This is a genomic window from Arthrobacter sp. zg-Y769, assembly GCF_020907405.1.
In the GTDB taxonomy this organism is placed as follows: domain Bacteria; phylum Actinomycetota; class Actinomycetes; order Actinomycetales; family Micrococcaceae; genus Arthrobacter_B.
The window spans coordinates 230,687-288,357 of sequence record NZ_JAJJOE010000008.1 but is presented as its reverse complement, the minus strand read 5'-3'; the positions used below and the strand labels follow the sequence as shown (position 1 = coordinate 288,357).

The window sequence follows — 57,671 nt, the reverse complement described above, 5'->3', positions numbered from 1 at the left end:
CTGCCACATGGAGGGCAACGGCTACGCGACGCTCAGTGATTAAGACTCATGGCTATCCGAAGGTAAATATTTCAGTATAGACACGTACCGAGACAGCGGGGCGGAACCAATACTATACGGTTTGGTCCCTCCATCGCGGAACGTAGCGACTATCTTGTTCCAGTTTGCATCAGTTAGACCTATGCAGTAAGTTCACCACGTGAGTAAACGTGGCGCGCCCGACGTTGCAGACGGCCAATTTCGATTGGGCGGGGTTGAAGCCCCCGGCGCGCTACCTCACACGCCAACATTCGGCATAGAATGCATTATACTTATGCCTTATTTCTTCAGTAGCGAAGAACGTAGCACGCTTCATACGGGTCGATACTTTAATTCAAAGCCCGCCTATAACGGGTTCGTTCAGGAGTTTGACTTAGTTTCCAGGCACGCAATAACGCCGACGCGATACACGCCGAAACCCTATGTGTATGAAAACCTTGCAGTCCATGACCCTCCCGTTGTAAACGCCAAGGGTTCCGAGATGCACTATTCTCTAGGCGATGGCCAATTCGCCAGCTTGCATGTTCAAGCCGACGAATTTTCGTCGGGTAAAATCGTGGTCCGCGCTAAACTCGCTACTCGCATTCCGTATGCTGAAATAGGCGCGGTTCCGTCCAGCACCTCTGCAGTACTCCGTGAGATTGCATCCGGTAGGTTTCGCCAGCTTATGAAAAAGGTTGGTGCATTGGTTGGGGGGTCGAAAGAAACTCCACTTGGAAACTCAGGCCGGATCAGTATCCATACTAAAATCACAGTTCCCGAAGCTGAAGATGTTGTCGCAAAGTTTCTCTCGGCACATACAGCCGACCTCGTCGCGCTGCATATCTCGCGCGACCCTACACTAATTCCGGATCCCAGGCTTAGCTTGGCAGTGGTCAATGCCGCAGACGATCTCAACTTAAAGTCGGAAAGCCAGCTGCTCCTATTGAACGCTCAGGGGTCGACGTTGCTTCTCGCGGATTCGACAACGCGACGGATACCCTTCTATCACAACCGCTTCGAGCGCGTAGCAGACCTCTCTGAGATAGCGCTCAGCATGCAATATGATTTGCTGCATCGAGAACGCTCAACTGGTCCCATTCAGAACCATCCTGAAGTTGATTTGAAGTCTATGCCATACAAAAGTTGGATTTCATATCCTCAGAATGTTTTCCATACGAGTGTCAGCAATCAAAAGATATGGCAGGTAGTGAGCAAGGCACTATACTTGGAAAGTATTGCTGAAGAGCTCTTTGAAGTCGACGGGATTGCGCTTCCATGATTCTTATGCGGGCTTTTAGGGTTGAGATGAATCAGTACAGTGACTGGTTGGGATCTGTCGTCGATCACCTGCAGCAAGGTGTTGCAGGTGTTGCGTCACTTGGCATTCTTGGTGCTGTCCTTACTGTTTCGGTGGCGTATGTAAGGGAACGGCGCGCCACCGCCCGTAACCGCAGGTCCGATCTTGCGACCACGATGATCCAGGCAGTTGCAGACAAGCTGCAAGCGCGAGCATTTCCCTCAGGGCAACCCTCTGGGTCGAATAAGGTGGAGTCTGCGCTTTTGATTGCCGACCTAAGGTTATCGGTTGATATGTCTGGAAATCGATATACCGGCCTTAGGGCATATATGGACACCGTCATCCACGGCGTTAGTTTTGGGACTCCGGTACCAGACGCCGAACATACATTAGGTGAATTGACTCGTTGCCTTCTGCTTTGGGCCCGGAGTCCCCGGAAAGCGCGGAAGTGGGTAGATGCAAGACATCAGACAAATGGTTAGTAGAGAAGTGACCTTGTAGTTTTGACGGCAGGCTTTACAAGGATCTTGTCTAGCACGGTCTGCGAAGCCCCGCTGTGATGCGGCAGGTCTGTGGTTTGCCAGTTCGAACGTTGAGGTTAGCAACAGTTATTGTCTCCACTATCTTCTAACGACTACTGCCCTGCCGCTGGGGAAGGTCACGGCGCGCATTTATTCCTCCGGACCTTCCTGGTGTATCCAGAAACCTAGCAAGTACCGTGCGGGGTTGGCTGTCGCCATGACCATCGAGTCTAATGGCTTCTTCCGGTGTACGGGCCTTACCAGAAACTGGTAGTGTCACTGAACGCTCGATTCTTCCAGCTCGCATAGATCTTCAAGCTTCCGTTTTAGTCGGTTCAATCGCCTATTGCTGCGATGTAGATTCATTTGGGCACGAAGAAGGCGTATGCCGTACAGAAGCCGAAGAAAAATCGTCACGATAAGCGCGATACCGACGTAGTGCTTCCCTATAAATCCCTCCAGCGCCGCGAGCGTCTTTTTGCCCTGAGTGGGATCAAGAAGCAATTTGAGGAACGTCCATTTTCTGGCCGCATCCATTCTGACCGGCGCCAAGTAGGGGTCGAGATTTATCGAATGCGCATATTCGTCTGCTTGTATTCCCATACTTCGAGCCTTTGCCCGTAGTTGGTATGGGAAATGAAAATCAGAGCTCTTCAGTTCTTTGTGATGCCACTTCAGCAAGTACTCACCGGTCTCGTTCAAGAGCCCATTCAAATCGTCCGCGCACGTCTGTCTCAGCTCGATGCTCTTTGAAGAGGCCTTGCGGCGATTAATGATTGCGACAGCCATTTCGTGCATCCACCATGCAAGGTATCTGTGCTTTCGCTGTAAACTCAGCTCTATCACATGGCGACTGGTTAGGGTGTTGTAGTTGTAATCAGGCTTCGAAGAGGGATCAGCGAACTTGTCTGTCCACGACCCCAATTCACGCAGCCAGTCTTCGATGACCTTACGTTGGCGCTCTCGTCTTGAAGCTGCGCGATTCAGCGCATATCCGGTCCAGAAAACTGCAATCGAAACTACTGCTGAAATCGCAATAGCAGAGTAGTTTGGCGCAGCAAGAGCGGGGGCCGCTAAGGGGGTCATCAAAGTTCCTCTAGTAGCGTTCCAGTCCGCCGATGTTTAGGGTTCGGCGCGCCAGATAGGGATGCGTTTGAGGAAAGTCTTGCATATGGAATGAAAGCGTCTTAACTTAAACATCGGCTTGGGGTGCCGCCGACGGTGCCCGGACGTATGTTGTTGCAGCATGCTCTCCGCGAAGACCCCTTTATCTCATGCTTCGTCACACCCCGCCCCACGATTCCGCCCCACCCGGCGCCACAGCGTACCCTTGGCACTGTGAAAACCTTCGAAGACCTCTTTGCCGAGCTGAGCCAGAAAGTTCAGGACCGCCCCGCCGGGTCACGCACCGTGGCCGAATTCGAGTCGGGCGTGCATGGCATCGGTAAGAAGGTTGTTGAGGAGGCCGCCGAAGTCTGGATGGCCGCCGAATACGAATCCGATGCCGAATGCGCCGAAGAAATCTCCCAGCTGCTCTATCACCTCCAGGTCCTGATGCTGGCCAAGGGTCTGACCCTGCAGGACGTCTACAAGCATCTCTAGCCGCGCGCTGAGCCTTCAGCGTGTGGCCCGCCGGTCGAACCTTCCCAGACGAACTTCCAGCGAAAGATGCTCCCATGCTCCGTGTAGCCGTACCCAACAAGGGTGCCCTGTCCGAATCCGCCTCCGCCATGCTCAACGAGGCGGGCTACCGCCAGCGCCGCGACACCCGCGAACTGGTCATGGTAGACCCCGATAACGACGTCGAATTCTTCTTCCTCCGCCCCCGCGACATCGCCGTCTACGTCGGCGCCGGAACGCTCGACGTCGGCATCACCGGCCGCGACCTGTTCCTGGACGCGCAGGTGGACGCCGAAGAACTGATGAACCTCGGCTTCGGCGCCTCCACCTTCCGCTTCGCCGGCCCGGTGGGGGACTTCTCCTCCATCGACCAGCTCGAAGGCAAGCGCCTAGCCACCAGCTACGACGGCCTGCTCCGCTCCTACCTGACCGAACGCGGCATCAACGCCTCCGTGGTCCGGCTCGACGGCGCCGTGGAATCCTCCGTGCGCCTCGGCGTCGCGGACGCGATTGCCGACGTCGTCGAAACCGGCACCACCCTGCGCGCCGCCGGAATGGAAATCTTCGGCGAACCGATCCTGAAGTCCGAGGCCGTGCTGATCGGCCGCAAGGGTGCGAGCCCCGCCGGCGTCGACGTGCTGATCCGCCGCCTGCGCGGCGTCCTGGTGGCACGCCAGTACGTGATGATGGACTACGACGTCCGCAAGGACCTCGTGGACGAGGCCGCAGCGCTGACCCCGGGCCTGGAATCGCCCACCGTCTCCCCGCTGCAGAACAGCGACTGGGTGGCCGTGCGCTCCATGATCAAGAAGTCGGACACCAACCGGATCATGGACGAGCTCTACGACATCGGCGCCCGCGCCATCCTGGTCAGCAGCATCCACGCCTGCCGGATCTAGGGAAGGGGACACGCCATGAGTGTTGCCATCCGCGTTATCCCCTGCCTGGACGTCGACGCGGGCCGGGTGGTCAAGGGGATCAACTTCGAAGGCCTGCGCGACGCCGGCGACCCGGTGGAGCTCGCGCACCGGTATGACCGTGCCGGCGCCGACGAACTGACCTTCCTCGACGTCACCGCCTCCTCCGGCAACCGCGACACCACGTTCGACGTCGTCGCCCGCACCGCCGAAGAGGTCTTCATTCCGCTGACCGTCGGCGGGGGAGTCCGCTCCATCGCCGACGTGGACCGGCTGCTGCGCTACGGCGCGGACAAGGCCTCCATCAACACCGCCGCCGTCGCCCGGCCGGACGTGATCGACGAAATCACCCGGCACTTCGGCTCGCAGGTGCTGACACTCTCCGTGGACGCGCGGCGCACGCACGACGGCGCCACGCCGTCGGGCTTCGAGGTCACCACCCACGGCGGGCGCACCGGCACCGGGATCGACGCCGTCGCCTGGGCCAAGGAGGCGGCCGACCGCGGCGTGGGGGAGATCCTGCTGAACTCCATCGACGCCGACGGCACCCGCGAGGGCTTCGACATCGAGATGATCCGCGCCGTCCGCGCCGCCGTCGACGTGCCGCTGATCGCTTCCGGCGGGGCCGGCAAGCCGGAGCACTTCCCGGCCGCGGTGATCGCAGGGGCCGACGCCGTCCTGGCCGCCTCGGTGTTCCACTTCGGCCCGGACGATGCGATCCACCAGGTGAAGCAGGCCATCCGCGACGCCGGGTTCGACGTCCGCTAGCGGTCGGAAACCGCTCCGGGCGATTCCGAACCTTACGACAGCGGAAGGCGGGCGTCAGCGCGCCCGTCTTCCGCTGTGAGCGTGGATGAATGTGGCATGCTCACGTCCATGCCTCTGCCAACGAGCCTTCGACCCGCCGAAGTAAGCGATCTGCCTTTCATCCTCCGCCAGGAGCGCGAGTACATGGAGACCATCGAGCCGGATGAGCTCCAGGGATGGCTGGCAGCTCTCGACCAGAACCTCGCACTCTGGATCGATTGCCTTCCCCGCACGCTCTTCTGCCTTGATGCAGATGGGCACCCGGTCGGGTATGCGATGTGGAGCCTCGATGGTGACACCGCAACCCTGGTCTCGATCAGTGTCCTCGGCAGCCGTCGTCGCCAAGGACTCGGGCGGCTCCTCCTGGAGGCGTTCGAGCAGCAGGCCAGTCCAAGCGGCGCCCGCGTTGTGGAACTCGGTGTTCACCGAAGCAACCAGGCCGATCTGCTCTACCGGGGCACGGGCTATGAAACCACCGGGCAAGACGGTGAATATGTGTTGTTCAGCAAGACGCTCAAAGCGTCCTAAGCGCGGGTCTGGACGAGATTGGCGAAGGGCAGCCGGCCGTATAAACGGACAAAGTCCGCCTGGTACTTTGCGAGGGCCGGGGTGAGCGCGTCGGGCGGCAGTTCCTTCCACGCCACCAGAAGATCCTCTGCATCGAGCAGCTGCCAGATCAGCCGGCCGTCCCAGTGCCCCGGCGGCTTTCCCCTGCCGAAGTCCACGAATTCGGAGATCTGCCGTCGCAGACCGCGGTTGCCCTGGCTGCCGCCGCTGGCCTTGCCGAGAAACAGCACGTCGGCATCCGCCACCCACTCGGCGGCGAGCTCATCCCGGGACAGGGTTGGCTTCTTCTTTTTGAACACCCCGGCCGTGCTTTCCTTGAGGAACCGCGGTTCGAACCCCTCGGGCCGCAGCACGGCGAAAATGCCCTGACGCTGCGGGATCCGGTTGATGTCCAGACCGTCGATGGGCCGGAAGCCGGTGAATCCGTCATCCTTGAGTGATTTCTTGTTCAACGGGTTCCTTGCATCGAAGTGGGGCGGGTGCCCATCAATAATATCCGGGCGCTCCGGCTGTCGCACTCGGTAACCTTCGTGCTCACAGGCCACAATGGGTCCTGTTACTCCACGAAGGGAATACGCGTGCGCTCCTCCGCCGGGCCCGGCCTGCTGTTTGTGCTGGTCTGCGCCATGGGCGCCGGCCCGATGATGAACTACGGGCTCTCCGCCACGAGCACGCTGATCATGGCGGACCTGGGGATCAGCGATGCACAGTTCGGACTTCTGGCCGCGACCTGTTTCGCCGGGGCAGCGGTGTCCTCCATGTGGCTGGGCCGGCTGAGCGACCGGATCAGCGCCCGCTCCCAACTGCTGATCATCTTCGGCGGCACCGCCCTGGCCCTGGGTTTCGCCGCGTTGTCCGGCAACTATTTCTGGCTGCTGGCCGCCGTCCTGCTCTCCGGCCCCGCCCAGGCGATCTCCAACCCCACCACCAACCGGATCATCATCCACGCCGTCGAACCGGGCAAACGGCCCGGTTGGATGGGGATCAAGCAGTCCGGCGTGCAGGCCAGCCAGCTGTTCTCCAGTCTCTTCTTCCCTGCCGCCGCGCTGGTCGCCGGGTGGCGCGGAGCCGCCGTCGGCGCCGTCGCGGTCCTGGCCCTGCTGCTGGCCTACGCGTGGTTCCGGCTGCCGTCCGAACCACGGCTTTCGGCACCGCACGCTCCTGGGCAGCCCGCAGACCGGAAGTTCCCCGCGTCGGTCTGGCTGCTGGCCGCGTTTGCGCTGTTTTCCGGCGCCGGCATGCAGGCCACCAACGTCTACCTGCCCCTGTTCGCCCAGCGGGAGATCGGCTTCTCGCTGCTGATGGGCGGCGTCACCGCCGCGGTGGCCGGCGTCGTCGGCGTGACCTCCCGGGTGCTCTGGGGACGAAGGATGGCCGACGGCGTCCGTGCCTCCACCCTGCTGCTGATCCTCGCGGCCGGGGCGGTCTGCGGCGCGGCCCTGCTGCTCGCCGCCGGACAGACCGGCGCGCCCGTGCTGCTGTGGTGCGGCGTCGCTTTCCACGGCGCCTCCGTCCTGGGCGTGAACGTGGTGGTGATGGCCGGCGTGCTGCGCGAAGTTCCCCGGGAACGGGTGGGTGCGGCGTCCGGGGCCGTCTCGCTGGGCATGTACTCCGGTTTCGCATTGGGGCCGCTGGCCATGGGCCTGCTGCTCCAATACTCCGGCGGCTTCCTCGCCGGGTGGCTGTCCATTATTGCGGTCTACCTGATCTGCGGCGGCATCGGCCTGGCATACCGGCGGCTGGGCTCGAAGCGGGGCGGATCCGCCGTCGTCGTCCCCCGAGCATAAAGCCATGGCAGGGGATAGGTGGCGAGGCGAATGGCCTTCACACCACCACGTCGAGTTCCTCTCGCATCGACACGGCGCCGTGTAGAAGCGATCGAAGCACCACGAGAATAAGTGTGAAGGCTGATCCCAATGCCATTCCGCCGATGATCACCAGGGCAAGGGCGGGAGGCCCCGGAATGAGGAACAAAGTAAAGGCGACGACGATGGTCGCAAAAGCGGCCGCAGCGGTGAGGAGATCGACGAGTTTGAGCGCGGCTTTTCCGAAAATCCGGCCATCGCTGATGTAACCGGCGAGGACACCGGTGATCAGAAAAACGATCTCCACGGATATGCCGAATGCGATCGCCGCGCCGACGAGGGGCGTCTGGAGGGGCTCAAACTCAGGGTACTGCTGCGCTAACGTCCGGGCCGCTCTGACAACGATGACCTCCCCGGCGATTACTGCCGCGGCGAGGATGCCCAGAACGAGCCGAGCTAAGAGGCTTACAAGGGGATTCGGGTACCGCCACGACGGGTTCATTTGTCGATTGTCGATACCGACCTATCGAATGTCAATAGATATTTTGAATCTGCAGCCGTCCGTCCTCCTGTTGGACTGCCCACTTTCGGCCGATGCACTCAGCCGTACCGGAAGGTGCATCAGTGGACTCGATCCGCCGTCGTCGGTACCCAGCGGAAATAATTAGCACCGGACCGGACTTGTGCCTTAAGTGCCCTATGGCACGGTTACCCCACAGCTTGGAGATTTATGAGTACCGCACGCGCTTACGCAGCCACTTCCGCCACCGATCCGCTGGTTCCCACCACGATCGAACGCCGTGAGGTCGGCCCGCATGACGTCCTCATCGACATCGCCTATGCCGGTGTCTGCCACTCGGACATCCACACCGTTCGCGGCGAATGGGGACCCATCGCGTACCCGCAGGTCGTCGGGCACGAAATCGTCGGCACCGTAGCCGAGGTCGGCACCGATGTCACCACCCACAAGGTCGGCGACCGGGTGGGCGTTGGCTGCATGGTTAACTCCTGCGGCGAATGCGAAAACTGCCAGGCCGGCATGGAGAACTACTGCCTCAACGGCAACGTCGGCACCTACGCCAGCAAGGACCGCGACGGCACCATCACCCAGGGCGGCTACGCCACCTCCGTCGTCGTGAATGACGGCTTCGTGCTCCGCGTTCCGGAAAGCATCCCGTATGAAGCAGCCGCTCCGCTGCTCTGCGCCGGCATCACCACCTACTCGCCGCTTGCCCACTGGAACGCGGGACCGGGCAAGCGGGTTGCCGTCGTCGGCATGGGCGGACTCGGCCACATGGCCGTGAAGATCGCCGTCGCCATGGGCGCCGAGGTCACCGTGCTGTCCCAGACGCTGAGCAAGCAGGAAGACGGCCTGCGTTTCGGCGCCGAGCACTACTACGCCACCAGCGACGAGAGCACGTTCAAGAAGCTCGCAAACACGTTCGACCTGATCATCAACACGGTCAGTGCACCGATCGACCTGCAGCAGTACCTTTCCCTGCTGCGCCTGGACGGCACCATGGTCAGCGTGGGTGCCCCGCCCGAGGCACTGCCCATCTCGGTCTTCACCCTGATGAGCAAGCGGCGCTCCTACGCCGCGTCGAACATCGGCGGCATCAGCGAAACCCAGGAAATGCTGGACTTCTGCGCCGAGCACAACATCGCCCCCGAGATCGAGCTGATCAAGGCCGAGGACATCAACACCGCCTACGAGCGTGTGCTGAAATCCGACGTCCGCTACCGGTTCGTCATTGACGCGGCGACTATCTAGTCCGTCAGCCGACAGCAGAGACGCCCCCCCTTTTGGCGGGGCGTTTCTGCGTTAAGGTGTAGCCAGGTTTGGTGCGAGCAACGGGGGACAAGTATGTCGCTGGGCAGGGAGCTGGATGCTGCGTGGGGTGCCCTGTAGTCCCGCTCGGTGCCGTTTCCGTGGTGACCTCGCCGTCCGCCTCCAGGCCCCGCGGATCGTTCCAGAGCCGGGTACCGGAGGAAACACCATCCGTGTAAAGCCGGCGTAAACCGCCGTAGTCGCTGCCCGCCTATAATTGAGCACATGCCAATTCTGCGCCTGGAGGGCGCCCTCCGTGAGCACCTGCCCGTCCCGTACCAGCATGGAGCCGCACTGTGAGCGGCGGGCTTGTCGCCCTGCTGGACGACGTCGCTGCACTGGCGCGCATAGCGGCCGCCTCGGTGGACGACATCGCGGCGGGGGCGGCAAAAGCGGGAGCCAAGGCCGCCGGCGTCGTCATTGACGATGCCGCTGTGACGCCGCAGTACGTGTCCGGTGCCGACCCGTCCCGTGAACTCCCGATGATCAAAAAGATCTTCTGGGGCTCGCTCCGGAACAAGCTGCTGATTATCCTCCCGGCCCTGCTGCTGGTCAGCGCCTTCATTCCGGGGGTGATCCCGTTCATTCTGATGCTGGGCGGCACGTACCTCTGCTACGAGGGTGCGGAGAAGGTCTGGCACAAGTTCTTCGGCCACCACGAAGCCAAAGACGCGGATGCGCCGGCAGTTGAGCGGGGGCCCGACGCCGAGTCCAAGGTGATCAAGGGAGCCATCACCACCGACTTCATCCTGTCCTGCGAGATCATGGTCATCTCCATGAACGAGGTGGGCGATGCGTCCATCTGGGTCCGGGCAATCATCCTCGTGGTGGTCGCCATTGCAATCACCATCCTCGTGTACGGGGCTGTGGGGCTGATCGTCAAAATGGACGACATCGGCCTGCACCTGGCCAAGAAGGACTCAGCAGGCTCCCAGCGCATCGGCGGACTGCTGGTGAAGGGAATGCCTGCCGTGCTGGCAGCCATCACCTTCGTTGGAACCATCGCCATGCTCTGGGTGGGCGGGCACATCATGCTGGTAGGCGTCTCCGACCTCGGCTGGCATGCGCCGTATGACCTGGTCCATACCCTGGAGCATCCCTTCGCAGGAATTGCGGTGGTGGGCGGTTTCCTCTCCTGGCTCGTCAACACGCTCTGCTCGGCAGTGGTGGGACTGGCGTGGGGGCTGGTTGTTATGGCCGTTCTGCACCCGCTAAAGAAGGTCCTGCCGTTCGGCAAGAAAGACGGACATGAAGACGGTGAGGCCAGGGCGGCAGCAGCCGGGCACAGTTCGGGAAAACCCGACGTCGACCCCGCAGGCTAACCCCGGACTCCAGTCTCAGGTATCTAAGTCCACCGTTTCAAAATAAGGGCGCTCCACCATTTTGGTGGGGCGCCCTTATCGCTGCCCGGCAGCAAAGAGTTTTTACATAGTTTGGGACGGATTGTCCGCGGTAATTCGCCATCACCATTGGCTGTCAGGTCCGGGACCTGGTGCAGGAATGGGTGTACCGTGACGTCTATTTCGCAGAGCACACCCGGACCAACTTGGAGAGATACTCCTAGGCAAGCGACATCAAATCAGCGAAGCGATACCGGGTGGCTGGAGGGGATGCATGGTCGGGGGTAAAAAGTGGCCTTCCTTGAATGACGGCGACGTCTTCATGATTCCGCTGGGGGACGGCCGGGCGGCTGTTGGGCAGGCTATTTCTAAGTACATGTCTACCTATTACATGGTGATCTTCGATTTCGTTGCAGCGGAGGAGGAGGTGCCTTCGTTGGTCTCGGAGGCGCTCGGGTCGGAGCCTCTTTATGCTGGACTGACTTTTGATGCACTGTTTCGCCCGGGGCGATGGCAGGTGCTGGAGAACAGGCCGGTGGACGCCCGGAAGTTCCTTCCGGCATACAAGGTCGGGTGGCGCGTCCCGGGACAGTACGTGGTAGAGGACTTCCAGGGCACCCGGAGACGACCTGCCACGGACTTGGAGAAGGAGATACTGCCTTACAGGGGCAGACCGCCCCCAGCAGTTTCAGTCGTCGAAATAAAGCCTTGGGGATAGATCCGAAGGGAGCTCAGAATGACATGCAGGAATGTCAGCGGACCGCCGCGCGTCTCTATAAGGAGGGCAAGCTCGAGGATTGGGTCGAGTACTCAACAGCAATTGTGGTGCCCGGCGACTCCCTGGCTGAATACTGAGGGGTGCTGTACGAATCACAGTGATGCGGTCATGACCCGACCGTCCGCCGGAACGTGACATGCGTGGTGCCACTCGGTGCTGACTCCGAGGTGACCTGACAGTCCGCCTCCAGACCGCGCAGGTCATCCCACAGTCGCACGCCGCGCCCCAGGATAATGGGGGCGATGCCAACGTGGAGATCATCGACGAGGCCTGCCCGAAGAAAGTCGCGCACGGTCGACGCGCCACCGCCGACCCGTACATCTCCGCCGCCGGCGGCCGCGGCGGCCGTATCCAGCGCCTCCTTGGGTGCTGCCGTGAGGAACTCGAAGGTGGTTCCTCCTGCCATTTCGAGCGGCTGCCGCGGATTGTGCGTCAGCACGTAGACGGGAACGTGGAAGGGCGGGTCCTCGCCCCACCATCCGCGCCAGTCCGGGTCATCAGGGTTCGCATGCAACCCGAACATGCCTGCACCCATGATCTCCGCGCCAATGTCTTCGAAGTAGCGCTCGGCATAGCGGTCGTCGACGCCGGTGGTTCCCTCGCCGCTTTCGTCGTGCAACACCCGCTGGCGGAAGGTACGCGTGGCAGCATACGCGGCGGTGAGGCGCCCCCAATCATCGCCGAACGGGTTCTCCGGAGTTTGGTCCGTTGTGGTGGCGAAGCCGTCGAGCGAGATATTGAGGTCAACGCGGACACGGCTCATGGCTATCTCCTAGGAGTGAGGGCACGACGACGCCGGACAACGGCACCTGGGCGCAGCACCAGATTCGCTTCTGCCCGGCAGTTCGGCACACCCCCAAGATCGGGAAGGGCAGGCCGGTTGTCAATACCGGTGCTGCCCATCCCGGTGACGCAACCGAAGTCGCTGCGCGTACCCCACCGCTTGTGTACAGCTAATGCGGTCTGCCCGTTGCCCTGTGTACAGCTAATGCGGCCTGCAGGGAGGCCAAACCTCCTTAGCTGTACAGAAGGTGGCAGAGGTGCCGCATTAGCTGTACGGAAGGTGGCAGAGGTGCCGCATCAGCTGTACGGAAGGTGGCAGAGGTGCCGCATTAGCTGTACGGAAGGCGGCAGGGGTGCCGCATCAGCTGTACGGAAGGTGGCAGAGGTGCCGCATTAGCTGTACGGAAGGCGGAGGCGTGCAACCGAAGTCGCTGCCGCCCGGCACCGGGTCACTAATGGGCTAAAGCCCGATCTCCGCACTCTCCAGCAGCGCGACGGCGTCCGGCTGGCCCTCGTACATCACCAGGGCATGCCCGGTACGGCCGTGCGCGTGCAGCAGCAGCTCGCAGGGTTCGCCGACAATCGCCACCGACACCGGAGCACGCTTGGCCACGTGCCGGGGACCGTCCGGCCGGACCAGCACAATGCCCAGGTCCACGCCGCGGTACAGGATGGCCGCGCGCTTGATCAGCTCGGCCCACAGGGCGTCCGAATAGTCCGAATCCAGGGCCCGCGGCGCCCAGCGGTCGGAGGCACGCCGGATGTCCTCGGTGTGCACAAAGTACTCGCTGAGGTTGGCGCTGTTGTCGATCGATTTCAGGTGCATGGGGGAGAGGCGGGGCGGACCGGCGCGGAAGGCGCGGACCAGCTTGGCGTAGCTCTCAGTGGTGGACGCCTTCTGCGCGGTTTCCTCCAGCGCCTTGTCCGTGCGTGCGGCCAGGGGCTTGATGAACGTACCCAGGGCAGCACTCATACGGTGCTCGCGCAGGTACAGATGAGCTGCGAGCTCCTTGGTCTGCCACCCCTCGCAAAGCGTGGGTGCATTGGGCCCCGCTGCAAGCAGCGTCTCGGCCAGGACTTCACGGGACGGGTCAACGAAATGCATCACTGCTGAAACTAGCATGGAACCCTGTGTTTCGCGGGGGATCCGGCCCCGTTTCACACGGAAGGCGGCGATTTAGCCCCGGGCAGTAGAATCGGTACCGATGCTTCCTCAACCTTCCCCCCTGAATCCACCGGCTGCCCTCGATCCGGAGCTCAGCGCGTCGCTCAAGCGCGACGACGCCGGGCTGGTGGCCGCCGTCATCCAGCAGTACGACACCAACCAGGTTCTAATGCTCGGCTGGATGGATGACGAAGCACTGCACCGCACCCTGACCACGGGCCGGGTGACCTTCTGGTCCCGCTCCCGGCAGGAGTACTGGCGCAAGGGGGATACCTCCGGACATGTGCAGTGGGTGAAGTCCGTAGCCGTGGACTGCGACGGCGACGCCCTGCTGGTCCGGGTGGACCAGGTGGGCGCGGCCTGCCACACCGGTACCCGCACCTGCTTCGACGGCCGTGAGCTGCCCGCCGTCGTCGGCGCCCCCTGAACACCCACTCCACCGTCAACGCAGGGAAGAAGTAGGAATACCATGCAGGATCTAGGAGCCATCCGCCCCACCCTGGAGGAATTCCGGGCCCTGGCGCGCGACCGCCGGGTGATTCCCGTACGCCTGACGGTCCTGGCGGACGCCCACACCCCCATCGGCATCTACCGCAAGCTCACCAACGGCGAGGCCGGCACCTTCCTGATGGAATCGGCCGCGTCCGGCGGCGTCTGGTCGCGGTACTCCTTCATCGGCGCCCGGTCCCGTGCCACGCTCACCACCCTGGACGGACAGGCCCATTGGCTGGGCGAACCTCCCGCCGGCGTGCCGCTGGACGGCAGCCCGGTCGAGGCCCTGGCCCGCACCGTGGACCTGCTGGCCACCGACCGGTTTGACGAACTGCCCCCGTTCACCTCCGGCATGGTCGGCTTTGTCGGCTGGGAAACGGTCCGTCACTGGGAGAAGCTGCCCAACCCGCCAGCCGATGACCTGGACCTGCCCGAGATGGCGATGAACCTCGTCTCGGACATGGCCATCCATGACAACAGCAACGGCACCGTCACCCTGGTGGCCAATGCGATCAACTTTGACGGCTCCGATGAGCGCGTGGACGAGGCCTGGCACGACGCCGTGGCCCGCGTCCGCTCGATGCTCGGCCGGCTCGCGGCCTCCACGCCGCAGGCCGTTTCCGTGCTGGCCCCCGGGACCACCGTCGACGTGGCCGCCAACGTGAAGGAGAGCTGGCCCAAGCCCGACTACACCCGGGCGGTGGAGCGCGGTAAGCAGGCCATTGTGGACGGCGAGGTCTTCCAGGTGGTCATCTCGCGCCGCTTCGAGGCCGAATGCCGGGCCGAGGCGCTGGACGTCTACCGGGTGCTGCGCACCACCAACCCCAGCCCCTATATGTACCTGTTCAATTTCGAGGACGCGCACGGCAACCCGTTCAACGTGGTTGGCTCCTCCCCGGAAGCGCTCGTGACCGTGACCGGCCGCGACGTGATCACCCATCCGATTGCCGGTTCCCGGCCGCGCGGCAAAACCCAGGAACTGGACCGGGCGCTGGCCGAGGAACTGCTGGAGGACGAAAAGGAGCGGGCCGAACACCTGATGCTGGTGGACCTGGCCCGCAACGACCTTTCCAAGGTCTGCCGGCCCGGCAGCATCGACGTCACCCAGTTCATGGAGGTGGAGCGGTTCAGCCACATCATGCACCTGGTCTCCACCGTCGTCGGCCGGCTCGCCGACGCGTCCACCGCCTACGACGTGCTGGCGGCGACCTTCCCGGCCGGAACGCTGTCCGGCGCGCCGAAGCCGCGCGCCCTGCGCCTGCTGGACGAGGTGGAACCGCACCGCCGCGGTATTTACGGCGGGGTAGTGGGGTACCTCGACTTCGCAGGTGACATGGACATGGCGATCGCCATCCGCTCCGCGCTGCTGCGCGACGGCAAGGCATACGTCCAGGCCGGCGGCGGCATCGTCAACGATTCGAACCTGGAAGCGGAAGCACAGGAAACCGTCAACAAGGCGGCCGCGCCGCTGCGGGCCGCCCTCATCGCCGGATCGCTGGAGACCGTAGCGGCAACCCCCGCAGCAACTCCCGCCGGCACCATTGCACAGGAAGCAGACAAGTGAGCACCACCACCCCCCGTTGGCAGCGCAAGGGCATCGTCATCATGGTGACCGTCCTGCTGGCGGCACTGGCCTTCGGCACCACCACCCGCACCTGGCTGAACGTCACCCTGCCCGCCGCGAACGTAGTGACGCCGGACGTCGCTGTTTCCGGCAGCGATGCAGCCACGGCCGTGACCGCATTTGCCGTGGTGGGTGTGGCCGCCGCCCTGGCCGCCGGAATCGCCGGACGGATTGCCCGGTGGATCATCGCCGTCATCATCGTCATTTCCGGCGTCGGCGTGGCCGTCGCCACCTCAAGGATTATCGCCGACCCCCTGCAGGGAGCGGCCGGTGCCATTGGCAAGGCCATCGGCGTCAGCTCCGCCGAGGGCACCCGGGTGGAACTGACTGCCGTGCCCTATGTGGCGCTGGCGGTAGGCATCCTGATCGCCCTCGCGGGGATCTGGCTCGCCCTCGCAGGCCGGCACTGGTCGACGTCGCGCCGTTACGCCCCGACGGCGGAGCCCGGCGACGCCGCCGCGGAGGCCGACGGAACCGGCACCGGCACCGGCCCGGATGCACGCAGCCCAAGGGACGCCGCGGCAGGCCCGCCCGTCGATGAAATCGACAGCTGGGACCGGCTCACGCGCGGCGAAGATCCGACCGATCCCAAGTAGGTCGGCCCAACAGACCACTAAATTGCGCCGAACACCGGCGCAATAGGTGAAAGGGTTTCCGCCCAGTAATGGCAGAATGGAAACCAGATTCGTTAACGAGGAGATTCATCATGAGCACACGCACCACCGAAGACCACCTGGGAGCCGGCCAGGAAAACGAAGGCGAAAGCCACGCCAGCATCCACGATGAGACCATCGGGCACGGCAACACCCCCGCGGCCTGGGCCTGCGTGCTGATCATGATCATCGGCGCCGCTGTGTCCTCCGTTGCCTACATCATGGCCAGCTACATCGGCTTCTTCGCAGGCATCGCCGTGATGCTGGTCGGCCTGCTGGTCGGCTTCATCATGCGCAAGGCAGGCTACGGCGTCAACGGATCGAAGCTGAAGAAAAGCAGCCACTGAGTGAGCGTTCTCGACGACATCATTGCCGGCGTTCGGGAGGACCTTTCCGAACGCCGGCAAAGTGTCTCGCTCGAGTACGTCCGTGGGCAGGCGCTGCAGGCGCCGGCACCGCTGGACGCGTACGCGGCACTGGGCGGAACCGCGGAACCCCGGACCGAACTGCGGGTCATCGCCGAGGTCAAGCGCAGCAGCCCCTCCAAGGGTGAGCTGGCGGACATCGCGGACCCCGCCGCCCTTGCCGCAGCGTATGAGCGCGGGGGAGCCGCCGTCATCAGCGTGCTCACCGAACAGCGGCGGTTTCGAGGATCCCTGGCGGATCTGGACTCCGTCCGGAACGCCGTCGGCATCCCGGTACTGCGCAAGGACTTCACCGTCGACGAATACCAGATCTGGGAAGCACGCGCCCACGGCGCGGACCTGGTCCTGCTGATTGTCGCGGCATTGGAGGACGAGCAGCTGCGCCGGTTCCTGGACCTCACGCATGAGCTGGGCATGAACGCCCTTGTCGAGACCCACACTGCCGAAGAAGTGGACCGGGCCCTGGCCCTGGGCGCACGGATCATCGGCATCAACGTGCGCAACCTCAAGACCCTCGACGTCGACCGCTCGGTGTTCGCCGCCCTGGCCGGCCGCATTCCCGCCGGTCCCGTGGTGATTGCCGAATCCGGCGTCCGCGACGCCGCCGACGTCGAGCACTACGCTTTCAACGGAGCCAACGCCGTGCTGGTGGGCGAAGCCCTAGTAAAGCACGCGTCCCCGGCCGAAACCATCGGCGAATTCACCGCCACCGGCGCCAAGGCGATAGCCGCCCGCGCCCGGCACAACGGCGAAAGCTGACCCCCAGCACCAACTCCCTGTCCGGGCAGGAACGGCCCGGGCTCAAGCAGGACAGGACACACAGCCCATGATCGGGAAGTCGGAACAGGCACAGGCAGCCGGTGCTGCCGCGGAAACCGGAACCGGAAGCGTTACGGAGGCTTTCCTGAACGGGGGAGTCTCCTCCCTGCGCCACGCGCCCGGTCCGTACTTCGGTGAGTACGGCGGCCGTTGGATGCCCGAGTCCCTGATCGCGGCCCTGGACGAGCTGGAAGAGACCTTCGAGCAGGCCAAGGCCGATCCGGAGTTCACCGCCCAGGTGGCTGACCTGAATAAGAACTACTCCGGCCGCCCCTCCCTGCTCACCGAGGCCAAGCGCTTCTCCGAGCACGCCGGCGGGGTGCGGATCTTCCTCAAGCGCGAAGACCTCAACCACACCGGCTCCCACAAGATCAACAACGTCCTGGGCCAGGCACTGCTGGCCAAGCGGATGGGCAAGACCCGCGTCATTGCCGAGACGGGAGCCGGCCAGCACGGCGTCGCCAGCGCCACCGCCGCCGCCCTGCTGGGCCTGGAATGCGTGGTCTACATGGGCGCCGAGGACTGCCGCCGCCAGGCCCTGAACGTGGCCCGGATGGAACTGCTCGGCGCCAAGGTCATCCCGGTGACGAACGGCTCCCAGACCCTCAAGGACGCCATCAACGAGGCGCTGCGGGACTGGGTGGCGAACGTGGACAGCACCCACTATCTGCTCGGCACCGCCGCAGGAGCACACCCGTTCCCCGCCATGGTCCGCTACTTCCACGAAGTGATCGGCGAAGAGGCCCGCGCCCAGATGCTGGTGCAGGCCGGCCGGCTGCCGGACGCGGTGTGCGCCTGCATCGGCGGCGGCTCCAACGCGATCGGCATCTTCCACGGCTTCCTGGATGACCCCGAGGTGAAGATCTACGGCTTCGAAGCCGGCGGCGACGGCGTCGAAACCGGACGCCACGCGGCCACCATCACCCTCGGCCGCCCGGGCGTGCTGCACGGCGCCCGCTCCTACCTGATGCAGGACGACGACGGCCAGACGGTCGAGTCGCACTCCATCTCCGCCGGCCTGGACTACCCGGGTGTCGGACCCGAACACGCCCACCTGGCCGACATCGGCCGGGTCAGCTACGAACCGATCACCGATGCCGAGGCCATGGACGCCTTCCAGCTGCTCTGCCGCACCGAGGGCATCATCCCCGCCATCGAATCCGCGCATGCCCTGGCCGGCGCCATCAAGGTGGGCCGGCGGCTCGCCGAAGAGGCCGGCTCCGACGGAAATGTTTCCGAGAAGATTGTCCTGGTGAACCTCTCCGGCCGCGGCGACAAGGACGTGGCGACCGCCGCCGAATGGTTCAACCTGCTGGACGAGCGCTCAGCCGAAGCCGAAATCGGCAAAGAAGGGGAACAGCTTTGAGCAACGAGGTAATGCAGAGCAAGTCCGCGGCAGCGATTGACCGCGCCGCCGCCCAGGGACGGGCCGCGCTCATCGGCTACCTGCCCGCCGGGTACCCCACCGTGGAGGCCACCATCGCCGCGGGCATCGCGCTGGCCGAAAACGGCGCGGACCTGATCGAAGTCGGCATCCCGTATTCCGACCCCGTGATGGACGGCCACGTCATCCAGGCCGCCACCACCCAGGCGCTGGCGGACGGCTTCCGTGTGGCACAGGTGTTCGACGTCGTCGCCGGCATCACGGCGGCCACCGACGCCGCCGTGCTGGTCATGACCTACTGGAACCCGGTGGTCCGGATGGGCGTGGACGAGTTCTCCCGCCGCCTGGCCGACGCCGGGGGAGCCGGGCTGATCACCCCGGACCTGGTCCCGGACGAAGCCTCCGAATGGCTGGAAGCCTCCGACAAGTACGGCCTGGACCGGGTGTTCCTGGTAGCCCCGTCCTCCACCCCTGCCCGGATGAAAACCACCGTGGCCGCCAGCCGCGGCTTCGTCTACGCCGTATCGATCATGGGCGTCACCGGCGCGCGCGACAGCGTCAGCGACGCCGCCCAGAGCGTGGTCAGCGCCGCCCGGGACGCCGGCGCGGAGCGTGTCTGCGTCGGGCTGGGCGTTTCCCGCGCCGAGCACGTGCGTGAAATCGGCGCCTACGCCGACGGTGTCATCGTGGGCACCGCCCTGGTGGCCGCCCTGCGCGACGGCGGCACGGACGCCGTCGCCGCCCTTACCCGTGACCTGAGTACCGGAACCCCGAAGGCCAGCAAATGAACCCGATGTCCGTGTACGCCAGCATCCCCAGCCCGCCTGCCGATTTCAGCAGCTTCTCGCTGGGCCCCCTGACCATCCACGCGTACGCACTGTGCATCCTTGCCGGCATCATGGCTGCCCTGTGGCTTACCTCCCGGCGGTGGAAGGCCCGCGGCCTGGACGCCGACGCGGTCTGGGACATCTCCATCTGGGCCATCCCGTTCGGCATTATCGGCGGCCGGCTCTACCATGTGTTCTCCTCCCCGGACGCCTACTTCGGACCGGACGGGGACCTGTCCCTCATTCCGCAGATCTGGCTCGGCGGGCTGGGCATCTGGGGTGCGGTGGCACTGGGCGCGGTCGGCGCCTGGATCGGCTGCCGCCGTGCCGGCATCAAGCTCTCCACCTTCGCCGACGTCGGTGCCCCCGGGCTGCTGCTGGCCCAGGCCGTGGGCCGCTGGGGGAACTGGTTCAACCAGGAACTCTTCGGCTCCGAAACGGACCTGCCCTGGGCCCTGGAAATCGACGCGGACAACGCCAATTTCCCCGCCGGCGCCGCTCCCGGCACCACCTTCCACCCCACCTTCCTCTACGAGTCGCTCTGGAACCTGGCCGGCGTGGCCCTGCTCCTGCTGCTGGACCGCCGGTTCCGGCTCCGCGGCGGCCGCCTGTTCTGGATTTATGCCGCCTTCTACACCGCCGGACGGCTCTGGATTGAGGTGCTGCGCATCGATGATGCCGAAATGATTACGCTGCTCGGCGTCACACAACGCCTTAATGTGTGGACCAGCGTGCTGATCCTGGCCGTCTCCATCGCGATGTTCATTCACCTGACAGTCAAGGCACGCAAGGGCGGCGAGGGCTCGCTGTACCTCCCGGGCCGTGAGCCTGCCGAGGGGAGCGGTATTACCGCGGCAGATAACAAGAATGAAACAGAAGCCGGGAATGCGGAATCGGCATCAGCCGAACGCCCGGTGCGTGCTAATCTCGCAGAGACAAAAACCGAGGAATCCCTTCCTCACCGGTCCAAGAACAACGGACCTTCTGCCTGACCCACAGGGTTACCCTCCCGGTGTTGCAGGCGGAGCCACAGAGACGTGGCGCCAGAGCGCTGCAGCACCGGGCCACCCCTTCCGGAACGCGGCGGTTACCGGCATCCAGAATTTCTTATAAAAACGGATCAGTTTCCGGGTTTATAAGGACGAAGTGAGCCGTAAAATCAATCAATGCCGCGGAGCGCCCCCTCGGGGATCCCGCTGGGGCCAATGCTGTCCCCTCCCAACGCTCTACAAGGGGGAAGGACTCACTTCTTATGGCTGATTCCCTGTCTGCATACCCTGACACCGTTGTGTCACCTTTCACCCGCTTTGCCGCGCTTCCGGAAGACGCCGGCCTGTACCGCGCCGAGAACGAAAAGGACGCCTGCGGCCTGGCTGTCATCGCCACCCTGCGGGGCGAGCCTACCCACGGAATTGTCGACGCCGCCTTGGTTGCCCTGCGCAACCTCGAGCACCGCGGTGCCGTAGGCGCCGATGAAGGTACCGGCGACGGCGCCGGCCTCCTCACCCAGGTCCCCGACGAATTCTTCCGTGCCGTAGTGGACTTTGAGCTTCCCGCCGCCGGAGGCTACGCCGTCGGCACCGCCTTCCTGCCCACCGAGGAGCGGGAGCAGCAGACCGCACGGGGCGGCGTCGAACTCATTGCCGCCAGCGAGGGCCTGCGCGTGCTGGGCTGGCGCGAGGTGCCCATCGTGGCCGAACTCGTGGGAGCCATGTCGCGGGCCTGCATGCCCCATTTCGAACAGGTGTTCCTGGCCCCCGAAGAGGGGACCGGCACCGAGGACCTCGATGCCCGGGCCTTCCGCGTCCGGAAGCGTTCGCAGAACAAGTTCGGCGTGTATTTCCCCTCGCTGTCCTCCAAGACCATGGTCTACAAGGGCATGGTGACCACCGCACAGCTGGAACCGTTCTTCCCGGACCTGTCCGACCCGCGGTTCAAGACCCGGCTGGGCATTGTCCACTCACGCTTCTCCACCAACACCTTCCCGTCCTGGCCGCTGGCCCAGCCGTTCCGCGCCATCGCGCACAACGGCGAGATCAACACCGTCAAGGGCAACCGGAACTGGATGCGTGCCCGGCAGTCGCAGATGAAGAACCCGCTGCTGGGACAGACCCCGGAGGAGCTCTTCCCGATCTGCACCCCCGGCGCCTCCGACTCCGCCTCCTTCGACGAGGTGGCCGAACTGCTGATGCTCTCTGGCCGGCCCGTCACGCACGCGATCATGATGATGATCCCCGAGGCCTGGGAAAACCACGCCACCATGGATCCGGCCCGCCGGGCGTTCTACCAGTACCACTCCATGCTGATGGAGCCGTGGGACGGTCCCGCCGCCGTGTCCTTCACCGACGGCGTCTCCGTGGGGGCCGTGCTGGACCGCAACGGGCTGCGCCCGGCCCGCTACTGGGTGACCGACGACGGCCTGGTGGTCCTGGCCTCCGAGGTGGGCGTGGTGGACATCGATCCCGCCAAGGTGGTCCGCAAGGGCCGTGTCTCCCCGGGCAAGATGTTCCTGGTGGACACCGCCGAGGGCCGGCTGATCGAAGACGAAGAGATCAAGGCCGAGGTCGCCGCCGCCAACCCGTGGGCGGACTGGGTAAAGGAAAACCAGGTCCGCCTGGAGGAACTGCCCGAGCGTGAGCACGTGCTGCACACCAAGGCGTCGATCAACCGCCGGCAGCGGACCTTCGGCTACACCCAGGAGGAACTGCGCATCCTGCTGGGCCCGATGGCCCGCACCGGCGCCGAACCGCTGGGCGCCATGGGCTCCGACACGCCCATCGCCGTGCTCTCCAAGCGGCCGCGGCTGCTCTTCGACTACTTTGTGCAGTCCTTCGCCCAGGTCACCAACCCGCCGCTGGATTCCATCCGCGAGGAACTGGTCACCTCCCTGCAGGCCTCGATCGGCCCCAACGGGAACCTGCTGTCCCTGAAGCAGGTGAAGACCAGCCAGGTTGCACTGAAGTTCCCGGTGATCAACAACGATGAGCTGGCCAAGATCGCCAACCTCACCGACGACGACGGCGACCGGATAGCGCTGAAGGTCCGCGGCCTGTACCGCCCTGAAGGCGGCGAAGCCGAACTGCGGGCCAGGATCAGCGAGATCTGCGAAAAGGTGTCCGGCGCCGTCAACCGCGGGGTGCAGTACATCGTGCTCTCGGACCGCGATTCCAACGCCCAGTGGGCACCCATCCCGTCCCTGCTGCTGCTCTCGGCGGTGCACAACCACCTGCTCAAGAGCGCCAACCGCACCAAGATCTCCCTGCTGGTGGAAGCCGGCGATGTCCGCGAGGTCCACCACGTGGCCCTGCTGATCGGCTACGGCGCCTCCGCCGTGAACCCGTACCTGGCCATGGAAAGCTGCGAGGAACTGGTCCGCAACGGCGACATCACCGGCGTCACCGGTGAAGAGGCCGTCACCAACCTGATCAAGGGCCTGGGCAAGGGCGTCCTGAAGATCATGTCCAAGATGGGCATCTCCACCGTCGCCTCTTACTGCGGCGCACAGACCTTCGAGGCGCTCGGCCTGGGCCAGGAGCTGGTGGACGAGTTCTTCCACGGCACCCAGACCCAGCTCGGCGGCGTCGGGCTGGACGTCGTCGCCGCCGAAGCCGCCGCCCGGCACGCCGAGGCGTACCCAGGCGACGGCATCGAGGAACCCCACCGTGCCCTGGACAACGGCGGCGAATACCAGTGGCGCCGCGAAGGGCCGCCGCACCTGTTCAACCCCGAGACGGTCTTCCGGCTCCAGCACGCCACCCGCGAACGCCGGTATGACGTGTTCAAGGCGTACACCAACGGCGTGAACGACCAGTCGAAGAACCTCATGACCCTGCGCGGCCTGCTGGACTTCCGCACCGGCGACCGCACGCCCGTGCCGCTGGACGAGGTGGAGCCGGTCTCCAGCATCGTGAAGCGTTTCTCCACCGGAGCCATGAGCTACGGCTCCATCTCCCAGGAGGCGCACGAAACCCTGGCCATCGCGATGAACCGCCTCGGCGCCAAGTCCAATACCGGTGAGGGCGGCGAAGACCCGGAACGGCTGCTGGACCCGGAGCGCAGCTCCGCGATCAAGCAGGTTGCCTCCGGCCGGTTCGGCGTTACCAGCCTGTACCTGACCAATGCCCAGGACATCCAGATCAAGATGGCCCAGGGCGCAAAACCCGGCGAGGGCGGCCAGCTGATGGCCCAGAAGGTCTACCCGTGGGTGGCCCGCACCCGCCACTCGACGCCCGGCGTCGGGCTGATCTCCCCGCCGCCGCACCATGATATCTACTCCATCGAGGACCTCGCCCAGCTGATCTACGACCTGAAGCGGTCCAACCCGAGCGCCCGGGTGCACGTGAAGCTCGTCTCCGAAGCCGGGATCGGCACGGTGGCGGCCGGCGTGACCAAGGCCAAGGCCGACGTCGTGCTGGTTTCCGGGCACGACGGCGGCACGGGCGCCTCGCCGCTGAACTCGCTCAAGCACGCCGGGGCTCCCTGGGAACTCGGCCTGGCCGAGACGCAGCAGACGCTCATGCTCAACGGACTGCGGGACCGGGTGGTGGTCCAGGTGGACGGCCAGCTCAAGACCGGCCGCGACGTCGTGATGGCCGCGCTGCTGGGCGGCGAGGAATTCGGCTTCGCCACCGCCCCGCTCGTGGTCTCCGGCTGCGTCATGATGCGGGTCTGCCATCTGGACACCTGTCCGGTGGGCGTGGCCACGCAGAACCCGGAGCTGCGGGCCCGGTTCAGCGGCAAGCCGGAGTTCGTGGTGAATTTCTTCGAGTTCATTGCCGAGGAGATCCGCGAGATCCTCGCCGAGCTTGGGTTCCGGACGCTCGAGGAGGCCATTGGCCGCACCGAACTGCTGGATACGCAGGCTGCGATCGACCACTGGAAGGCCGACGGACTGGACCTGGAACCGATCCTGCGCGGACCGGAGGTGGATCCCGGGGCGCCGCTGCGGAACATGGTGCAGCAGAACCACGAACTGGATCAGCACTTCGACAACAAGCTCATCGAGATGAGCGCCGACGCGCTGCAGAACCGGGCGCCGGTGCGGATTGCCCTGGACGTAGTCAACACCGACCGGTCCGTGGGCACCATGCTCGGGCATACCGTGACGAAGACGTTCGGCGTGGATATCCTCGCCCCGGACACCATCGACGTGACGCTCACCGGACAGGCCGGGCAGTCGCTCGGCGCGTTCCTGCCCGCCGGGATCACCCTGCGGCTGTTCGGCGACTCGAACGACTATGTGGGCAAGGGCCTGTCCGGCGGCCGGATTATCGTCCGCCCGGACCGCGGCAACGTCTTCGCGGCCGAACGCAACGTCATTGCCGGGAACGTGATCGGCTACGGCGCCACCAGCGGCGAAATGTTCCTCAGCGGCCAGGTGGGCGAACGCTTCCTGGTCCGCAACTCCGGGGCCACCGCCGTCGTCGAAGGCATCGGCGACCACGGCTGTGAGTACATGACCGGCGGGCAGGCGCTGATCCTGGGGCCCACGGGACGGAACTTCGGCGCGGGCATGTCCGGCGGCACCGCCTTCGTGGTGGACCTGGAACAGGCCCGCGTGAACAAGGAGTCCCTGGAACGCGGCGAGCTGCTGCTCGAGGCCCCGGACGCCGAGGACATCGACATCATCCGCGGGCTGCTGGTCCGGCATCTGGAGGAGACCGGCTCGGACCTGGCCCAGAAGATGCTGGAGAGCTTCGAGGACACCGTGTCCCGCATTACCAAGGTGCTGCCGCGGGACTACGCCGCAGTGCTCGGCGCCCGCGCCTCCGCCGCTGAAGCAGGACTGGATCCTGACGGCGCCGAGGCATGGAACAAGATTTTGGAGGTTACCGGTGGCTGATCCACGCGGATTCTTGAAGGTACGCGAGCGGGAGACCCAGCCGCGGCGTCCGGTGCCGGTGCGCATCATGGACTACAAGGAGGTCTACGAAGCGCAGGAAAAGGGTGTGCTGCAGGCTCAGGCCGGACGCTGCATGGACTGCGGCATTCCGTTCTGCCACCAGGGCTGCCCGCTGGGCAACCTCATTCCGGAGTGGAATGACCTGATGTGGCGGGACAAGGGCGCCGAGGCCATTGAGCGGCTGCACGCGACCAACAACTTCCCGGAGTTCACCGGCCGGCTCTGCCCGGCCCCCTGCGAGGCGTCCTGCGTGCTGGGCATCAACCAGCCGCCGGTCACCATCAAGCAGGTGGAGGTCTCCATCATTGACGAAGCCTGGGGCGAGGGCTGGGTGACCCCGCACCCGCCGGAGCGGCTGACCGACCGCACCATCGCCGTGGTCGGCTCCGGCCCCGCCGGACTGGCCGCCGCCCAGCAGCTCACCCGTGCCGGACACACCGTGGCCGTGTACGAGCGCGACGACCGGGTCGGCGGGCTGCTGCGGTACGGCATCCCGGATTTCAAGATGGAGAAAATCCAGGTGGACCGCCGGCTGGAGCAGATGCGCGCCGAGGGCACCCGCTTCCGCACCGGCGTCGAGGTGGGCCGCGACATCAGCTGGGAACAGCTGCGCCGCCGTTACGACGCCGTGGTGATCGCCACCGGCGCGACCGTGCCCCGCGACCTGCCCATTCCGGGCCGGGAACTGTCCGGCGTGCATTTCGCGATGGACTACCTGGTGCAGTCCAACCGTGCCGTGGCCGGGGACACCGTGAAAAACCAGATCAACGCCGAGGGCAAGCACGTGGTGATCCTCGGCGGCGGCGACACCGGTGCGGACTGCCTCGGCACCGCGCACCGCCAGCAGGCCGCTTCGGTGACCACGCTGGCGATCGGCCAGCAGCCGCCTGCCGAGCGGGCCGCGCACCAGCCGTGGCCGATGTATCCCACGCTGTTCGAGATGGCCAGCGCCCACGAGGAAGGCGGGGAACGCACCTTCCTCGCGTCCACGGTGGAGTTCGTGGGGGAGAACGGGAAACTCACCGGTGTGAAGGTGGCCGAGACCGAGTTTGTGGACGGCAAGCGGCGGCCGAAGGCCGGTACCGAACGGATTCTTCCGGCGGACCTGGTCTTCCTGTCCCTGGGCTTCACCGGCCCGGAGCCGGCCGGGCTGGCCGAGCAGGTCTCCGCCGGGTTCGACGAGCGCGGCAACGTGGCCCGCGACGGCTACTACATGACCGGAACCCCGGGGGTCTTCGCCGCCGGCGACGCCGGGCGCGGGCAGTCCCTGATTGTCTGGGCCATCGCCGAGGGCCGGGCCGCGGCCGCCGCCGTCGACCAGTGGCTGATGGGATCGACCCGCCTGCCCGCACCGGTGGCGCCGACGGACCGGGCCATCACCGCACTGTAGGCCCGCCGGGTGCGCGCGGCACGCGGGACCCTGTCCGCAGTTTCCGCCGTGCGTGGGTAGAGTATGGGGTGCATCACACGGTGCACTTGAAGACTTTTTCAAACTGGGGGAGAGCAAATGTTGGCAGGTGTTATTGCGACAATTTTCGCCGGTGCGCTCACGATCGGGCTTATTGCCCTGATTCTTTATGTGAAAGCGCTCCGCAAAGTGGATAAGGGCCATCCGGACCGCAAGTCGCAGGTGCAGTTCAATCGCCGGGGCTTTTACGCCGTCGTGGCGTTTATCGCCTGCATAGCCGTGGTCTTCTGGGTTGCCCTGTTGCTGGCGTCCAATAGTGATCTGCCCACCTGGGTGTTCAGCATCGGTTTCATCTTCGTGGTTTCCGCGGCGCGTCCGGTCCTCGTCGGAAAGTACGGGGAGATGTTCCAGGCGAACGGCGAGGGCAAGCACCCCAACGTCGGCCAGGTTCCGGCGGCGCCCGTGGCTCCCCAGTATCCGGGAATGTACAACGCTCCTGCTGGTCCGGCGGCTCCGGCTGCTCCCGGCCAGTACGGCGCGCCCGCGGCTCCGGGGCAGTACAACGCCCCTGGTGCAGGCACTACGGATACGGGCACCGGTTACCCCGGCAAGTAAGTAGCCCGGAGGGTTTCAGTACCGGCCCGGAGATCAGCCCGTGAGGCTCGATCTCCGGGCTTTTTCTTTGCCCGGCCCCCTTTGCGCCACTGCTACCTAGTGTTACTGTCTACTGGTAGTTAGCGTTACTGAGTAGGCATTGAGTAGATAGGCGTGGGAACCGATGGCCAAACAGATGACGGAGATGCTCAAGGGCACCCTTGAGGGGATTGTCCTGGCGCTCCTCGCCGTTTCGCCGGCCTACGGCTACGAGATCACTGCCCGGCTGCGCGGGCAGGGATTCACCGAGATCGCCGAGGGGACCGTGTACGCGCTCCTGGTCCGGATCGAGAAACGCGGGCTGGTCGACGTCGAGAAGGTTCCCTCGGAAAAGGGGCCGCCCCGCAAGGTGTACACCCTGAATGCCCGGGGCACCGAGTATCTCGAGGAATTCTGGGGCACCTGGAGTTTCCTGGCTGCACGGCTGGAACACCTCCGGCACGAAGCACATAACCCGCAGCACGAGGGAGGGAAATGATGGCCGCTAAATGGATTGAACTGGTCACCGGCCCGTTCGAGGACAAAAGGCGCTGGCGCCGGTTTAAGCAGCGCAAGGCACAGCTGCCCGCGGGATACCGGAGGGCCATGGACGGCCTCGAACGCTACTTCATGTATGCGGCGCCGATTGCGAAGGGTGATGTCTACATCCAGATGCTCGAAGACCTTGCTGATCTGGTTGAGGGTGCCGCTGTTGACGGCACTCCGGTCCGCAGCATCGTCGGCGAGGATCCGGTGGAGTTCGCTGAAGCCTTCATCGCGAATTACGCGGACGGCCAGTGGATCAACAAGGAGCGCAGGCGCCTAGTCGAGACCATCGACCGGTCCGCTGAAGAGGTATAAACACCGGGATTGGAGACCGGATATGCGTACCAACCAAACCCTCGAACCCGCCATCCGGGTGCAGGGCATCGAGAAATCGTTTCGGGATCTGCAGGTGCTGCGCGGCGTCGGGTTTGACGTGAGTGCAGGCAGCATCTTTGCGCTGTTGGGCTCCAACGGTGCGGGGAAAACAACGCTGGTGCGGATCCTCTCAACGCTGTTGGCCGCCGACGCCGGGACCGCCGCGGTCTCCGGCTTTGACGTCGCGGCAAACCCCGCGGCCGTGCGCCGCTCGATCAGCCTGACCGGCCAATTCGCTGCGGTCGATGAAGTGCTGACCGGGCGGGAAAACCTGGTCCTCATCGCGAAACTCCGCCACGGAAAAAACCCGGGCGGAATCGCGGATGACATGCTCGCCCGCTTTGCGCTCACCGACTCGGGGAGCCGCAGGGCAGGCACCTATTCGGGGGGTATGCGCCGCCGCCTCGATATCGCCATGAGCCTGGTGGGGAACCCGAAAACCATCTTCCTCGACGAGCCGACGGCGGGCCTGGATCCGCAGGCGCGCAACGAGGTGTGGAAAACCATCCGGGAGCTTGCCGCCGGCGGCACGACGGTGCTGCTCACCACGCAGTACCTCGACGAGGCGGAGCAGCTTGCGGACCGGATCGGGATCCTGCACCGGGGCGTCATCATCCAGAACGGGACCCTGGTTGAACTGCAGCAACTCCTGCCGCCGGCGAAGGCCGAGTACGTCACAAAACAGCCGTCCCTCGAGGACGTCTTCCTCGCCCTCACCGGCGGTACCGGTGACGGCACAGCGCCCCGGGACGGACTTCCGCCGGCGCAGCAGAAAGAGGGAAACCGATGACCACCCAGACGTTTCACGACACCGCCGCCCTCACTGGGCGCTCCCTGCGCCACGTCCTCCGCAGTCCGGACACGATTATCACGACGGCGGTTACGCCGGTCGCGCTGATGCTGATGTTTGTGTACGTTTTCGGCGGCGCAATCAGCACCGGATCGGGGGAGTCCTACATCAATTACACGCTTCCCGGCATCCTGCTGATCACCGTTGCCTCCGGCGTGGCCTACACCGCCTACCGTTTGTTCCTCGATCGGCAGGGAGGAATGCTCGAACGCTTCCAATCGATGCCCATTGCACGCTCCGGTGTGCTCTGGGCACACGTCCTCACCTCCGTGAGCGCGAACCTGGCCTCGCTCGCGCTTGTCATCGGGGTGGCCCTGGTCGCGGGCTTCCGCACCGGTGCGTCGCCGGCCGCGTGGCTCGCCGTCGTCGGCATCCTGGTCCTGTTCACCCTGACCCTGACCTGGCTGGCCGTGATTGCGGGACTGACGGCGAAGACCGTGGACGGCGCGAGTGCGTTCAGTTACCCGCTGATTTTCCTGCCGTTCATCAGCTCGGCGTTTGTGCCCACCAGCACCATGCCCGGGCCGGTGGCGTGGTTTGCCGAGAACCAGCCCGTGACTTCCATTGTGGACACCCTCCGGGCATTGCTTGCCCAGGAACCCGTCGGCAGCGGTTTCTGGGCGGCACTTCTGTGGCTGGTCGGCATCCTGGGCCTCGCCTACGCCGGCGCCACGGCCATTTACCGGCGTCGGGTGAACTGAACGGGGTTGGGGGCGTGCACAGATTCCCACCCCGGCTGGCCGGCATTCAGCCTACCTACCCCCGGAATCCTTGGCCTTTCCCGCTTTCTGGGAATCTGTGCACGCCATCCCACTACCCGCGGGGGCCAACAGGTGCTTGGGAGCGCTCCCGGCTCTGGTTCCGGCCGCGCAGACGGCCCGGTCCCATGCGCAAACTGCCAAGGGAGACTAGGCTAGAAGTATGAGACGCGCAAAGATTGTTGCCACTTTTGGACCAGCGATCGCCAGCTACGAAAACACAGTAGCGGTTCTTCGCGCGGGCGTGAATGTCGCCCGTATGAACATGAGCCACGGCGACCACTCCGTACACAACGCCACGTATGAAAACGTGCGCAAGGCCTCCGCCGAGCTGGGGATGCCCGTGGGCATCTTCGCCGACCTCCAGGGCCCCAAGATCCGGCTCGGCCGGTTCACCGAGGAACCCCACTTCCTTAACGTGGGCGATACCTTCACCATCACCACCGATGACATTCCCGGCACCAAGGAAATCTGCTCCACCACGTACAAGGGCCTGCCGGGCGACGTGAAGGCCGGTGATTTCCTGCTGATCGACGACGGCAAGGTGAAGCTGCGCGCCGTGGAAGTAACGGCCAACACTGTTGTCACCGAGGTAGTAGTACCGGGCAAGGTGTCGAACAACAAGGGCATCAACCTGCCCGGCGTAGCCGTCAACGTTCCGGCACTGAGCGAAAAGGATGAGGACGACCTCCGCTGGGCCATGCGCCGCGGCGTCGACATGGTTGCCCTTTCCTTCGTCCGCAACGCCGGCGACATTTCCCGTGTCCACGAGATCATGGATGAGGAAGGCCGCCGCGTGCCGGTCATCGCCAAGATCGAAAAGCCGCAGGCAGTGGAGAACCTCGAAGAGATCATCGATGCGTTCGACTCCATCATGGTTGCCCGCGGTGACCTCGGCGTCGAACTGCCGCTCGAAGAGGTTCCGATCGTGCAGAAGAAGGCCATTGAACTGGCCCGCCGCTGGGCCAAGCCGGTTATTGTGGCCACCCAGGTGCTGGAGTCCATGATCGAGAACCCGCGCCCGACCCGCGCCGAGGCCTCCGACTGCGCCAACGCCGTGCTTGACGGCGCCGATGCAGTGATGCTCTCCGGCGAAACCTCGGTGGGTGCCTACGCCATCGAAACCGTGGAAACCATGGCCCGGATCATCGAGTCCACCGAGCAGCACGGCCTGAACCGCGTTCCGCCGCTGGGCTCCAAGCCGCGGACCCGCGGCGGCGCCATCACCCGCGCCGCAGTGGAGATCGCCGATCAGCTGGATGCGAAGTACATCTGTACCTTCACCCAGTCCGGCGATTCCGCCCGCCGCCTGTCCCGCCTGCGTCCGTCCAAGCCGGTGTTCGCCTTCACCCCCGTGGAAGACACCTACCGCTACATGACGCTGTTCTGGGGTGTGGCTCCCATGCTCGTGGAGTTCGCCGAGCACACCGATCAGATGACCGCCCAGGTGGACCGCACCCTGCTCGAAGAGGGCCTGGTGGAAGACAACGACCTGGTGGTCATCGCTGCCGGTTCGCCTCCCGGACAGGCCGGCTCGACCAACAGCATCAAGGTGCACCGCGTGGGCGATATTGCCGACGCAGGCCAGCGTGCTGACGGCCAGGAGCGGGTCAAGGAAAAGGTCGGCCCGTGGCCGGTCAAGGAAAGCAAGAAGGGCCAGGCCAAGGCCATCTAGGTTCCGGTTTTCCCTGCACCAACAGGAAAGGTCCCGTCCGATTGGACGGGACCTTTCCTGTTGGTTCGTGCTTTGCTGCTGGTTCCCGCGGGGGAGTAGGGGTTAGTTCACCTGGTTGATGATGGTCTCGGCCACTTCGCGCATGCTCAGGCGGCGGTCCATCGAGGTCTTCTGGATCCAGCGGAAGGCCTCGGGTTCGGTGAGGCCCATCTTCGTGGTCAACAGCGACTTGGCGCGCTCCACCAGCTTGCGGGTGGCGAACTGTTCCTTCAGGTCGGTGACCTCTGCTTCGAGGGCCTTGATTTCCTCGTGGCGGGAAAGGGCGATCTCGATGGCAGGGATCAGGTCCGCAGGCGTGAAGGGCTTGACCACGTAGGCCATGGCACCTGCCTCGCGGGCGCGTTCCACCAGTTCCTTCTGGCTGAACGCGGTCAGCAGCACCACGGGGGCAATGCGGGCCTTGACGATCTGCTCGGCGGCGGTGATGCCGTCCATCAGGGGCATCTTCACGTCCATCAGTACCAGGTCCGGCTTCAATTCCTGGGCCAGCTGGACGGCCTTTTCGCCGTTATCCGCCTCGCCGACGACGTCGTAGCCCTCACCGGTGAGGATCTCGACAATGTCCAGGCGGATCAGGGTCTCGTCTTCTGCGACGAGTACACGGCGGGCCGGGCTGTTGGACGGCGCGGTGTTGGCAGACGCAGCGTTGGACGACGCGGCGGGCTCGGACTCGGTGGACTCAGACACAGATGGCTCCTCAGATACGGTCTCTCCTGCCGGCAGACCGACAGTTCACACAATCAGGGTATCCGCATGTACAGTTGTTTTGCGCCCAACACGGTAAGTACTCGTGCTTCGTGACGCAGGGCACGCCCGAATGGCGGAATTGGCAGACGCGCTGCACTCAAAATGCAGTATCGAGAGGTGTGTGGGTTCGAGTCCCACTTCGGGCACCGTTTGTAAAAATACCCCGGTCTTCGGACCGGGGTATTTTCTTTGGTCCGCAGGACCCGCTGCCGTCAGCACGGCGAACGGCAGCCGGTCCTGCACCGTTAGCGGTGGCCGCCCCCGCGGCCGTGTCCGTGTCCGTTGCCATGACCATGTCCGTCGCCGTGTCCGTCGCCGTGTCCGTTGCCCTCGCTCCGACTGCTCCGCTTGCAGGCGAAGCTGTCGGCGTCCTCCGGGTCGCCCTTCCTGTATTGCGCAATAAGCGGGTAGACGCACAGCGGACGTGAGCGATCTGCAGACCAACTTGCCGGAACCTCGGGATTCACTCCGCCGGGGTTTCCGGCGCCTCGGGCCGTAGCGGTAAGGCGTTCCGGCGCTTTGCCGCCTTCAACCCAGTCGACCAATGCCGTGAGTCCATCAAACTGGTCCGTGGCCGGACCTCCGCGCACGTGGCCCATCCCCGGCACCTCAAAATAGCGCACGAATTCGTCGGCGTCGTTCTTGTAGCGCCTGTCCAGCGACCGGTACCAGGCGGCGGTGTTATCGGGTGAGAACACTCCGTCCGCGGCCCCATGGACGACGATCATCTTCCCGCCACGGCCGCGAAGTGTATCCAGACGTGTCGGGTTCGGCGGGTTCATGAACGACATCGAGCTTTCGGTGTAAACGCCGTTGGTCTCGTAAATCCGGTCGGCCTGGGCGTCCACGTCGTAGTTCAATGCGTAGCCCAAGGTGTCGTTCAGCATGCTGACATCTGCCGGCGGGACCGAGAAGATAAAGCCCACGGCGACGGGGTCACGGTTGCGGTCTATCGAACTCGTGAACTTCCAGCTCGCCCAACCGGGCGAGACGATTCCCGGGTCGAACGGAAATGAGCTGTACAGCTCGTCTCCTGCACTGTTGCGGGCACCGTCGAAGACTGCGGCGATGACGTTCTTCTGCGCCTCGGTGAGGCACGTTCCGTCACGCCCTGCAGTACATGTCGGCACGTCCCGGTGGATGGAGAAGGTGTTGCGGCAACCCTCGATGTCCTGCACCATGCCGTCCTCGAGCCGGTCCAGCCCGTCACACGCGGCAACGATCGCAGCGGAAACCAGCTGGCGCTCCGCGACGGGGAACGCCGTCTCGAGGTCGGCCGGGCCGGTGACGGGTGTCGCGGTGGCCACGCCGGCCCATTGCTGGGCACCCCACAACTGGGCTACCGCAGCCTGGGGAAGGTCGAGCCCCGGGGCGATAGCCAGGTACCCGTCGTACTCCTGCGCATAGCGGGCAGAGGCGACCATGGTGTGGCGGCCGCCGTTCGAGCCGCCGGCAATGTAGGACCGGTCAGGTCCGCGCCCATATGCAGCGGTAATCAGTTCCTTGGCCATGGGGGTGAGTGTTCCCACTGCCTGGTAGCCGTAATCCAGCCGGGCCTGCGGGTCGAGCCCGAACAGTGGGTTCTGGGCTTCATTATGGCCCGCGTCTGAGCTCAGCACGGCAAACCCCAGCTGGAGGCCATTCTCCAGCTGCCCACCGGTGAAGGCGCCTACAGCGGGGGCGACCCGGCCGTCGGTTCCTCCGTTCGCCTGATACAGATAGCGGCCGCTCCAGTCCGTCGGCAGGCGCATCTCAAAGCCGATCGCATACCTCTGCCCGTCAACCGGACTTGTGCGTTCGTTCATCTGTCCCTGGATAAGGCAGTGCTCGCCCACGGCGGTGCCGGCATTTGTCAGGGCACCGGCAGGAATGACCTCCGCCGTCGTGATGACGGTCGCCCCAAAGTCGAACGAGGCCAATTCCGTGCACTTTTCCAAGGATCCGGGTTGTGCAGCCGACAGCTGCGGGATTCTTTTCGAAGTGGCGGGCTGTGCCGCGGAAGCAGATCCCGCAGTCAATAGCACCGCAGTGAGTACGGCAGCAGTAGCGAGGGCAACCGGGCGCCTGCCGTCGGCGGCCTTCCAGCGGGTCAATGCGGATCTGGTGATCATGTCCGTCCCTTCAATGGGTCTGGATGACCAGCCGTCACCACCCCGCTCCGTGCCGTGCTGCTCGACGCGTCGTTGCGCCGAGTTGGGATCATCGCGGCAAAGCTAAGCTCCACAGTTGACGATGACAATAGTGAAGGCCATCAAACGTCGGGGAGACCATCGAATCTTCGTCACGGCACCCCTCATAGTGCTGCCTGCTCCGGCGCCGGCGCTCCAGCAGCGCCTAGGCGTACCGGTCGAAAGCCTCCAGCAGCCGCGCCACCGTTCCGCCCAGGTTCCACTCCGTGCCCAGCTTCTCCAGTTCCGCGCGCTCCCTGCCGGTGACCGCATGCAGTTCGGCCCCCGCCTTTTCCGGCGCGGGTAGATCCAGGTCCCGCACCACCTTCACCACCTTGGGCGCAACCGCCAGGTAGTCAGCCGCCTTGGCGAGCTTGGACCGGACCGGCGATGAGAGGCCGCTGTCCGGGTCCTTTGCCGCGGCCAACAGGGAATCCAGCGTGCCGTACTCGGCCAGCAGCGACGCAGCGGTCTTCTCGCCGATGCCGGACACCCCGGGCAGCCCGTCGGATGCGTCACCGCGCAGGGTCGCGTAGTCCGCGTACTGTTCGGGCAGCACCCGGTACTTGGCCACCATCGATGCATCAGTCATTACGTCCAGGTTCTTCATGCCGCGGGCGGTGTAGATCACGCGGACGTCCCTGTCGTCGTCGATGACCTGGAACAGGTCCCGGTCCCCGGTCACCACGTCCACCGGCATGGATGCGGTGGTCGCGTAGGTGCCGATCACATCGTCGGCCTCGTGTTCCGCGGCGCCGACGACGGCGATGCCCGCGAGCTCCAGCGTCCGGCGGATCATCGGGATCTGTGCCTCGAGGGGATCGGGAACGGTTTCGACGTCGGGGTTCCCGCTGACCTCTTCGGCCACCCGGTGCGCCTTGTAGGTGGGGAGCAGGTCCACCCGCCACTGCGGCCGCCAGTCATCATCCCAGCAGGCGATCAGGTGCGTGGCTTCGTAATCGGAGGTGAGCCGGGCGATCATGTCCAGCAGTCCGCGCACGGCGTTCACCGGCGTTCCGTCGGACCGGCGGATGGTGTCGGGTACACCGTAGAAGGCACGGAAGTAGAGGGATGCAGTGTCGAGGAGCATCAGGCGCTGGGTCATAGCCCGATCCTTGCATGGATCATGCGGTGAGGGGACGCCGGCAGGAATTCCCTCTCTCCTGTGCAGCAGCCCCCGTATGACAGGACATTGTGCACCTCCGAGCGAGCGGCAAAGTACTTACGCAAGCGTATTCCGGTTTCTGGGCCGCTTTGCCGAGGCTTGTGCAATTTGTCAGCACAAACCTTTGACAGGACAAACTTTCACGCGCACAGTGGTGACTGTGGTTCTGATCACTCCGAGGCGGCTGTAGCTGCTGCTTGATGCGGAACAGGAAGGCCGGTGATCCACGGGTGGCTCATGAGGTGCTGACAATGGGACGGATCAGCGTTGATGTTTATCCCGATGACATCGGCGTGCCGCTGGAGGACGTCGCCGGCTTCACTAAATACCTGGGCGGATCACCCTCGAATGTAGCTGTGGCGGCCGCCCGGCACGGCCGGCGCAGCGGCGTCATTACCCGCACCGGACAGGACCCCTTCGGCGAATACCTGCACCGGGAGCTGCGTAAGTTCGGCGTGGATGACCGCTTCGTCACCTCAGTGCCCCACCTGCAGACGCCGGTGACGTTCTGCGCCATCATGCCTCCGGACGCTTTCCCGCTGTATTTTTACGGCCGCTTTCCCACTGCCCCCGATCTGCAGATCGACGCAGGAAGCCTGGATCTGGACGCGGTCCGGGACGCCGGAATCTTCTGGTCCACGGTGACGGGCCTGTGCCAGGAACCCAGCCGGTCCGCCCATCTGGCCGCACACCGGGTGCGGCCGCGCCAGGAGCTTCCGGCCGGCCGGTTCACCGTGCTGGACCTCGATTACCGGCCGATGTTCTGGGGCGGCGAGGCGGAGGCGGCGGCAGAGGTGGCCCGGATCCTGCCCTACGTAAACGTCGCCATCGGGAATGAGACGGAGTGTGCCGTAGCCGTCGGAGCAGGAACCCCCGATGAGCAGGCGGACCGGCTGCTCGCAGCCGGGGTGAGCATCGCCGTCGTCAAACTCGGTGCAGACGGAGTGCTCGCCAAGACCGCCGCGGAACGCGTGGTTTCGGCTCCCGTCCGGGTGAAGACCGTGAACGGGCTGGGCGCCGGAGACGCGTTCGGCGGCGCCTTCTGCCACGGGCTGCTGTCCGGCTGGCCGCTGGCCGCGGTGCTGGACTATGCGAATGCGGCCGGCGCCATCGTTGCCTCCCGGCTGTCCTGCGCGGACGCGATGCCCACCCCCGATGAGGTGGCGGCACTGCTGGCCGGTCAGGGCCGGACCGTGCCGGAACCGATGGAGAGCGCGCCATGAGCGAATTCGACGACGATCCGCGGCGCTACGAGCACCTTTCCCGCATCCGGCTGGAGGATCCGGAAGCGGTCCTCCGCGCCGCCGGCGACCGCCGGCCCCACCCCGGTCCGCGGCAGGGCGAGCAGAACTTCATTGTGGCCGCGGACCATCCCGCCCGCGGGGCGCTCTCCGTCGGCAGCGATCCCCTGGCGATGGCGGACCGCCGCGGCCTGCTGGACCGGCTCCGGACCGCCCTGGCGAATCCCGCCGTCGACGGAGTGCTGGCCAGCCCGGATATCCTGGACGACCTGCTGCTGCTCGGTGCGCTGGAGGGCAAGCTGCTGTTCGGGTCCATGAACCGGGGCGGCCTGGCCGGCTACGTCAACGAGATAGATGACCGGTTCACCGGCCACACCGCCGAGGCCCTGCTGGCGCTGGGCGCCACCGGCGGCAAGATGCTCACCCGGATCTGCCTCACGGACCCGGCCACCGCCGGCCTGCTCGAAGCCACGGCAAACGCGATCAACAGCCTTGCGGAACGCGGCCTGGTGGCCATGGTGGAACCGTTCCTGTCCGTCTGGGAGAACGGGCGGATCCGCAACGACCTCAGTACCGACGCCGTGGTGGCCTCGGTGGCCATCGCCTCGGGCCTGGGTGCCACCAGCGCCTATACCTGGATGAAGCTGCCCGTGGTCCCGGATATGGAACGGGTCCTCGCGGCCACAACCATGCCCACCGTCCTGCTGGGCGGTGACCCGTCCGGGTCTCCGGAGGACACCTATGCGGGCTGGCAGGCAGCCTTGAAACTTCCGGGTGTCCAGGGGCTGACGGTGGGGCGTACGCTGCTTTACCCCAGGGAGGGCAGCGTGGAGGACGCCGTGGCAACAGCTGCCTCCCTGCTCAAGACATCCACCCGACAGGAGGCCGGCGGCTGATGGCAACCCGAAGAATCACGGTCGCCCAGGCGGTCGTGGAGTTCCTGAGCAGCCAGTACGCGGTGGACAGCATCGGGGGAGAGGACTACCGGGAACGACTCTTCCCGGGCATGTTCGGCATCTTCGGCCACGGCAATGTAGCCGGTGTCGGCCAGGCGCTGAAACAGTCCCAGGTACGGGACCCGGCCGCCATGCCCTACTACCAGGGCCGCAACGAGCAGGCAATGGTGCACCAAGCGGTGGGGTATGCACGGCATACCCGCCGGCGGGCCACCTACGCGGTGACCAGTTCCATCGGTCCCGGCGCCACCAACATGCTCACCGGCGCCGCACTGGCCACCACCAACCGGCTGCCCGTCCTGCTGCTGCCCTCGGACACGTTCGCCACCCGGACACCTGATCCGGTGCTGCAGCAGCTGGAACGGCCGGAGGCCTACGACATCACCGTCAACGATGCCTTCCGGCCGCTGTCCCGGTATTTTGACCGGATCAGCCGGCCCGAGCAGCTGTTCTCCGCCTTCCTCTCCGGCCTGCGGGTGCTGACCGACCCGGCCGAGACCGGTGCAGTCACCATTTCCCTGCCGCAGGACGTCCAGGCCGAAGTGCTCCAGGTGCCGGAGGAATTCCTTGCCGAACGCGAGTGGCGGATCCGCCGGCCCGAACCCGAAGAGGCGGACATCCGCCGTGCCGCAGAGCTGATTCGCGCCTCCGGGCAGCCGATGATCGTGGCCGGCGGCGGTGTCCTCTACGCCTTTGCCTCCGATGAACTGGCCCGCCTGTCCGAGGCCACCGGCATCCCCATCGGCTACACCCAGGCAGGTGTTGGAACGGTCCAGTGGGACGCCCCCTATTGCCTCGGCGCCGTCGGGTCCACGGGCACGACGGCGGCCAACGCCCTCGCACGGGACGCGGACCTGGTCATCGGCATCGGCACCCGGTACGAGGATTTCACCACGGCCTCCCACTCGGCGTTCCAGAACCCGCAGGTGCAGTTCGTCAACATCAACGTGGCACCCATCGACGCGTACAAGCTCGGCCCGAGCCTGCCCCTCGTGGCCGACGCCCGCAAGGCACTGCTCCGGCTGGCCACCGCCCTCGAGGGGTACCGCGTCCCGGACGGGATGCTCCGGCGGGTTGCTGCCGAAAAGGACCGCTGGACCCGGACCGTAGACGAAGCCTTTGACACCCGGCACGTTCCGCTGCCGAGCCAGAATGAAATCATCGGCGCCGTGAACCGCGCCATGGCGCCCCGCGACGTCGTCGTCTGCGCAGCCGGATCCCTGCCCGGTGACCTGCACAAAATGTGGCGGGTGCAGGACCCCTTCGGGTACCACGTGGAATACGCCTACTCCACCATGGGCTACGAAATCCCCGGCGGGCTCGGCGTGAAGCGGGCGGCACTCGACGAGGCCGCCCGTGCCCCGGAAGAGACGGCCGCCGCCCAGCCCCGCGACGTCGTCGTGATGGTCGGCGACGGGTCCTACCTGATGATGCACACCGAGCTGGTCACGGCCGTCGCGGAGGGCATCAAGCTGATCACCGTGCTGATCCAGAACCACGGTTTCGCCTCGATCGGGGCGCTCTCCGAAAGCCTCGGTTCACAGCGCTTCGGCACCCGGTACCGGATGCTGGACCGCAGTCAGCACACGTTCGACGACGGCGCGAAACTGCCGGTGGATCTCGCCGCCAACGCCGAGTCCCTGGGGGTGCGCGTGCTGCGCGTGGAGCCGGGACCGAATGTCATTGCGGACCTGGAAGCGGCGGTGGCTAAGGCCCGGGCCGAACCGGAGGGCAGCGGCCCAGTGCTGGTCCACATTGAATCCGACCCGCTGATCGACGCACCGGATTCTGAATCCTGGTGGGACGTACCGGTGGCCGGCACCTCCGGGCTGGACTCCACGCAGAAGGCCTACACCACCTATTCCTCCTCCAAAGCGCGGCAGAAGCCGCTGCTCGGCTAGCAACCGCTCCTGCCGGACACCAGAAACGGAGAGTTTCATGAGCACCACCATTACGCATTTCATCAACGGCGTGGAAACCGCCGGGCACGGCGACCGGCACCAGCCGGTCTACAACCCGGCCACGGGCCAGGTCACCGGCGAGCTGCGGCTGGCGGACCGGACGGACATTGACGCCGTCGTCGCCGCCGCCAAGGCCGCCTCCGCCGGCTGGGCCGAGACCTCGCTGACCAAACGCACTGCCGTGCTGTTCCGCTTCCGCGAGCTGCTGGCTGCGAACGTGCAGGAACTCGCCCGGGTGGTGACCCGCGAGCACGGCAAGGTGGTCTCCGACGCCGCGGGCGAAGTAGGCCGCGGGCTGGAAGTGGTCGAATATGCCTGCGGCGCTCCGCAGTCGCTCAAGGGCGGCTATTCGGACGCGGTCTCCACCGGCATCGACGTTTTTTCGTTCCGTCAGCCGCTGGGCGTGGTCGCCGGCATCACCCCGTTCAACTTCCCGGTGATGGTTCCGTTGTGGATGGCCCCGGTGGCGATTGTCACGGGCAATACCTTCATCCTGAAGCCCTCCGAACGCGATCCCTCCGCCAGCCTGTTCCTCGCCCGCCTCTGGAAGGACGCGGGACTGCCCGACGGCGTCTTCAACGTCCTGCAGGGGGACAAGGAAGCGGTGGACGGGCTGCTCACCCATCCCGACGTCGACGGTGTGTCCTTTGTCGGATCGACGCCGATTGCGCGCCACGTGCATGAGACGGCCACCCGGCACGGCAAGCGGGTGCAGGCCCTCGGCGGCGCCAAGAACCATGCCGTGGTGATGCCGGATGCGGACCTGGACCTTGCCGCCGAGCACATCACCGCCGCCGCCTTCGGTTCCGCCGGGCAGCGCTGCATGGCGATCTCCGTGGCCGTGGCCGTGGGCAGCGCCGCGGAGAACCTCGTGGCCCGGCTCAAGGAACGCGCCGAGGCGGTCAAGGTGGCCAACGGGATGGAGCCCGACGCCGACATGGGCCCCGTGATCACCCCGAACGCCAGGTCCCGGCTGCAGAAAATAGTGGGCGAAGCGCAGGAGGACGGCGCCGCCCTGATCGTGGACGGCCGCGAGCTGGTGGTGAAGGGCCACGAGGACGGGTTCTTTGTCGGCCCCACGGTCCTCGACCATGTCCGCCGGGAAATGACTGCCTACCGGGAGGAAATCTTCGGGCCGGTCCTGGCCGTGCTGCGGGTGGACAGCATGGAGGAGGCGCTGGAGGTCATCAACTCCAATCCGTACGGCAACGGCACGGCGATCTTCACGGCTTCCGGCGCCTACGCCCGCGCGTTCACCCGCGGTGTCCGGGTGGGCATGGTCGGGATCAACGTTCCGCTGCCGGTGCCGGTGGCCTGGCATTCCTTCGGCGGCTGGAACGAGTCGCTCTTCGGCGACCACCACATCTACGGTCCCGACGGCGTGCACTTCTACACCCGCGGCAAGGTGGTCACCCAGCGCTGGCCCGAACCGACGCAGCTCTCCGGGGCCTCGTTTGCCTTCCCCTCCAGCTAGCCCGGGCACCAGTTGAAAAGGACATCGGCATGGAACCCAACACCCTGACCATCGGCACCGCCCCGGACTCCTGGGGTGTCTGGTTCGCCGACGACCCAAGGCAGACACCCTGGCAGCGCTTCCTCGACGAGGTGGCGGAGGCCGGCTACACCTGGATTGAACTCGGACCGTACGGCTACCTGCCCACCGACCCGCAGAAACTTGCCGATGAACTGGACCAGCGGGGGCTGAAAGTCTCCGCCGGAACGGTGTTTACCGCCTTCCACCGGGGCCTGGACCAATGGGGCGCCGCCTGGGAACCGGCCCGCAGGGTCGCCGCACTCACGGCCGCCATGGGCGGCAGTCACATTGTGGTCATCCCCGCCATGTGGCGCGACGACGTCACGGGCGAACCCGTGGAGGCTGCGGAACTGTCGGCCGGGCAATGGAAGGACCTGGTGGCCGGGCACAACCGGCTGGGCCGGGAGCTGGGCGAGGAATTCGGCCTGCAGCAGCAGTTCCATCCGCACGCCGATTCGCATGTCTGTGCCCAGCCGGACATTGAGCGTTTCCTGCAGGACACCGACCCGCGCCTGGTGAGCCTGTGCCTGGACACCGGGCACGCCCAATACGGCGGCGCGGACAGCGTGGAACTGATTGCCGCCTACCCGGAGCGCATCGGCTATCTCCATTTGAAGCAAATCGACCCGGCCGTCCTGGAAACCGTGCGGCAGCAGGACCTCACCTGGGCGGCGGCGAACCTGGCCGGGGTGATGACCGAACCTCCGCACGGCCTGCCGGACCTGTCCGCGGTGATCCGGGCCGCCGAAGCGCTGGAGAAGCCGCTGTTCGGGATTGTGGAGCAGGACATGTACCCCGTGGCCGACCTGACCGTACCGATGCCCGTGGCGAAACGCACCCGCAGCTACCTGCTCTCGTGCGGCTCCGCTCCCCGGGTGGAGTGAGGAGAAACCATGAGCGAGAACCTCCGCGTAGCCGTCATCGGCGCCGGGCGCATGGGGATGGACCATATCCTGCGGCTGCACCACCGGACTGCCCGGGCCGAGGTAGCCGCCGTCGTCGACATTGATCCGGCACGCGCCCGGGCCGCCGTCGCCGGCATCCCCGGTGCCTCCGACTTCACCGATGCGGGCGCGGCGCTGGACAGCCCGGAAGTCGACGCCGTGCTGATCGCCACGCCCGGTTTCCTGCACGAGGACATCCTGCACAAGGCCCTGGCCCGGGACATCCCGATCCTGTGCGAGAAGCCGCTGACTCCGGACCCCGCCTCCGCGTGGAAGGTGGTCCAGGCCGAGGAGAAACTGGGCCGGCGGCGGATCCAGGTGGGCTTTATGCGCCGGTACGACGCCGAGTATGCGGCTTTGGCGGGGGTGGTGCGCAGCGGGGAACTCGGCGGGCTGCTGATGCTCCACCACCAGCACCGCAATGCCGCCACCCCTGCCGGCTTCACCAATGAAATGCTGATCAACGATTCCGTGGTGCATGAGTTCGACGCCGTGCGCTTCTTCACCGGCGAGGAGATCACCGCCGTCCAGGTCCGGATCGGCAAATCCACCCGCAACTCGCCCGTGGGCCAGCGCGATCCGCAGCAGGTGCTGATGGAAACCGAATCCGGGATCCTGGCCGACGTCGAAATCTACGTCAACGCCCGGTTCGGCTACCAGGTGTCCGCCCAGGCTGCCTTCGAAGACGGCACCGTCAGCATCGGTGCGGACACCGGACCGCTCGTCCGGACCGGCGGCCGGTGGGGCGGACGGATTGCCCCGGGCTTCGAACAGCGCTTCAGCGCCGCGTACGACGCCGAGGTCCAGGCCTGGGTGGACGCAGCGCTGGCGGGCACCGCCGTCGGTCCCAGTGCCTGGGACGGCTACGCGACCGCTGCCTGCTGCGCCGCGGGAATCGAAGCGCAGCGCAGCGGCGCCCGGGTGCCGGTTCCGCTGAACGGGAAGCCTGCCCTCTATTCGCCCTGAACCCTGCAGCACACCGGAAGGAGGGCCGCCCCGTGAAGATGGCGCTGGACCCCACCCCGTTCCACCGGACCCATTCGCTGCTGCAGTTCCCGCAGCTCGCGGCCGAACTTGGCTACCCGTACCTGCAGCTGACGCCGCACCCGGACTTCCTGCCGTTCTTCACCCATCCCAAGGCGGACGACGCCCTCACCGCAGCGCTGAAGAAGGCCTGCGCCGAGGCGGAGGTCGGCATCGCCTCCATCCTGCCGGTGCTCCGCTGGTCCTCCCCTGATGATTTCCTCCGGCAGGCGGCGGTCCGGTACTGGAAGCGGGCCGTGCAGCTGGCCGTGGACCTGGGCGTCAGCCAGCTGAACACCGAATTCGGCGGCCGGCCGGAACGGCCCGAGGAATCCGAAGCGGCGTTTTACCGGTCCATGGAGGAGCTGGTGCCGCTGTTTGAACGCGAAGGCATCCAGGTGGCGATCGATCCGCATCCGGATGACTTCGTGGAGGAAGGCCTGGCCGCGTGGCGGGTCATCCGCGGAGTGAATTCGCCGAACCTCGGCTTCGTTTACGTGGCGGCCCACACCTTCCATCTGGTGGACGGTCCGGACCGGATCCTGCAGGAAGTAGGGGAGCGGCTGCAGGTGGTGCATGTGGCGGACACCATGGACCACCGTGCCTCCAACGGGCTGCGCTACATCACCAACCCGCCCGGGAATCCGGTGCGGGTCCACCAGCACCTGAAGATCGGCGACGGCGACGTCGACTGGCGCCGGCTCTTCGCCGCCCTGGCGGAAAACGGCTTCCCGGACCGGACCGAAACGGTGATGGTCTCCAGCGTTTTCGGCGAGAACGAGAACGCCGCCGAGGTGGCGCGCTACCAACTCAAAACCATGACGGACCTGGTCCACGGAATCCGGTGAAGCCGGAACAGACCGACGGAGGCATCATGAGCTCGACCATCAATCCCGGCAAGGATCTCCACGCCAACAAGGCACTCAAACGCATCGCGGGCGTGAGCACCCTGGGCGGCCTGCTCTTCGGCTATGACACGGGCGTCATCAACGGGGCCCTGCCTTTTATGGAGGAAGACCTCGGCCTGACTCCGCTGACCACCGGACTGGTGACCAGTTCGCTGCTTATCGGTGCCGCTTTCGGTGCGCTGATGGGCGGCCGGCTGGCGGACCGCTACGGCAGGCGGCGCCTGATCATGGGCCTCGCGGCCGTTTTCCTCCTGGGCACCATCGGGGTTTCCCTCGCACCCAACGTGGTGGTCACCGTCGCTTTCCGCTTTGTCCTGGGGCTGGCGGTGGGCGGAGCCTCGGCCATGGTGCCCGTGTTCCTGGCCGAGATGTCCCCGGCCCACCTGCGCGGACAGATGGTGACCCGCAACGAGCTGATGATTGTCTCCGGACAGCTGCTCGCCTTCGTGACCAACGCCGTGCTGGGCAACGTGTGGGCGGACCAGGTCAGCATCTGGCGCTGGATGCTGGTGTTGGCAACGCTGCCGGCCATCGGCTTGTGGCTGGGAATGCTCCGGGTTCCGGAAAGCCCGCGGTGGCTGGCCGCCAGCGGAAGCTACGCCGAAGCCTTCGAAGTGCTCAAGAAAATCCGGACCGCCGCCGTCGCGCGTAAGGAAATAGACGACGTCCGGGCGCTGGCGCGGGAGGACTACGAGGCGAAGAAGGGATCCTTCAGCGACCTCCGCGTGCCCTGGATGCGGCGGATCTTCCTGATCGGGGTGGGGGTGGCCATCTGCCAGCAGATCACCGGCGTGAACTCGATCATGTACTACGGCACCGAGATCCTGAAGCAGTCCGGGTTCGGCACAGAAGCCGCCCTGACTGCCAACATCGCCAACGGCGTGATCTCCGTGCTCGCCACGTTTGCGGGGATCTGGCTGCTGGGCCGGGTGGGCCGGCGGCCGATGCTGATGATCGGGCAGATGGGCACCATTGCGGCGCTGACCCTGATAGGTCTCTTCTCCCTGGTGCTGCCCGAGGGGACCGGGCGCGGGTTCGTGATCCTGGCGCTGACCGTGTCCTTCCTCGCCTTCCAGCAGGGCGCCATTTCCCCGGTGACGTGGCTGATGCTCTCCGAGATCTTCCCGCTGAAAATCCGGGGCCTGGGAATGGGCAGCACCGCGTTCATCCTGTGGATGGTCAACTTTGCCGTGGGCTTCAGCTTCCCGATGCTCACCGCCGGCATCGGTATTTCCAACACGTTCTTCCTCTTCGCCGGCCTCGGGGTCTTTGCGGTCCTGTTCGTCCGCGCCTACCTGCCCGAAACCCGGGGCAAGAGCCTGGAGGAGCTTGAGCGGCAGTTCCACACCCGCGACGCCGCCGCCCTCCGGCTTGCCGGGCCGGCCGTTTCCGCCCCCGCGCTCTAGGGGAAGACAGCCAGGCGGAGCAGTGCGTCAGGACCCGAAGGGCAGGCGGGGATCCACCGCCTGCCCTTCCCAGCTGCCGCGGATCCACCCGTGCTGCGGGTCGTCGCTGATCAGCCAGCTCCGCACCGGTCCCGGCCCGGCCATCACGTTGAGGTAGTAGAGGTCATAGCCCGGCGCGGCCATGGCCGGACCGTGCCAGCCATAGGGCACCAGGACGACGTCGCCGGTACGCACTTCGGCGGTGACGTCGATGGGCCGGCCATCTGAAGCGTAGACGCGGGCGTACCCCACGGGATCCGCAGCCTGACCCGCGGGTGCCTGCGGCGAGATCCGTGTTTCGAAGTAGTAGATCTCCTCCAGCCGGGTTTCGCCGTCCTTTTCCTCGTCATGCTTATGCGGGGGATAGGAGGACCAGTTGCCGGCCGGCGTCAGCACCTCGCAGACAATGAAGCGGTCTGCTTCCAACGCCGCAGGGGTGCCGAAGTTGTGGACCTGCCGGGAGCAGATTCCGGCTCCGCGCAGCTCCACCGGCGTTTCCTCCACCTTCACGATCCGCAGCGGATAGGAGCTGGACGCCGGAGCCAGGGCCACGGCCACGCGGCCGCCCTCCCGTGACGATACGGCCAGGGCCGTGTCGGTGCCGGAATACAGGACATCGGCGGGGCCGTCGAACACCGAGTTCCGCCCGCGCAGGGCATACTCCGTACCATCCGCCGTTACGGTGAACGAACCGGACAGGGGGATGACCAGCCGCTCCTCCGATTCGGCGGGAAGGGACACCGTGGAACCCGGACCGAGCTCCGCCACTTTCAAGCCCGTATGCGCCCAGCCTGCCACGGGCACACTGTCCGCAGCGCCGAGGGAGATTTGCCAGGGCCCCTGCGCGGCCGAACCGGCCGGGTAAACCCACTGCTGCGATTCCTGCATGGTGACCCCTTGTCGGAGGCGGGACTGCTCTAGTGTCTGTGCATGCTAGCGCTGCACCAGCGTCATTTCGAACGTGTAGGAGTCCGCCCGGTAGACGTGGTGCCCGGTTTCCACGTTGCGCCCGGCGTCGTCGACGGCGGTGCGCTCCATGGTGACCAGGGCGGCCCCCGGCCGCGTCTCCAGCTGCTCCGCCTGGCGGCCGCTCGCGACGGCGGCGCCGATGCGCTGGGTGGCCAGCCGAAAGTTCACGCCCGCGTCCCGGAGGATCTGGTACAGGCCCCGGGTGCGCAGACCTTCTTCGGTGATCTCGGCGATGTCATCCCGCACCCAGTTTTCCATCAGGGCCAGGGGCTTTCCGCCGACGCTGCGCAGCCGGGTGAAGTGGTAGGTGTTGACGCCGTCCGGGAGGTCCAGTGACTTGGCGACGGCGGCATCCGCCGGTCCGTGCCGGAAGTCCAGCACCTTCGTGGCGGGCTTCTGTCCGGTGCGCTCCAGATCGTCGAAGAGGCTGGAAAGTTCCAACGGCCGGCGGACCTGGCTGGAGACCACCTGGGTGCCCACGCCGCGCTTGCGGACGAGCAGGCCGTTACGGACCAGTTCGTCCATCGCCTTGCGCATGGTGGGGCGGGAGAGCTTCAGCCTGCCGGCGAGCTCGATCTCGTTGTCCAGCCGGGAACCGAATTCCAGTTCCCCGCTGTGGATAGCGGCTTCGATTCCCTGTACCACCTGGTGGTAGAGGGGCACCGGCGAGGACCGGTCAATCGGGATGTTCAATTCTGCGCCCACGGGCTGCTCCTCCACGTACCGGATGTCCTATGGCTTTGACGCGATGACAGGACAAAGCAGATTGCGAGTGTAGCAGGGACGGCCCCTCCGATTGGGGTGTCCGCCCTAATCGTCCGGGGCAGCCGGACGTAAACCGCGGCCGTTACTGCAATATGTCCTGACAATCTATTGACTCGGGTAGCGCGCGGACTATTCTGGGGCTCCAAGTACCGAACCGAGCGGTGCACTCCAGCGGGGTGCGGGCGGCGATCGGCGAGGGACGGACCACGAAGACAAAGGAGATTCCCGTGTCACAGAAACGTTCCTGGCGGCGGTTCGCGTCCGTCGCGGTACTGGCTTCCCTGCTGACCGTGACCTCGTGCTCCAGCGAGGGAGGACGGACGCCCGAATCCGACAACCAGGGCGGCGGAGCCGCAGCTGACACCGAACGCATCAAGATTGCCCTGATCACGCACGCCGCCCCCGGCGACACCTTCTGGGACATCGTCCGCAAGGGCGCCGAGGAAGCCGCGGGGAAGGACAACGTGGAACTGCAGTACCTTTCGGACCCCGAGGGCGGGCGCCAGGCGCAGCTGATTGAACAGGCTGTGGATCAGGGCGTTGACGGCATTGCCGTGACCCTGGCCAAGCCGGACGCCCTGGCAGGTGCGCTGGAAAAGGCCCAGGCTGCCGGCATCCCGGTGGTGACCCTCAATGCCGGTGAGGACCGTTCCGCGGAGCTCGGCGCCTTCACGCACTTCGGTTCCAATGAACAGCTCGCCGGGCAGGCGGTGGGGGAACGGCTCGCCTCGGACGGTTTCACCCATCCGGTCTGCGTCATCCAGGAGCAGGGGCACGTTGGCCTTGAGAACCGCTGCGCGGGCGTCAAGGCCGTGGTCCCGGGTGCGGAGATCCTCTATGTGCAGGGCACCGATATGACGCAGGTCGAGTCCACCGTCACGGCCAAGCTGCAGGCTACCGCCGACGTCGACGTCATCATCGGACTGGGCGCGCCGTACACCCTGACCATCCTCAAGTCGGTGGCCGGAGCAGGCAGCGAGGCCAAGGTGGCCTCCTTTGACCTGAACTCCGAACTGGCGCAGAAGATCGCCGACGGTGAGGTGATTTTCACCGTGGACCAGCAGCCGTGGATGCAGGGCTACGGCGCCGTGGACGCCCTGTGGCAGAACCACCGCGGCGGTTTCCAGCTCGGCGGCGGGCAGCCGGTGCTGACCGGTCCGACCATCATTGATTCCACCAACGCTTCAGAGGTGCTGGCCTTCGCCGAAGACGGCATCCGCTAGCGGAGCCGGCGGAACCAGGGGAACGGAAAGGAACGCCGAGATGGCAACTACGGCAGCTGTCGCCGCCCCGGCGGCGGATGAACGGATCGGCAGCAAGGGCCCGGTGGCCAAACTGCTGGGCCGCCCCGAGATCGGCGCGCTGGTGGGGGCGGTGGCCCTCTTTGTGTTCTTCTCCCTGGTGGCGCCGGTGTTCCTCCAGCCGGGATCCATTGCCACCGTCCTGTACGGAGCCTCCACCATCGGAATCATGGCCGTGGGAGTCTCCCTGCTGATGATCGGCGGCGAATTCGACCTTTCCGCCGGCGTCGCCGTGATCAGTTCCGCGCTGATGGCCTCAATGTTCAGCTGGTATTTCGCCACGAACGTCTGGGTGGGGGTGGGACTGGCGCTGCTGCTGTCCCTCGGCGTGGGGTTCGTCAACGGCTGGATCCTGGTTCGGACCCAGCTTCCGTCCTTCATCGTCACGCTCGCCACGTTCCTGATGCTCACCGGGCTGAACCTCGGCCTCACCCGCGCCATCGGCGGCAGTGTGTCCACACCGTCCATCTCCACGATGGACGGGTTTGAATCCGGCCGGGCGGTTTTCGCTTCCTCACTCACCATCGGCGGGGTGGAGGTCCGGGTGACCGTCTTCATCTGGATTGCCCTGGTGGCCCTGGCCTCCTGGATCCTCTTACGGACCCGGATCGGCAACTGGATCTTCGCCTCCGGCGGCGACGCCTATGCTGCCCGAGCCGTCGGGGTGCCGGTGGTGAAGACCAAGATCGGCCTGTTTATGGGGGTGGGTTTCTGCGCCTGGGTGCTGGGCATGCACAACCTCTTCGCCTTCTCCACCGTCCAGTCCGGTGAAGGCATAGGCAATGAGTTCCTCTACATCATCGCCGCCGTGATCGGCGGCTGCCTGCTGACGGGCGGCTACGGATCCGCCGTCGGAGGCGCCATCGGGGCGTTTATCTTCGGCATGGCCAACAAGGGCATTGTCTACGCCGAGTGGAACCCTGACTGGTTCAAGTTCTTCCTGGGTTTGATGCTGCTGCTGGCGACGGTAGTGAACCTGGTGGTCAAGCGCCGGGCGGAACAGCAGTAATGGAAACGGAGATCACCATGGACAGCACCGGAGTCGGGCGCACACCGGCCCACCTGCTCTCCCTGGAGCAGGTGGGTAAACGCTACGGGAACATCATCGCGTTGCACGACGTCACCATGGCGGTCGACGCCGGACGCGTCACCTGCGTCCTGGGCGACAACGGCGCGGGCAAATCCACCCTGATCAAAATCGTGGCCGGACTGCACCAGCATGATGAAGGCACCCTGACCATCTCCGGGGAGGAGCGCCGCCTTTCCTCCCCGAGGGAAGCCCTGGACGCCGGCATCGCCGCGGTCTACCAGGACCTGGCCGTCGTCTCGCTGATGCCGATCTGGCGGAACTTCTTCCTGGGCTCGGAACTCACCACCGGGGCCGGACCGTTCCGCCGGCTCGACGTCGCCCGGATGAAGGAGATCACCAAGCAGGAGCTTTCCGAAATGGGCATCGACCTGCGCGACGTGGAGCAGCCCATCGGGCAGTTGTCCGGCGGCGAACGGCAGTGCGTGGCCATCGCCCGGGCGGTGTACTTCGGTGCCAAGGTGCTGATCCTCGACGAACCGACGGCGGCGCTGGGCGTGAAGCAGTCCGGGGTGGTGCTGCGCTACATCCTGCAGGCGCGGGACCGCGGACTGGGGGTCATTTTCATCACCCACAATCCGCACCATGCGTATCCCGTGGGTGACCGGTTCCTGCTCCTCAAGCGGGGCCGGTCCACCGGCTACTACAACAAAAAGGACATCACCCTCGAGCAGCTGACTGCCCAGATGGCCGGCGGCGAGGAGCTGGTGGAGCTGGCACAGGAACTGGAGGCACTGGGCAGCCACGGCGACGTCGTCGCGGAAGTCGAGGCCGAAGTCGGCGGCACGGATCCGGTCCGGGGCTAGCAGCACGGCCGTGGACAGCGGACCGGAGACCCGTCCGGACACCCGACCGGAACCGGACGTGGTCCGCCTGGGGCTGGCCGGCGTCGGGCGGATCGGCGCCCTGCATGCGCGGAACCTAGCCGCGCTGGGGCCGGGGGATGGGAACCTCCCACCGGTGCAGCTGGTCATCGCCGACGCCGCCGCGGAGCGTGCGCATACTGTGGCCCACCGCGTCGGTGCCGCCTCCGTTCCGTCCGTGGAGGCCCTCCTTGATGAAGGGATTGACGGGCTGGTGATTGCCGCGGGCACGCCCTCCCATCCGGACCTCGTCCGCATGGGAGTGGATGCAGAGGTGGCCGTGTTCTGCGAAAAGCCCCTTGCCGGGGACACGGCGGCGTCCCTGCCGGTGCTGGAATACGTCAACGCCCGCGGCGGCGTTGTCCAGATGGGCCACCAGCGGCGCTTCGATGCCGGTTACCTGGCGGCGAAACGGCTGCTGCAGGCCGGCGGGCTCGGCTGGGTCCACTCCTTCCGGGCCGTGACGGCGGACATGGAGCCGCCGCCCGTCGGGTTCCTGGCGTCCTCCGGCGGATTGTTCCGCGACTGCTCCGTCCATGATTTCGACATCCTCCGCTGGCTGACGGGACGCGAAATTGTCCAGGTATATGCCGTCGGCTCCAACAAGGGCGATCCGGAGATTGGCCGCGTGGGCGACATCGACACCGGGCTCGCCGTCGTTACGCTCGACGACGGGACGGTGGGCACGGTGTCCGCCGCGCGTTACAACGGGTCCGGGCATGACGTGCGGCTGGAGATTGCCGGCTCCCGGTCCACGCTGCTGGTGGGCCTGGACGACACGATGGCGGTGCGCTCCGCGGAACCCGGCGTCGATTTCCCCTCCGGCAGGCCGCCGCAATCCTTCGCCGACCGCTTCGAAGCGGCCTACCGGGCGGAGATGGCCGCCTTCGTGGAACTGATCCTCGGCCGCCGGGACAACCCGTGCACACCGGCTGACTCCGTTGCGGCCTCCCGGGTGGCCGATGCGGCGCAGGAGTCGCTGCTGACGGGCCTGCCGGTGAAGCTCGGTTAGGCTGGGGCACCAGCTTCCAGACCGAGGGGACCTCCGCGTTGTTGAACCGATTCCAGGTAGTGCCGGCCAGCTATTTACTCTTCCGGCGCCGGGACGAGGTGCTGCTGCAGCTCCGGCAGGGCACCGGGTACATGGACGGCTACTGGGCTACGGCCGCAGCCGGACATGTGGAGGCGGGGGCAGGAGGACACCGGGACCGCCGTGGACGAGCGGGTGGATTTCTTCTTCCTCTGCGCCGACTGGTCGGGGGAGCCGCGCATCATGGAGCCCGGCAAGGCCGCCCGGCTGGAATGGTTTCCACTTGATGACCTGCCGGCCGCCGTCGTACCGCATGAAAGGTTTGTCTTCGAGCGTCTGCGCAGCGGACTGCCGCCCATTGTCACTTTCGGTTTTGGAACGCCTGAGCTTTAGAGGGGAGACGGACATGGTTTCCAGTGCAGGGATCCTGCTGTACCGGCGCGGTACTGAGGGCCTGGAGGTGTGGATCGGCCATATGGGCGGTCCGTTCTGGGCACGGAAGGACGAGCATGCCTGGTCTCTTCCCAAGGGGGAGTACCTGCCCGATGAGGAACCACTGGCTGCCGCGCTGCGGGAGTTCGCCGAGGAGATGGGCACTGAGGCCCCGGAGGCCGAGTATCTGCTGCTGGGAAGTTTCCGGCAGTCGGCGCAAAAGACCGTGACGGTCTTCGCCGCCGAGGCGGACTTCGCTCCGGAACGGATCGAGAGCAACACCTTCGACTTGGAATGGCCGCGGGGCTCGGGCACCGTCCGCCGGTACCCGGAGATCGACCGGGCCGGTTGGTTTCCGGAGCCCGTGGCGCGCACGAAGCTGGTCAAGGGGCAGGCCCAGGTGCTGGATGCGCTGCTGCGGCTGCTGGGGGAGTAGGGAGGTAGGGCGGAGGTGCTTACCTTGTCGGGGTGGCCGTGTAAACGGGCCCATCCCGCGTGGCCGAGAGCACACAGCATCCCACGCATTGTGACTGATGAGCAGGGAGTGACCCCATCAGGCACAGCAGCACCAAATCGTGGGACGCAGTGCGCGGCCGGACCCGCTTCTGTACAGCTGATGATGTCCGGAGGACCGGTAGGGGACATCAGCTGTACAGGAGACGCCGCTCGCAATCCTCCCGGGTACCGATCCGGAGCCATAAGCCCACCGTAGAAGTCTCCGCCCTGTCCGCGGCACAGCGACTGCCAGCCGTCATGTTCGAGCTTCAGCAGCCCCGCAGGCGTCAGATCATTCACCTGCCGAGGCTAGCTTCACGGACGGTGACCGGCAACGGCCCCGGCAACGGGCACAGGTATCGGCCATCCTGACGCTGCCGGGTGCACTGCTATATCCGCAGCCCCTGCACGGCGGCTACCCTCAAACGGTAGGACGAATCCCGGCTCAGGCTCAGCTGAGAGGTATGTCCATGTCGGCACATGCGATGGAATCCGATGCCCGTCCCCAAGGGCGCGGACACGGCAGGCACTCGTACGCCTCACCCCGGTTCTGGCTGCTGCCGCTGCTGGTGCTCCTGCTCCTGGGCGGCGCCGGCACCGCCCTGTACATCGGCGGCCTCGGCAGCCCGGGCGACCACCTTCGGCACTTTCCGCTGGCCGTGGTGACCGAGGACAGGGGCGCGACGCCGGCCGACGGCGGAAGCCCGCAGAACCTCGGGCAGAACATCACCGACCAGATGCGGCAGGGCTTCTCCGAGTCGGACCAAATCGACCTCCGCGTACTGTCCTCGGACGAGGCCGAAGACCAGCTGCGCAAGGGACAGATCCACGCCGCCGTCCTCATACCGGAATCCTTCTCGGCCGACGCGCTGGGACTGGTAAGCGGAGCGCTGAGCGGCACGGACGTCACGCGGCCGTCCATCACCGTCTACACAAACCCGCAGGCGGGACCGCTGGCCAGCAGCCTGGCCACATCCGCCGTCGACCCGGCCCTGGAACGGGCGAACACCGGTCTCGGTGAGCAACTGACCTCGGCTGCCCAGGCGGCACAGGGCGAAGCCCGGGCGGAACAAGAACGCGAGCTGGCGCCTCTGGGCCTGCCGGCCCAGGTGCAGCAGCAGCTGGCCCCCACTGTGGACGGCACGGCGGCAGACCTGCTCCGGGCACCGATCTCTGTCACCACCACCGCCTACGAGACCCCGCCGGAAGGGACGGCCCTGGGCATGGGCGCGTTCTTCTATTCGGTGCTGCTGATGGTGGTGGGCGTCAGCGGTTCCGTGGCCATCCACTTCCTGGTCGACTCGCGGCTCGGCGTCGCGCCGGTGGAAATGGGGCCGCGCTTCGCGCTGGGTCCGCGGCTGCAGCCTGCCCGCTGGAAAACCTATCTGATCAAGTGGGGCATCGTGGTCCTGGGGGCGCTGCCCACGGCCGGGCTGATGATGTGGGTGGCCTCGGCCGTCGGAATGCCGATCCCGCACGGCGGCTGGTTCTTCCTCACCACCTGGCTGTCCATTGTCACGGTCTCGGCGGTGACCACGGCACTGATCACCCTGTTCGGCAGTATCGGCATGGTGCTCTCGCTGATCTACGTGGTGTTTATGGGCCTGCCTGCAGCCAGCGGCGTGGTGCCCCTGGAGGCGCTGCCGGGGTTCTTCACGTTCATCGCCCCCGCCGAGCCGCTCTACCACATGACCACGGCGAACCGCGGTGTCCTGTACTTCGACGCCCAGGCCGACGCCGGCGTCCAGAGCGGGATCATCGGCATGCTCATTCTCATCCTGATAGCAGTCGCCTTGGCCATGGTCTTCTCGGTGCTTTATGACCGGATGTTCGGCCGCCGGAGGGCGGAGCTGGTCCCGGCACCGGCGGTGAGCGGTCAGGCCTAAAGCAGGTAGGCCGGGGACCGCTGCGGAAGGAAGTCGCCGGGGTGCGTCACGGGGGCAGACAGCATCCCCGCGCAGGAATCGATCAGGAAGTAGCCCACCCCGGTCCAGTTCGGCGTCTCGGCACCGTCCTGGATGCGCGCCTCGTACTCCGCGCAGACCCCGATGGTCATATTTCCCAGGATCCACGATCGCCCGTGCAGGACGCCGGCTGGCAGAACACCGACTGTCGATGCCGTCCGGCGGATGAGGTCCTCGGTGGCGGAGCTGGCCGCGGCGGAGCGGTTAAGTACGGACTGCATTGACGGCACCGCACGCATCTGGTGCAGGAACCGCGCCCGCCAGCTCGGCACCGGCAGGGATGCCAGATGGTCCACCCAGGGCAGGATCAGGCAGGCCAGCAGATCGTGAAGCCCGGCGTCGTCGTCCAGCTGCTCGGTGAGCACGGCGCGGCGGCGGTGCGTGTCTTCCAGGTGGCGGGTGATCAACGCCTCCAGCAGTTCATCCCGGCCGCCGAAGTGGTACGCGACGGCAGAATGGTTGGCAGTTCCGGCATGCTCGGCGATGCGGCGGTTGGACACGGCGTCGATGCCGTAGCGGGCAAAAAGCTCTTCGGCGGCATCGAGCAGGGTTTCGCGTGCCTTCGCACCGTGCTGTCCCATGTGCGTTCCCTTGTGTCGGTGTTGATGCGGCTTCGATTACCTAATTTACGCCACATGGCGTAATTTTGACGAGTTGGTCCCACAGACCCCGCCTTGACGATCGTTGACGCGCACTTCGCACCATCACCCTTGAACTCAGCTACAGGAGCACGTCCTTGACCAGTACTTCCCCGACATCCCCAGGCTCTCCGCCGGATACGGATCCAGCAGGAGAAACCCCGGCCCCGTCGACGGACGCCGAGACCCTCGCTGCGGCAAAACGCGCAAAGGCCGAGAAGATCGGCCGTTATGTCGCCATGTTCCTGATGCCGCTGCTGATGGTTTCCATGCTGGTGGGCGGCTACCTCGCCGCCATGCACGCACCTGTTCCGAACAACATGCCCATTGCCGTCACCGGTCCGGGCCAGCAGGCCGAACGCTTCGCGGACGCGCTGGAAGCCGCCGACCCGGATGCCGTCGACGTCCGCGTGGTGGAATCCGACGCCGACGCACGCCAACTCGTCCTGGACCGTGAAATTTCCGGCGCAGTGACGCTGAACGAAGGCACCGCATCGGTCTACACCGCCAGTGCCGCCGGCGCGTCGCAGTCCAGTACCGTGACGGCGCTGCTTGCCCCGCAGGTCCTGGAACAGGGCCTGGCCCTGCAGTCCGAGGACCTCGCCCCGCTGCCCGACCATGACATGGCCGGCCTCGGCGCCATGTTCCTGACCACGGCCCTGATGCTCGCGGGCTACATGCCGCTGAGCCTGGTCCTTTCCAACTCACCCGAGTTGCTTCGCTTCCGCCGCTTCGTTCCCCTGCTTGCCGGCTGGGCAGCACTGATTGCCGGACTCGTCTGGGCCGTCACGGGACCGATGCTCGGCGTCGTTGAGGGACACTCCGCCGCGGTGCTGGGCATCTCCTGGCTGACGGTTTTCGCCGTCGGCAGCGTCCAGTTGTTCCTCACCCGGATCCTCGGCCCGATGGCCGTCCTTGCCGGCATGCTGTTCCTGATGGTGCTGGGCGTTCCCGCCTCCAACATGAGCATGTCCGTCCACACCATGCCGGGTCTCTACCCGTACCTCCACAGCTTCCTGCCGGCGGCCGCCACCGGTGAGTCGCTGCGTTCGTTCCTGTACTTCGACGGCAACGGCGCCGGGCCCCACCTGCTGGTGCTGGTGATCGGTGCGGTGGCGGCCCTGCTGCTCACCCTCATCCTTGATGCAGTGAAGCGCCGCCGCAAGCCGAACGCGGCTCCGCCGGCAATCAACGTCGCCTCGCTGCACGGCGGGCCGCGCCCGAAGACCCGCCGCTGGCGCTACGGCACCCTGGCCTTCTTCCCGCTGGCCATGGTCACGATGATGCTCTCGTTTATGCTGGGCGCAATGTACGAGCCGACGCCGCGGGACATGCCCGTCGCCGTCGTCGGCTCCACCGCGGACCAGGCGGAGCAGGCAGCATCCGGCCTCGACGAAAACATGTCCGGGCTCTTTGACCTGCGTCCGATGGATAACGCCGACGACGCCCGCGACCAGGTGCGGGACCGGACGGTGGTTGGCGCGTACATCCTGCCTTCCGCCGAAAGCCCCACTGCCACGCTCATCACGAACGAGGCCGGCGGCATGAGCCAGCAGCAGGTCCTCACCTCGGTGTTCGGACAGGTGTCCGCGGGACAGCAACTGGAGATGGCACATGACAACGTTGCTCCGCTGAAGGACTCGGACTCCATGGGCATGGCCACCATGTACCTGGCCATGGGCTGGATCATGGCCGGATTCATGATCATTGTGGTCGGCTCGACGGCGGCTCCGGCCAGCCGTCCGCTGCGCATGCTGCTCCCGATTGTCGCGGCCTGGGCCGTCGGTATGTCGGCCTTCCTCTGGGTCATCGCCGACGTCTTCGTCGGGGCGATTGACGGGCACTTCCTGCCGCTCTGGGGAGCCGGCGCGGTCGCCATCTTCTGCGTCGCCATGTTCACCACGGTCTTCGAACGGTTCATGGGGATGCTCGCGATCCTTCCGGTGATCGGCATCCTGATGTTCCTCGGCGTACCGGCTTCCGGCGCGGCGATGTCCATCTACATGGAACCGGAAATCTTCCGCTTCCTGCACGAGGTGCTGCCGATGCCGGCAGCCGTCGAGTCCATCCGCTCGATCCTGTACTTCGGCTCCGATACCGTCTGGTCCCACCTGCTGACCCTCGGCATCTGGGGTGCGGCCTCACTGGCAGTGGT

52 protein-coding genes and 1 tRNA gene (1 of these 53 cut by a window edge) are annotated in these 57,671 nt (G+C 65.8%); 42 read left to right on the top strand and 11 right to left on the bottom strand.

What is annotated here, in order from left to right:
- Positions 1-199: 199 nt before the first annotated feature.
- Positions 200-1,300, top strand: a complete 1,101-nt coding sequence (locus LOC60_RS07920; RefSeq protein ID WP_230024247.1) for a hypothetical protein — start codon at positions 200-202, stop codon at positions 1,298-1,300.
- A gap of 815 nt (positions 1,301-2,115) precedes the next feature.
- Here the strand turns inward: LOC60_RS07920 and LOC60_RS07915 are convergent.
- Positions 2,116-2,925: a hypothetical protein gene (locus tag LOC60_RS07915; protein WP_230024246.1), complete on the bottom strand. Its 810-nt coding sequence runs from the start codon at positions 2,923-2,925 to the stop codon at positions 2,116-2,118.
- A gap of 252 nt (positions 2,926-3,177) precedes the next feature.
- On the opposite strand from LOC60_RS07915, the gene LOC60_RS07910 reads away from it, so the two are divergent.
- The 4 genes from LOC60_RS07910 to LOC60_RS07895 all read left to right on the top strand — a co-directional run bounded on the left by LOC60_RS07910 (position 3,178) and on the right by LOC60_RS07895 (position 5,711).
- Positions 3,178-3,441 (top strand): phosphoribosyl-ATP diphosphatase, encoded by a 264-nt coding sequence (locus LOC60_RS07910; protein WP_152218540.1) that lies wholly within the window; start codon positions 3,178-3,180, stop codon positions 3,439-3,441.
- Positions 3,442-3,515: 74 nt separating this feature from the next.
- Entirely contained in the window at positions 3,516-4,358 is an 843-nt protein-coding gene (gene hisG / locus LOC60_RS07905) for an ATP phosphoribosyltransferase (RefSeq protein WP_230024245.1), read from the top strand.
- A 15-nt stretch (positions 4,359-4,373) separates the two neighbouring features.
- Positions 4,374-5,144, top strand: a complete 771-nt coding sequence (gene hisF, locus LOC60_RS07900) for an imidazole glycerol phosphate synthase subunit HisF (RefSeq protein WP_229952087.1) — start codon at positions 4,374-4,376, stop codon at positions 5,142-5,144.
- 183 nt (positions 5,145-5,327) lie between these two features.
- Positions 5,328-5,711 (top strand): GNAT family N-acetyltransferase, encoded by a 384-nt coding sequence (locus LOC60_RS07895; protein ID WP_230024243.1) that lies wholly within the window; start codon positions 5,328-5,330, stop codon positions 5,709-5,711.
- On the opposite strand, the gene LOC60_RS07890 is transcribed toward LOC60_RS07895, so the two are convergent.
- On the bottom strand, positions 5,708-6,202 hold the full coding sequence (locus LOC60_RS07890) for a hypothetical protein (RefSeq protein ID WP_230024242.1): 495 nt from the start codon (positions 6,200-6,202) through the stop codon (positions 5,708-5,710). The genes LOC60_RS07895 and LOC60_RS07890 overlap by 4 nt on opposite strands.
- 126 nt (positions 6,203-6,328) lie before the next feature.
- Here LOC60_RS07890 and LOC60_RS07885 point away from each other — a divergent pair, with 126 nt between their 5' ends.
- Complete coding sequence (locus LOC60_RS07885) at positions 6,329-7,537, top strand: MFS transporter (RefSeq protein ID WP_230024241.1); 1,209 nt, start codon at positions 6,329-6,331, stop codon at positions 7,535-7,537.
- A gap of 37 nt (positions 7,538-7,574) precedes the next feature.
- Here the strand turns inward: LOC60_RS07885 and LOC60_RS07880 are convergent, their stop codons facing one another.
- The gene (locus tag LOC60_RS07880; protein ID WP_230024240.1) at positions 7,575-8,057 is read right to left on the bottom strand and encodes a DUF2975 domain-containing protein; all 483 of its coding nucleotides are present in this window, start codon (positions 8,055-8,057) and stop codon (positions 7,575-7,577) included.
- A gap of 228 nt (positions 8,058-8,285) precedes the next feature.
- On the opposite strand from LOC60_RS07880, the gene LOC60_RS07875 reads away from it, so the two are divergent.
- From LOC60_RS07875 to LOC60_RS07865, 3 genes are all read left to right on the top strand, one after another.
- Positions 8,286-9,326, top strand: coding sequence for an NAD(P)-dependent alcohol dehydrogenase (locus tag LOC60_RS07875; RefSeq protein ID WP_230024239.1), 1,041 nt, complete (start codon positions 8,286-8,288; stop codon positions 9,324-9,326).
- Between the two features lie 353 nt (positions 9,327-9,679).
- Positions 9,680-10,705, top strand: a complete 1,026-nt coding sequence (locus tag LOC60_RS07870; RefSeq protein WP_230024237.1) for a DUF808 domain-containing protein — start codon at positions 9,680-9,682, stop codon at positions 10,703-10,705.
- Positions 10,706-11,024: 319 nt separating this feature from the next.
- Complete coding sequence (locus LOC60_RS07865) at positions 11,025-11,441, top strand: immunity 26/phosphotriesterase HocA family protein (RefSeq protein WP_230024235.1); 417 nt, start codon at positions 11,025-11,027, stop codon at positions 11,439-11,441.
- 166 nt (positions 11,442-11,607) lie between these two features.
- Here LOC60_RS07865 and LOC60_RS07860 read toward each other — a convergent pair whose 3' ends face one another.
- Both LOC60_RS07860 and LOC60_RS07855 read right to left on the bottom strand, forming a co-directional pair.
- The gene (locus LOC60_RS07860) at positions 11,608-12,264 is read right to left on the bottom strand and encodes a dihydrofolate reductase family protein (RefSeq protein ID WP_230024234.1); all 657 of its coding nucleotides are present in this window, start codon (positions 12,262-12,264) and stop codon (positions 11,608-11,610) included.
- 480 nt (positions 12,265-12,744) lie between these two features.
- Positions 12,745-13,389: a TIGR03085 family metal-binding protein gene (locus LOC60_RS07855; protein WP_230024494.1), complete on the bottom strand. Its 645-nt coding sequence runs from the start codon at positions 13,387-13,389 to the stop codon at positions 12,745-12,747.
- Positions 13,390-13,489: 100 nt separating this feature from the next.
- Between LOC60_RS07855 and hisI the strand changes: the two genes are divergently transcribed.
- The 16 genes from hisI to pyk all read left to right on the top strand — a co-directional run bounded on the left by hisI (position 13,490) and on the right by pyk (position 31,820).
- Complete coding sequence (gene hisI, locus LOC60_RS07850; protein WP_230024233.1) at positions 13,490-13,876, top strand: phosphoribosyl-AMP cyclohydrolase; 387 nt, start codon at positions 13,490-13,492, stop codon at positions 13,874-13,876.
- A gap of 42 nt (positions 13,877-13,918) precedes the next feature.
- The gene (locus LOC60_RS07845) at positions 13,919-15,505 is read left to right on the top strand and encodes an anthranilate synthase component I (protein ID WP_230024232.1); all 1,587 of its coding nucleotides are present in this window, start codon (positions 13,919-13,921) and stop codon (positions 15,503-15,505) included.
- On the top strand, positions 15,502-16,161 hold the full coding sequence (locus LOC60_RS07840) for a Trp biosynthesis-associated membrane protein (protein ID WP_230024231.1): 660 nt from the start codon (positions 15,502-15,504) through the stop codon (positions 16,159-16,161). Before LOC60_RS07845 ends, LOC60_RS07840 begins: the two co-directional genes overlap by 4 nt.
- Positions 16,162-16,271: 110 nt before the next feature.
- On the top strand, positions 16,272-16,565 hold the full coding sequence (locus LOC60_RS07835; RefSeq protein ID WP_230024230.1) for an HGxxPAAW family protein: 294 nt from the start codon (positions 16,272-16,274) through the stop codon (positions 16,563-16,565).
- Complete coding sequence (gene trpC, locus LOC60_RS07830) at positions 16,566-17,402, top strand: indole-3-glycerol phosphate synthase TrpC (RefSeq protein ID WP_230024229.1); 837 nt, start codon at positions 16,566-16,568, stop codon at positions 17,400-17,402.
- A 67-nt stretch (positions 17,403-17,469) separates the two neighbouring features.
- Complete coding sequence (trpB, locus tag LOC60_RS07825; RefSeq protein ID WP_230024228.1) at positions 17,470-18,828, top strand: tryptophan synthase subunit beta; 1,359 nt, start codon at positions 17,470-17,472, stop codon at positions 18,826-18,828.
- 11 nt (positions 18,829-18,839) lie between these two features.
- A complete protein-coding gene (gene trpA / locus LOC60_RS07820) occupies positions 18,840-19,634 on the top strand; it encodes a tryptophan synthase subunit alpha (protein ID WP_230024492.1) in 795 nt (264 codons plus the stop codon).
- The gene (gene lgt / locus LOC60_RS07815; RefSeq protein WP_230024227.1) at positions 19,631-20,665 is read left to right on the top strand and encodes a prolipoprotein diacylglyceryl transferase; all 1,035 of its coding nucleotides are present in this window, start codon (positions 19,631-19,633) and stop codon (positions 20,663-20,665) included. Before trpA ends, lgt begins: the two co-directional genes overlap by 4 nt.
- A 260-nt stretch (positions 20,666-20,925) precedes the next feature.
- Positions 20,926-25,515, top strand: coding sequence for a glutamate synthase large subunit (gltB, locus tag LOC60_RS07810; protein ID WP_230024226.1), 4,590 nt, complete (start codon positions 20,926-20,928; stop codon positions 25,513-25,515).
- The gene (locus LOC60_RS07805; protein WP_230024225.1) at positions 25,508-26,965 is read left to right on the top strand and encodes a glutamate synthase subunit beta; all 1,458 of its coding nucleotides are present in this window, start codon (positions 25,508-25,510) and stop codon (positions 26,963-26,965) included. The genes gltB and LOC60_RS07805 overlap by 8 nt, the downstream gene beginning before the upstream one ends.
- Positions 26,966-27,082: 117 nt before the next feature.
- A complete protein-coding gene (locus LOC60_RS07800; RefSeq protein WP_230024224.1) occupies positions 27,083-27,598 on the top strand; it encodes a hypothetical protein in 516 nt (171 codons plus the stop codon).
- Between the two features lie 163 nt (positions 27,599-27,761).
- Positions 27,762-28,115 carry a PadR family transcriptional regulator gene (locus LOC60_RS07795; RefSeq protein WP_230024222.1) on the top strand — a complete coding sequence of 118 codons (354 nt, stop codon included), beginning with the start codon at positions 27,762-27,764 and terminating at the stop codon, positions 28,113-28,115.
- Positions 28,115-28,477 carry a DUF1048 domain-containing protein gene (locus tag LOC60_RS07790; RefSeq protein ID WP_230024221.1) on the top strand — a complete coding sequence of 121 codons (363 nt, stop codon included), beginning with the start codon at positions 28,115-28,117 and terminating at the stop codon, positions 28,475-28,477. Before LOC60_RS07795 ends, LOC60_RS07790 begins: the two co-directional genes overlap by 1 nt.
- Positions 28,478-28,499: 22 nt before the next feature.
- Entirely contained in the window at positions 28,500-29,327 is an 828-nt protein-coding gene (locus tag LOC60_RS07785) for an ABC transporter ATP-binding protein (protein WP_230024220.1), read from the top strand.
- Positions 29,324-30,088, top strand: a complete 765-nt coding sequence (locus LOC60_RS07780; protein ID WP_230024219.1) for an ABC transporter permease — start codon at positions 29,324-29,326, stop codon at positions 30,086-30,088. The genes LOC60_RS07785 and LOC60_RS07780 overlap by 4 nt, the downstream gene beginning before the upstream one ends.
- A gap of 220 nt (positions 30,089-30,308) precedes the next feature.
- A complete protein-coding gene (pyk, locus tag LOC60_RS07775; protein ID WP_230024218.1) occupies positions 30,309-31,820 on the top strand; it encodes a pyruvate kinase in 1,512 nt (503 codons plus the stop codon).
- A 102-nt stretch (positions 31,821-31,922) separates the two neighbouring features.
- Here the strand turns inward: pyk and LOC60_RS07770 are convergent, their stop codons facing one another.
- Positions 31,923-32,567 (bottom strand): ANTAR domain-containing response regulator, encoded by a 645-nt coding sequence (locus tag LOC60_RS07770; protein ID WP_331460791.1) that lies wholly within the window; start codon positions 32,565-32,567, stop codon positions 31,923-31,925.
- A 124-nt stretch (positions 32,568-32,691) separates the two neighbouring features.
- On the opposite strand from LOC60_RS07770, the gene LOC60_RS07765 reads away from it, so the two are divergent.
- A tRNA-Leu gene (locus tag LOC60_RS07765) sits at positions 32,692-32,773 on the top strand.
- A 99-nt stretch (positions 32,774-32,872) separates the two neighbouring features.
- On the opposite strand, the gene LOC60_RS07760 is transcribed toward LOC60_RS07765, so the two are convergent.
- Complete coding sequence (locus LOC60_RS07760; RefSeq protein ID WP_230024217.1) at positions 32,873-34,738, bottom strand: tannase/feruloyl esterase family alpha/beta hydrolase; 1,866 nt, start codon at positions 34,736-34,738, stop codon at positions 32,873-32,875.
- Between the two features lie 223 nt (positions 34,739-34,961).
- On the bottom strand, positions 34,962-35,900 hold the full coding sequence (locus LOC60_RS07755) for a 5'-3' exonuclease (protein WP_230024215.1): 939 nt from the start codon (positions 35,898-35,900) through the stop codon (positions 34,962-34,964).
- 290 nt (positions 35,901-36,190) lie between these two features.
- Here LOC60_RS07755 and iolC point away from each other — a divergent pair, with 290 nt between their 5' ends.
- From iolC to LOC60_RS07715, 8 genes are read left to right on the top strand one after another with little or no spacing between them, the layout of a single operon-like run.
- On the top strand, positions 36,191-37,183 hold the full coding sequence (gene iolC / locus LOC60_RS07750) for a 5-dehydro-2-deoxygluconokinase (protein ID WP_230024490.1): 993 nt from the start codon (positions 36,191-36,193) through the stop codon (positions 37,181-37,183).
- Positions 37,180-38,097 (top strand): Cgl0159 family (beta/alpha)8-fold protein, encoded by a 918-nt coding sequence (locus tag LOC60_RS07745; protein WP_230024214.1) that lies wholly within the window; start codon positions 37,180-37,182, stop codon positions 38,095-38,097. The genes iolC and LOC60_RS07745 overlap by 4 nt, the downstream gene beginning before the upstream one ends.
- The gene (gene iolD / locus LOC60_RS07740) at positions 38,097-40,058 is read left to right on the top strand and encodes a 3D-(3,5/4)-trihydroxycyclohexane-1,2-dione acylhydrolase (decyclizing) (RefSeq protein ID WP_230024213.1); all 1,962 of its coding nucleotides are present in this window, start codon (positions 38,097-38,099) and stop codon (positions 40,056-40,058) included. The genes LOC60_RS07745 and iolD overlap by 1 nt, the downstream gene beginning before the upstream one ends.
- A 37-nt stretch (positions 40,059-40,095) precedes the next feature.
- Positions 40,096-41,592, top strand: coding sequence for a CoA-acylating methylmalonate-semialdehyde dehydrogenase (locus tag LOC60_RS07735; protein ID WP_230024212.1), 1,497 nt, complete (start codon positions 40,096-40,098; stop codon positions 41,590-41,592).
- Positions 41,593-41,621: 29 nt separating this feature from the next.
- Positions 41,622-42,536 (top strand): sugar phosphate isomerase/epimerase family protein, encoded by a 915-nt coding sequence (locus tag LOC60_RS07730; protein ID WP_230024211.1) that lies wholly within the window; start codon positions 41,622-41,624, stop codon positions 42,534-42,536.
- A 9-nt stretch (positions 42,537-42,545) separates the two neighbouring features.
- Complete coding sequence (locus LOC60_RS07725; protein ID WP_230024210.1) at positions 42,546-43,562, top strand: Gfo/Idh/MocA family protein; 1,017 nt, start codon at positions 42,546-42,548, stop codon at positions 43,560-43,562.
- Between the two features lie 32 nt (positions 43,563-43,594).
- The gene (locus tag LOC60_RS07720; protein ID WP_230024208.1) at positions 43,595-44,467 is read left to right on the top strand and encodes a sugar phosphate isomerase/epimerase family protein; all 873 of its coding nucleotides are present in this window, start codon (positions 43,595-43,597) and stop codon (positions 44,465-44,467) included.
- A 26-nt stretch (positions 44,468-44,493) separates the two neighbouring features.
- Complete coding sequence (locus LOC60_RS07715; RefSeq protein WP_230024207.1) at positions 44,494-45,933, top strand: sugar porter family MFS transporter; 1,440 nt, start codon at positions 44,494-44,496, stop codon at positions 45,931-45,933.
- Positions 45,934-45,960: 27 nt separating this feature from the next.
- Here LOC60_RS07715 and iolB read toward each other — a convergent pair whose 3' ends face one another.
- Positions 45,961-46,860: a 5-deoxy-glucuronate isomerase gene (gene iolB, locus LOC60_RS07710; RefSeq protein ID WP_230024206.1), complete on the bottom strand. Its 900-nt coding sequence runs from the start codon at positions 46,858-46,860 to the stop codon at positions 45,961-45,963.
- Between the two features lie 45 nt (positions 46,861-46,905).
- Complete coding sequence (locus tag LOC60_RS07705; RefSeq protein ID WP_230024205.1) at positions 46,906-47,646, bottom strand: GntR family transcriptional regulator; 741 nt, start codon at positions 47,644-47,646, stop codon at positions 46,906-46,908.
- A gap of 287 nt (positions 47,647-47,933) precedes the next feature.
- On the opposite strand from LOC60_RS07705, the gene LOC60_RS07700 reads away from it, so the two are divergent.
- From LOC60_RS07700 to LOC60_RS07670, 7 genes are all read left to right on the top strand, one after another.
- Positions 47,934-48,929, top strand: a complete 996-nt coding sequence (locus LOC60_RS07700) for a sugar ABC transporter substrate-binding protein (RefSeq protein WP_230024204.1) — start codon at positions 47,934-47,936, stop codon at positions 48,927-48,929.
- 40 nt (positions 48,930-48,969) lie between these two features.
- A complete protein-coding gene (locus LOC60_RS07695) occupies positions 48,970-50,016 on the top strand; it encodes an ABC transporter permease (protein ID WP_230024203.1) in 1,047 nt (348 codons plus the stop codon).
- Positions 50,016-50,900: an ATP-binding cassette domain-containing protein gene (locus LOC60_RS07690; RefSeq protein WP_230024201.1), complete on the top strand. Its 885-nt coding sequence runs from the start codon at positions 50,016-50,018 to the stop codon at positions 50,898-50,900. Before LOC60_RS07695 ends, LOC60_RS07690 begins: the two co-directional genes overlap by 1 nt.
- 10 nt (positions 50,901-50,910) lie before the next feature.
- Positions 50,911-51,969, top strand: coding sequence for a Gfo/Idh/MocA family protein (locus LOC60_RS07685; protein WP_230024200.1), 1,059 nt, complete (start codon positions 50,911-50,913; stop codon positions 51,967-51,969).
- Between the two features lie 201 nt (positions 51,970-52,170).
- A complete protein-coding gene (locus LOC60_RS16300) occupies positions 52,171-52,380 on the top strand; it encodes a hypothetical protein (protein WP_331460790.1) in 210 nt (69 codons plus the stop codon).
- Between the two features lie 13 nt (positions 52,381-52,393).
- Positions 52,394-52,855, top strand: a complete 462-nt coding sequence (locus LOC60_RS07675) for an NUDIX domain-containing protein (protein ID WP_230024199.1) — start codon at positions 52,394-52,396, stop codon at positions 52,853-52,855.
- A gap of 529 nt (positions 52,856-53,384) precedes the next feature.
- A complete protein-coding gene (locus LOC60_RS07670) occupies positions 53,385-54,800 on the top strand; it encodes a YhgE/Pip domain-containing protein (RefSeq protein ID WP_230024198.1) in 1,416 nt (471 codons plus the stop codon).
- Here LOC60_RS07670 and LOC60_RS07665 read toward each other — a convergent pair.
- Complete coding sequence (locus LOC60_RS07665; RefSeq protein ID WP_230024197.1) at positions 54,797-55,459, bottom strand: TetR/AcrR family transcriptional regulator; 663 nt, start codon at positions 55,457-55,459, stop codon at positions 54,797-54,799. The genes LOC60_RS07670 and LOC60_RS07665 overlap by 4 nt on opposite strands.
- 155 nt (positions 55,460-55,614) lie before the next feature.
- Between LOC60_RS07665 and LOC60_RS07660 the strand changes: the two genes are divergently transcribed.
- Positions 55,615-57,671: the 5' portion of an ABC transporter permease gene (locus LOC60_RS07660; protein ID WP_230024196.1), read on the top strand. The gene runs 97 nt beyond the window's last position; only the first 2,057 of its 2,154 coding nucleotides appear in the window; the start codon lies at positions 55,615-55,617; its stop codon lies off the right edge, out of view.

What these genes read in the sequence shown, in the direction of transcription:
- LOC60_RS07760 (WP_230024217.1), bottom strand. Translation starts at nt 34,738, where the DNA reads ATGATCACCAGATCCGCATTGACCCGCTGGAAGGCCGCCGACGGCAGG.
- iolD (WP_230024213.1), top strand. Translation starts at nt 38,097, where the DNA reads ATGGCAACCCGAAGAATCACGGTCGCCCAGGCGGTCGTGGAGTTCCTG.
- LOC60_RS07800 (WP_230024224.1), top strand. Translation starts at nt 27,083, where the DNA reads ATGTTGGCAGGTGTTATTGCGACAATTTTCGCCGGTGCGCTCACGATC.
- trpB (WP_230024228.1), top strand. Translation starts at nt 17,470, where the DNA reads ATGATCGGGAAGTCGGAACAGGCACAGGCAGCCGGTGCTGCCGCGGAA.
- LOC60_RS07835 (WP_230024230.1), top strand. Translation starts at nt 16,272, where the DNA reads ATGAGCACACGCACCACCGAAGACCACCTGGGAGCCGGCCAGGAAAAC.
- LOC60_RS07795 (WP_230024222.1), top strand. Translation starts at nt 27,762, where the DNA reads ATGGCCAAACAGATGACGGAGATGCTCAAGGGCACCCTTGAGGGGATT.
- LOC60_RS07845 (WP_230024232.1), top strand. Translation starts at nt 13,919, where the DNA reads ATGCAGGATCTAGGAGCCATCCGCCCCACCCTGGAGGAATTCCGGGCC.
- LOC60_RS07665 (WP_230024197.1), bottom strand. Translation starts at nt 55,459, where the DNA reads ATGGGACAGCACGGTGCGAAGGCACGCGAAACCCTGCTCGATGCCGCC.
- lgt (WP_230024227.1), top strand. Translation starts at nt 19,631, where the DNA reads ATGAACCCGATGTCCGTGTACGCCAGCATCCCCAGCCCGCCTGCCGAT.
- LOC60_RS07790 (WP_230024221.1), top strand. Translation starts at nt 28,115, where the DNA reads ATGGCCGCTAAATGGATTGAACTGGTCACCGGCCCGTTCGAGGACAAA.
- LOC60_RS07780 (WP_230024219.1), top strand. Translation starts at nt 29,324, where the DNA reads ATGACCACCCAGACGTTTCACGACACCGCCGCCCTCACTGGGCGCTCC.
- LOC60_RS07860 (WP_230024234.1), bottom strand. Translation starts at nt 12,264, where the DNA reads ATGAGCCGTGTCCGCGTTGACCTCAATATCTCGCTCGACGGCTTCGCC.
- LOC60_RS07670 (WP_230024198.1), top strand. Translation starts at nt 53,385, where the DNA reads ATGTCGGCACATGCGATGGAATCCGATGCCCGTCCCCAAGGGCGCGGA.
- LOC60_RS07675 (WP_230024199.1), top strand. Translation starts at nt 52,394, where the DNA reads ATGGTTTCCAGTGCAGGGATCCTGCTGTACCGGCGCGGTACTGAGGGC.
- LOC60_RS07915 (WP_230024246.1), bottom strand. Translation starts at nt 2,925, where the DNA reads ATGACCCCCTTAGCGGCCCCCGCTCTTGCTGCGCCAAACTACTCTGCT.
- LOC60_RS07895 (WP_230024243.1), top strand. Translation starts at nt 5,328, where the DNA reads ATGGAGACCATCGAGCCGGATGAGCTCCAGGGATGGCTGGCAGCTCTC.
- LOC60_RS07735 (WP_230024212.1), top strand. Translation starts at nt 40,096, where the DNA reads ATGAGCACCACCATTACGCATTTCATCAACGGCGTGGAAACCGCCGGG.
- hisI (WP_230024233.1), top strand. Translation starts at nt 13,490, where the DNA reads ATGCTTCCTCAACCTTCCCCCCTGAATCCACCGGCTGCCCTCGATCCG.
- LOC60_RS07730 (WP_230024211.1), top strand. Translation starts at nt 41,622, where the DNA reads ATGGAACCCAACACCCTGACCATCGGCACCGCCCCGGACTCCTGGGGT.
- LOC60_RS07695 (WP_230024203.1), top strand. Translation starts at nt 48,970, where the DNA reads ATGGCAACTACGGCAGCTGTCGCCGCCCCGGCGGCGGATGAACGGATC.
- gltB (WP_230024226.1), top strand. Translation starts at nt 20,926, where the DNA reads ATGGCTGATTCCCTGTCTGCATACCCTGACACCGTTGTGTCACCTTTC.
- pyk (WP_230024218.1), top strand. Translation starts at nt 30,309, where the DNA reads ATGAGACGCGCAAAGATTGTTGCCACTTTTGGACCAGCGATCGCCAGC.
- LOC60_RS07745 (WP_230024214.1), top strand. Translation starts at nt 37,180, where the DNA reads ATGAGCGAATTCGACGACGATCCGCGGCGCTACGAGCACCTTTCCCGC.
- LOC60_RS07690 (WP_230024201.1), top strand. Translation starts at nt 50,016, where the DNA reads ATGGAAACGGAGATCACCATGGACAGCACCGGAGTCGGGCGCACACCG.
- LOC60_RS07875 (WP_230024239.1), top strand. Translation starts at nt 8,286, where the DNA reads ATGAGTACCGCACGCGCTTACGCAGCCACTTCCGCCACCGATCCGCTG.
- LOC60_RS07755 (WP_230024215.1), bottom strand. Translation starts at nt 35,900, where the DNA reads ATGACCCAGCGCCTGATGCTCCTCGACACTGCATCCCTCTACTTCCGT.
- trpA (WP_230024492.1), top strand. Translation starts at nt 18,840, where the DNA reads ATGCAGAGCAAGTCCGCGGCAGCGATTGACCGCGCCGCCGCCCAGGGA.
- LOC60_RS07785 (WP_230024220.1), top strand. Translation starts at nt 28,500, where the DNA reads ATGCGTACCAACCAAACCCTCGAACCCGCCATCCGGGTGCAGGGCATC.
- iolB (WP_230024206.1), bottom strand. Translation starts at nt 46,860, where the DNA reads ATGCAGGAATCGCAGCAGTGGGTTTACCCGGCCGGTTCGGCCGCGCAG.
- LOC60_RS07715 (WP_230024207.1), top strand. Translation starts at nt 44,494, where the DNA reads ATGAGCTCGACCATCAATCCCGGCAAGGATCTCCACGCCAACAAGGCA.
- hisF (WP_229952087.1), top strand. Translation starts at nt 4,374, where the DNA reads ATGAGTGTTGCCATCCGCGTTATCCCCTGCCTGGACGTCGACGCGGGC.
- LOC60_RS07725 (WP_230024210.1), top strand. Translation starts at nt 42,546, where the DNA reads ATGAGCGAGAACCTCCGCGTAGCCGTCATCGGCGCCGGGCGCATGGGG.
- LOC60_RS07855 (WP_230024494.1), bottom strand. Translation starts at nt 13,389, where the DNA reads ATGCATTTCGTTGACCCGTCCCGTGAAGTCCTGGCCGAGACGCTGCTT.
- LOC60_RS07880 (WP_230024240.1), bottom strand. Translation starts at nt 8,057, where the DNA reads ATGAACCCGTCGTGGCGGTACCCGAATCCCCTTGTAAGCCTCTTAGCT.
- hisG (WP_230024245.1), top strand. Translation starts at nt 3,516, where the DNA reads ATGCTCCGTGTAGCCGTACCCAACAAGGGTGCCCTGTCCGAATCCGCC.